At 69.9% G+C, this 54906-nt stretch carries 54 protein-coding genes and 1 riboswitch (1 of these 55 only partly in view); of the genes, 34 read left to right on the forward strand and 20 right to left on the reverse strand.

The window, feature by feature from the left end; all coding sequences use genetic code 11:
* Positions 1–948 precede the first annotated feature (948 nt).
* Entirely contained in the window at positions 949–1149 is a 201-nt protein-coding gene (locus tag AB0J58_RS29275; protein ID WP_364221531.1) for a LuxR C-terminal-related transcriptional regulator, read from the forward strand.
* A gap of 191 nt (positions 1150–1340) precedes the next feature.
* Here AB0J58_RS29275 and AB0J58_RS29280 read toward each other — a convergent pair whose 3' ends face one another.
* On the reverse strand, positions 1341–2303 hold the full coding sequence (locus AB0J58_RS29280) for an NlpC/P60 family protein (protein ID WP_364221534.1): 963 nt from the start codon (positions 2301–2303) through the stop codon (positions 1341–1343).
* 92 nt (positions 2304–2395) lie between these two features.
* A riboswitch (cyclic di-AMP (ydaO/yuaA leader) is annotated at positions 2396–2543 on the reverse strand.
* A gap of 336 nt (positions 2544–2879) precedes the next feature.
* Here AB0J58_RS29280 and AB0J58_RS29285 point away from each other — a divergent pair.
* From AB0J58_RS29285 to AB0J58_RS29305, 5 genes are all read left to right on the forward strand, one after another.
* Positions 2880–3533 carry an amino-acid N-acetyltransferase gene (locus AB0J58_RS29285; RefSeq protein WP_364221537.1) on the forward strand — a complete coding sequence of 218 codons (654 nt, stop codon included), beginning with the start codon at positions 2880–2882 and terminating at the stop codon, positions 3531–3533.
* A gap of 228 nt (positions 3534–3761) precedes the next feature.
* Positions 3762–4820, forward strand: coding sequence for an RDD family protein (locus tag AB0J58_RS29290; RefSeq protein WP_364221540.1), 1059 nt, complete (start codon positions 3762–3764; stop codon positions 4818–4820).
* 1291 nt (positions 4821–6111) lie between these two features.
* On the forward strand, positions 6112–6444 hold the full coding sequence (locus AB0J58_RS29295) for an Lsr2 family protein (protein ID WP_012895497.1): 333 nt from the start codon (positions 6112–6114) through the stop codon (positions 6442–6444).
* Between the two features lie 279 nt (positions 6445–6723).
* Positions 6724–9231, forward strand: coding sequence for an ATP-dependent Clp protease ATP-binding subunit (locus AB0J58_RS29300; RefSeq protein ID WP_030905625.1), 2508 nt, complete (start codon positions 6724–6726; stop codon positions 9229–9231).
* 512 nt (positions 9232–9743) lie between these two features.
* On the forward strand, positions 9744–10694 hold the full coding sequence (locus AB0J58_RS29305) for a TIM barrel protein (protein ID WP_343962239.1): 951 nt from the start codon (positions 9744–9746) through the stop codon (positions 10692–10694).
* 123 nt (positions 10695–10817) lie between these two features.
* Here AB0J58_RS29305 and AB0J58_RS29310 read toward each other — a convergent pair whose 3' ends face one another.
* Positions 10818–11693 (reverse strand): A/G-specific adenine glycosylase, encoded by an 876-nt coding sequence (locus AB0J58_RS29310; RefSeq protein WP_364221543.1) that lies wholly within the window; start codon positions 11691–11693, stop codon positions 10818–10820.
* A 144-nt stretch (positions 11694–11837) separates the two neighbouring features.
* Here AB0J58_RS29310 and AB0J58_RS29315 point away from each other — a divergent pair, with 144 nt between their 5' ends.
* Positions 11838–12524 (forward strand): hypothetical protein, encoded by a 687-nt coding sequence (locus AB0J58_RS29315; RefSeq protein WP_364221546.1) that lies wholly within the window; start codon positions 11838–11840, stop codon positions 12522–12524.
* 171 nt (positions 12525–12695) lie between these two features.
* Here the strand turns inward: AB0J58_RS29315 and disA are convergent, their stop codons facing one another.
* The 5 genes from disA to AB0J58_RS29340 form a co-directional block, all read right to left on the reverse strand.
* Positions 12696–13781 (reverse strand): DNA integrity scanning diadenylate cyclase DisA, encoded by a 1086-nt coding sequence (gene disA / locus AB0J58_RS29320; RefSeq protein WP_364221549.1) that lies wholly within the window; start codon positions 13779–13781, stop codon positions 12696–12698.
* A 93-nt stretch (positions 13782–13874) separates the two neighbouring features.
* Positions 13875–15278, reverse strand: a complete 1404-nt coding sequence (gene radA, locus AB0J58_RS29325; protein ID WP_343962247.1) for a DNA repair protein RadA — start codon at positions 15276–15278, stop codon at positions 13875–13877.
* A gap of 103 nt (positions 15279–15381) precedes the next feature.
* Positions 15382–15696, reverse strand: coding sequence for a thioredoxin (gene trxA / locus AB0J58_RS29330; RefSeq protein ID WP_343962249.1), 315 nt, complete (start codon positions 15694–15696; stop codon positions 15382–15384).
* A complete protein-coding gene (locus tag AB0J58_RS29335; protein WP_343962251.1) occupies positions 15693–16073 on the reverse strand; it encodes a MerR family transcriptional regulator in 381 nt (126 codons plus the stop codon). Before AB0J58_RS29335 ends, trxA begins: the two co-directional genes overlap by 4 nt.
* Positions 16074–16185: 112 nt before the next feature.
* Positions 16186–16884 carry a class I SAM-dependent methyltransferase gene (locus AB0J58_RS29340; protein WP_364221552.1) on the reverse strand — a complete coding sequence of 233 codons (699 nt, stop codon included), beginning with the start codon at positions 16882–16884 and terminating at the stop codon, positions 16186–16188.
* Positions 16885–17122: 238 nt separating this feature from the next.
* Between AB0J58_RS29340 and AB0J58_RS29345 the strand changes: the two genes are divergently transcribed.
* From AB0J58_RS29345 to AB0J58_RS29370, 6 genes are all read left to right on the forward strand, one after another.
* On the forward strand, positions 17123–17932 hold the full coding sequence (locus tag AB0J58_RS29345; RefSeq protein ID WP_343962255.1) for a sugar phosphate isomerase/epimerase: 810 nt from the start codon (positions 17123–17125) through the stop codon (positions 17930–17932).
* Positions 17929–18573 (forward strand): TetR family transcriptional regulator, encoded by a 645-nt coding sequence (locus AB0J58_RS29350; protein WP_364221555.1) that lies wholly within the window; start codon positions 17929–17931, stop codon positions 18571–18573. Before AB0J58_RS29345 ends, AB0J58_RS29350 begins: the two co-directional genes overlap by 4 nt.
* A 177-nt stretch (positions 18574–18750) precedes the next feature.
* The gene (locus tag AB0J58_RS29355; protein ID WP_364221558.1) at positions 18751–20901 is read left to right on the forward strand and encodes a heterodisulfide reductase-related iron-sulfur binding cluster; all 2151 of its coding nucleotides are present in this window, start codon (positions 18751–18753) and stop codon (positions 20899–20901) included.
* Between the two features lie 169 nt (positions 20902–21070).
* Entirely contained in the window at positions 21071–21865 is a 795-nt protein-coding gene (locus tag AB0J58_RS29360; RefSeq protein ID WP_343962503.1) for a hypothetical protein, read from the forward strand.
* Between the two features lie 32 nt (positions 21866–21897).
* Complete coding sequence (locus AB0J58_RS29365) at positions 21898–22938, forward strand: glycosyltransferase (protein WP_343962261.1); 1041 nt, start codon at positions 21898–21900, stop codon at positions 22936–22938.
* Between the two features lie 18 nt (positions 22939–22956).
* A complete protein-coding gene (locus AB0J58_RS29370; protein WP_030905552.1) occupies positions 22957–23238 on the forward strand; it encodes a metal-sensitive transcriptional regulator in 282 nt (93 codons plus the stop codon).
* 88 nt (positions 23239–23326) lie between these two features.
* Here the strand turns inward: AB0J58_RS29370 and AB0J58_RS29375 are convergent, their stop codons facing one another.
* The 3 genes from AB0J58_RS29375 to AB0J58_RS29385 form a co-directional block, all read right to left on the reverse strand.
* On the reverse strand, positions 23327–23608 hold the full coding sequence (locus tag AB0J58_RS29375; protein ID WP_350925654.1) for a hypothetical protein: 282 nt from the start codon (positions 23606–23608) through the stop codon (positions 23327–23329).
* A 115-nt stretch (positions 23609–23723) separates the two neighbouring features.
* Positions 23724–25067 (reverse strand): hypothetical protein, encoded by a 1344-nt coding sequence (locus AB0J58_RS29380; protein ID WP_364221561.1) that lies wholly within the window; start codon positions 25065–25067, stop codon positions 23724–23726.
* A gap of 167 nt (positions 25068–25234) precedes the next feature.
* Positions 25235–25777: a gamma carbonic anhydrase family protein gene (locus AB0J58_RS29385; protein ID WP_364221564.1), complete on the reverse strand. Its 543-nt coding sequence runs from the start codon at positions 25775–25777 to the stop codon at positions 25235–25237.
* A gap of 140 nt (positions 25778–25917) precedes the next feature.
* Between AB0J58_RS29385 and AB0J58_RS29390 the strand changes: the two genes are divergently transcribed.
* Entirely contained in the window at positions 25918–27129 is a 1212-nt protein-coding gene (locus tag AB0J58_RS29390; RefSeq protein ID WP_364221567.1) for a hypothetical protein, read from the forward strand.
* 196 nt (positions 27130–27325) lie between these two features.
* Here AB0J58_RS29390 and AB0J58_RS29395 read toward each other — a convergent pair whose 3' ends face one another.
* The 4 genes from AB0J58_RS29395 to AB0J58_RS29410 all read right to left on the reverse strand — a co-directional run bounded on the left by AB0J58_RS29395 (position 27326) and on the right by AB0J58_RS29410 (position 30105).
* The gene (locus AB0J58_RS29395; protein WP_030905540.1) at positions 27326–27556 is read right to left on the reverse strand and encodes a hypothetical protein; all 231 of its coding nucleotides are present in this window, start codon (positions 27554–27556) and stop codon (positions 27326–27328) included.
* Positions 27557–27682: 126 nt separating this feature from the next.
* On the reverse strand, positions 27683–28435 hold the full coding sequence (locus AB0J58_RS29400) for a GntR family transcriptional regulator (protein WP_343962275.1): 753 nt from the start codon (positions 28433–28435) through the stop codon (positions 27683–27685).
* A 151-nt stretch (positions 28436–28586) separates the two neighbouring features.
* Positions 28587–29129, reverse strand: coding sequence for a VanZ family protein (locus AB0J58_RS29405; protein ID WP_364221570.1), 543 nt, complete (start codon positions 29127–29129; stop codon positions 28587–28589).
* A gap of 217 nt (positions 29130–29346) precedes the next feature.
* Positions 29347–30105 carry an IclR family transcriptional regulator gene (locus tag AB0J58_RS29410; protein ID WP_343962279.1) on the reverse strand — a complete coding sequence of 253 codons (759 nt, stop codon included), beginning with the start codon at positions 30103–30105 and terminating at the stop codon, positions 29347–29349.
* Positions 30106–30178: 73 nt separating this feature from the next.
* Here AB0J58_RS29410 and AB0J58_RS29415 point away from each other — a divergent pair, with 73 nt between their 5' ends.
* The 9 genes from AB0J58_RS29415 to kynU all read left to right on the forward strand — a co-directional run bounded on the left by AB0J58_RS29415 (position 30179) and on the right by kynU (position 38399).
* Positions 30179–31633 carry a 2-hydroxymuconic semialdehyde dehydrogenase gene (locus AB0J58_RS29415; RefSeq protein WP_364221573.1) on the forward strand — a complete coding sequence of 485 codons (1455 nt, stop codon included), beginning with the start codon at positions 30179–30181 and terminating at the stop codon, positions 31631–31633.
* A complete protein-coding gene (locus tag AB0J58_RS29420) occupies positions 31626–32423 on the forward strand; it encodes a fumarylacetoacetate hydrolase family protein (protein ID WP_364221576.1) in 798 nt (265 codons plus the stop codon). The genes AB0J58_RS29415 and AB0J58_RS29420 overlap by 8 nt, the downstream gene beginning before the upstream one ends.
* A complete protein-coding gene (locus AB0J58_RS29425) occupies positions 32420–33340 on the forward strand; it encodes an acetaldehyde dehydrogenase (acetylating) (RefSeq protein WP_364221579.1) in 921 nt (306 codons plus the stop codon). Before AB0J58_RS29420 ends, AB0J58_RS29425 begins: the two co-directional genes overlap by 4 nt.
* Positions 33337–34350 carry a 4-hydroxy-2-oxovalerate aldolase gene (gene dmpG / locus AB0J58_RS29430; protein ID WP_364221582.1) on the forward strand — a complete coding sequence of 338 codons (1014 nt, stop codon included), beginning with the start codon at positions 33337–33339 and terminating at the stop codon, positions 34348–34350. The genes AB0J58_RS29425 and dmpG overlap by 4 nt, the downstream gene beginning before the upstream one ends.
* Positions 34347–35120: a fumarylacetoacetate hydrolase family protein gene (locus AB0J58_RS29435; protein ID WP_364221585.1), complete on the forward strand. Its 774-nt coding sequence runs from the start codon at positions 34347–34349 to the stop codon at positions 35118–35120. Before dmpG ends, AB0J58_RS29435 begins: the two co-directional genes overlap by 4 nt.
* A 29-nt stretch (positions 35121–35149) precedes the next feature.
* Entirely contained in the window at positions 35150–35572 is a 423-nt protein-coding gene (locus AB0J58_RS29440) for a RidA family protein (protein WP_343962296.1), read from the forward strand.
* Positions 35569–36084, forward strand: a complete 516-nt coding sequence (locus AB0J58_RS29445) for a 3-hydroxyanthranilate 3,4-dioxygenase (protein WP_364221588.1) — start codon at positions 35569–35571, stop codon at positions 36082–36084. Before AB0J58_RS29440 ends, AB0J58_RS29445 begins: the two co-directional genes overlap by 4 nt.
* A 3-nt stretch (positions 36085–36087) precedes the next feature.
* A complete protein-coding gene (locus AB0J58_RS29450; RefSeq protein ID WP_364221591.1) occupies positions 36088–37059 on the forward strand; it encodes an amidohydrolase family protein in 972 nt (323 codons plus the stop codon).
* 104 nt (positions 37060–37163) lie between these two features.
* Complete coding sequence (kynU, locus tag AB0J58_RS29455) at positions 37164–38399, forward strand: kynureninase (protein ID WP_364221640.1); 1236 nt, start codon at positions 37164–37166, stop codon at positions 38397–38399.
* A 21-nt stretch (positions 38400–38420) separates the two neighbouring features.
* Here the strand turns inward: kynU and AB0J58_RS29460 are convergent, their stop codons facing one another.
* A complete protein-coding gene (locus tag AB0J58_RS29460) occupies positions 38421–38792 on the reverse strand; it encodes a hypothetical protein (protein WP_364221594.1) in 372 nt (123 codons plus the stop codon).
* A 19-nt stretch (positions 38793–38811) separates the two neighbouring features.
* On the opposite strand from AB0J58_RS29460, the gene AB0J58_RS29465 reads away from it, so the two are divergent.
* A complete protein-coding gene (locus AB0J58_RS29465; protein ID WP_364221597.1) occupies positions 38812–39291 on the forward strand; it encodes a hypothetical protein in 480 nt (159 codons plus the stop codon).
* Positions 39292–39395: 104 nt separating this feature from the next.
* Here the strand turns inward: AB0J58_RS29465 and AB0J58_RS29470 are convergent, their stop codons facing one another.
* From AB0J58_RS29470 to AB0J58_RS29480, 3 genes are read right to left on the reverse strand one after another with little or no spacing between them, the layout of a single operon-like run.
* Complete coding sequence (locus tag AB0J58_RS29470) at positions 39396–41000, reverse strand: CocE/NonD family hydrolase (RefSeq protein ID WP_364221600.1); 1605 nt, start codon at positions 40998–41000, stop codon at positions 39396–39398.
* A gap of 11 nt (positions 41001–41011) precedes the next feature.
* Positions 41012–41461: a DUF3237 domain-containing protein gene (locus AB0J58_RS29475; protein WP_364221603.1), complete on the reverse strand. Its 450-nt coding sequence runs from the start codon at positions 41459–41461 to the stop codon at positions 41012–41014.
* Complete coding sequence (locus tag AB0J58_RS29480; protein ID WP_364221606.1) at positions 41458–42687, reverse strand: flavin-dependent oxidoreductase; 1230 nt, start codon at positions 42685–42687, stop codon at positions 41458–41460. The genes AB0J58_RS29475 and AB0J58_RS29480 overlap by 4 nt, the downstream gene beginning before the upstream one ends.
* A 72-nt stretch (positions 42688–42759) precedes the next feature.
* Between AB0J58_RS29480 and AB0J58_RS29485 the strand changes: the two genes are divergently transcribed.
* Complete coding sequence (locus AB0J58_RS29485) at positions 42760–43263, forward strand: MarR family transcriptional regulator (protein WP_364221609.1); 504 nt, start codon at positions 42760–42762, stop codon at positions 43261–43263.
* Between the two features lie 28 nt (positions 43264–43291).
* On the opposite strand, the gene AB0J58_RS29490 is transcribed toward AB0J58_RS29485, so the two are convergent.
* The gene (locus tag AB0J58_RS29490) at positions 43292–45025 is read right to left on the reverse strand and encodes a pyruvate dehydrogenase (RefSeq protein ID WP_364221612.1); all 1734 of its coding nucleotides are present in this window, start codon (positions 45023–45025) and stop codon (positions 43292–43294) included.
* Between the two features lie 269 nt (positions 45026–45294).
* On the opposite strand from AB0J58_RS29490, the gene AB0J58_RS29495 reads away from it, so the two are divergent.
* From AB0J58_RS29495 to AB0J58_RS29520, 6 genes are all read left to right on the forward strand, one after another.
* Positions 45295–46107 (forward strand): class I SAM-dependent methyltransferase, encoded by an 813-nt coding sequence (locus tag AB0J58_RS29495; RefSeq protein ID WP_364221615.1) that lies wholly within the window; start codon positions 45295–45297, stop codon positions 46105–46107.
* 123 nt (positions 46108–46230) lie between these two features.
* On the forward strand, positions 46231–47256 hold the full coding sequence (locus tag AB0J58_RS29500; protein ID WP_364221618.1) for a YihY/virulence factor BrkB family protein: 1026 nt from the start codon (positions 46231–46233) through the stop codon (positions 47254–47256).
* Between the two features lie 370 nt (positions 47257–47626).
* Positions 47627–49978: a nitrate- and nitrite sensing domain-containing protein gene (locus tag AB0J58_RS29505; protein ID WP_364221621.1), complete on the forward strand. Its 2352-nt coding sequence runs from the start codon at positions 47627–47629 to the stop codon at positions 49976–49978.
* Entirely contained in the window at positions 49959–50384 is a 426-nt protein-coding gene (locus AB0J58_RS29510) for a roadblock/LC7 domain-containing protein (protein WP_030905472.1), read from the forward strand. Before AB0J58_RS29505 ends, AB0J58_RS29510 begins: the two co-directional genes overlap by 20 nt.
* A 20-nt stretch (positions 50385–50404) precedes the next feature.
* Positions 50405–50731 carry a DUF742 domain-containing protein gene (locus tag AB0J58_RS29515; RefSeq protein WP_355550238.1) on the forward strand — a complete coding sequence of 109 codons (327 nt, stop codon included), beginning with the start codon at positions 50405–50407 and terminating at the stop codon, positions 50729–50731.
* On the forward strand, positions 50712–51320 hold the full coding sequence (locus tag AB0J58_RS29520; protein WP_343962331.1) for an ATP/GTP-binding protein: 609 nt from the start codon (positions 50712–50714) through the stop codon (positions 51318–51320). Before AB0J58_RS29515 ends, AB0J58_RS29520 begins: the two co-directional genes overlap by 20 nt.
* Here AB0J58_RS29520 and AB0J58_RS29525 read toward each other — a convergent pair.
* The gene (locus tag AB0J58_RS29525; protein ID WP_364221625.1) at positions 51305–52021 is read right to left on the reverse strand and encodes a helix-turn-helix domain-containing protein; all 717 of its coding nucleotides are present in this window, start codon (positions 52019–52021) and stop codon (positions 51305–51307) included. The two genes, AB0J58_RS29520 and AB0J58_RS29525, sit on opposite strands and share 16 nt — an antisense overlap.
* A 155-nt stretch (positions 52022–52176) precedes the next feature.
* Here AB0J58_RS29525 and AB0J58_RS29530 point away from each other — a divergent pair, with 155 nt between their 5' ends.
* The 3 genes from AB0J58_RS29530 to AB0J58_RS29540 all read left to right on the forward strand — a co-directional run.
* The gene (locus tag AB0J58_RS29530; RefSeq protein WP_343962335.1) at positions 52177–53412 is read left to right on the forward strand and encodes an acyl-CoA dehydrogenase family protein; all 1236 of its coding nucleotides are present in this window, start codon (positions 52177–52179) and stop codon (positions 53410–53412) included.
* Entirely contained in the window at positions 53409–54242 is an 834-nt protein-coding gene (locus tag AB0J58_RS29535; RefSeq protein WP_364221628.1) for an SDR family NAD(P)-dependent oxidoreductase, read from the forward strand. The genes AB0J58_RS29530 and AB0J58_RS29535 overlap by 4 nt, the downstream gene beginning before the upstream one ends.
* A gap of 133 nt (positions 54243–54375) precedes the next feature.
* Positions 54376–54906, forward strand: the 5' portion of a protein-coding gene (locus tag AB0J58_RS29540; protein WP_364221631.1) for a thioredoxin domain-containing protein. The gene runs 57 nt beyond the window's last position; only the first 531 of its 588 coding nucleotides appear in the window; its start codon is at positions 54376–54378; its stop codon lies beyond the right edge, outside the window.

The following is a 54906-nucleotide window of genomic DNA, read 5'->3' on the forward strand; positions in this document are numbered from 1 at the left end:
CGCCCCCCCCGCCCGGCGGCCGGCGGCGCGGGCCGCCCCCCGCCCCCCGCGCGCCCCCCCCCCGCTGCCTCCCGCCGGGCGCTGTCCGCCGGGACCGAAGCCCGGGCGACGGCCCGGGACGGTGTCTCCGGGTCTCCGGGTCTCCGGGCCGGTCGGGCTCGGCGCGCATCTTCGAGCCCCGGCCGACGTACCGGGTAGCGCCCTCACCCACCTCGCGGGCACTTCCGCGCCGTCCCACACCGTCTCGCACGGCTCCGTGCCGGCCCGCATGGGCGCGAGCGCGGCGCGCGGACGACGCCCGGGCGGACGGGGTGAACCCCGATGGGCCGGGAACCGTGGGGCCGCGCTCACTCTCCCCATGCAATTTCGGACGGCTTTCTGCATAGCGCAGAAACTCCCTTTTAAGCATGTCCAATATCGCCTGACGCCCATCGTCGGCACCCGATACTTCGCGAATGCCGCAAAGGTGCTCGTGCAGGCTTCCCATTTCAGAGTTTTCCGCGAGGTGCCGTCAAGGCGCCAGCCGGCGTGGCCGTCGAAGAGCGTCACGATGAGATCGATTTTCCCGGGGAAAAGCGGGCGGCTCGCTTCCGCCGAGGATGCGGCCCCGCGGGCGCGTGCCGCCACGACGGTTCCGGCAAAACCTTGTTCTGCCAGGGCTTCTGTCGTCGCAGCCAGAGGGGCGTCTGCGGGCTCGTGCGGGGGCACAGCCGTGACTTAACCCCAAAGGCACTGACATATCATGAGTACTTCACGTAGCACCTAGTATGTCAATAGTGGGTGCGCGCTATGAAGAGTAGAACTTGACGACCTTTGAACAAGGCGTTTACCGTTCCTGGCGGACGGTATTCATTTCCGGCGTCTCACGCCCGGTTTCCAGAGTGGGGGGAGTGACTCTTGATGGCATATCCAGAAGTGGATTCTCGCCATGGCGACAGCCCCCTGGGCATGGGTGATATCGGTCTCAGCGACGACGACCTCGTGCTGCTGGCTGAACTCGCCAAGGGTGTCACCGTCGACAGGGTGGGCCGCCGCCTCGATATCAGCGGCCGGACCGTCAGGCGCAGGCTCAGAGGCATCTGCGACCGCATCGGTGTCGCCACGGCGATCGAGGCCGTGGCCTGGGCGGCCCGCCGCCGCCTGATCTAGGCCCTTCCCTTGGGGCTTCGCCCACTGCGGTCGGGTGGCGTCTCGCCGCGTTGTCGTCGGCCACCGCACCCGCGGGGCACGAGTCCCGGGGGCGCGACTCCGGGGAGCACCGCCCGACCGGCCCTCGGCAGGGCAGGGTTCGCCGGGCAGGAGCGGGCGCGCTCCTGCCGAGGGCCGGTCGGCTCGGCCGCTCAGTCGGCGATCCGCACCCCGCCGGCGAAGGGCCGGTTGTCGATCGTGGCGATGTGGATGACGTCACCCGTCCGGGGCGCGTGGACCATCAGGCCCGCGCCGATGTAGATCCCGACGTGGTGCAGGTCGCTGTAGAAGAAGACCAGGTCGCCTGGGCGCAGATCGTTTCTGGAGATGTGGGTGCCCGCGGTCCACTGGTTGCCGGTGTAGTGCGGCAGGCTGATGCCGACCTTCTGGTAGGCCCACATGACCAGCCCGGAGCAGTCGAAGGAGTTGGGGCCCTCGGCGCCCCAGACGTACGGCTTGAGTTGCTGGGTGAGCGCCCAGCGGGCCGCCTCCGCCGCCTTGCCGCTGCCCACGATGGGCACGTCGACCTTCACCCGGGCACCCCTGTTGCTGACGGCCCTGGTGCGCACCTCGCTGAACAGGTCGCTCTCGACCCGCGCGACCAGTCGCTCGATCTTGCTGCGCTTGCCATCGATCTCCTCCAGGAGCGCCTTGACCTCCGAGGTCCTCGCCTTGGCGCTGGCCTGTGCCCGCTCGGCGGCCTCGATCGCCCGGCCGACCTGGGCGACCTCCTCACTCTGTTGCTGCTGGAGGGCGTAGTTGGTGGTGGCCTGGTCGAGGAAGGTGTCGGGGTCGGTCGCCTGGGTGAAGGCGAGTCCGGAGTTCAGGCCGCCGGACATGTAGTTGCTCTGCGCGAGGAGGGTGGCCTTGGTGCGCCGGGTCGCGAGCTCCGACTCGCTCGTCGCGAGGGTCTTCTTGGCACTTTCCGCGGCTCGCTGGGCCTGCTTGAGCCTGACCCGTTCGCCGTTGTACTGCTCGGCGAGCGTGCCGATCTCCTCGTGCAGCTTCTCGGCCTGCTTGGCCAGTTGCTGGAGGCTGGGCTCGGGATCCGCCGTGGCCGAGACCAGGGGGGTGCCGAGGGTCATGATGGCGAACGCCAGGCCGATGACCGCCATGCGGCGACTCCGCCTCCGCGGCGCGCGTTCTCGACAGCGGGCGTCGCCGCCCGCGTGCTCTCCTGCGCGGTCGCGCATGCGCTTCACCAACGGGCTCCTCTCCTCGGCCGCCTACCGGGTTAGCTGACGGGTTCGGGCCGGAGGCAGCCCTACCGGGTGCGCCGGTGGCACTCGGATTCACCCCGAAGGACGTGGTGGGTCCCCGGTTCCCCTGGTCGGGAGATTCGGCGGGTCAGGCTTTTTACGTCTCTGACATCGAGCACGGAGATTAGTGCACTCGTGGTTCCTGCTCAACCAGAACTGCGAACTCAGTAGAGGTTTCGCAACTGAAATGTCACGGAAAGATCACATGGCAATATGATCAACATGGCCATTACGCTGCCTTTGCCTTCCTCGCGGTGGTCCCGGCGCGGGTCTTCCCTGGTCCGGGACCGTGCCAAAGATGAGCTGCGACACATCGGAGGCGTCGTGCGCCCAGCGTGGTAAACCAACTACCAAGGGTCATGTGATGCCTTCGGGGCCGGAGTTAAGGATGAGCCGTAATTGAAGGCCGGAGAGGACGTACGCTGATCGGTCATGGAGCAGCTTGCGGAGCATTCTCCCGTGCCGTTCGCGAACCCCGGGAAAGAAGGGGAGCGGCGAACCGGATCCGAGGGAGAGGGGCGGGAATCACCCGCTCCCGGCGTCACCCCGGCGGTCACGGTCCGTCGCGCCCGCACCCCGGACGTCCGCGCCATCAGGCGGCTCGTCGACACCTACGGTGGAGCCGGCCCGCGCCTGCTGGAGAAGGCCACCGTCACCCTGTACGAGGACATCCAGGAGTTCTGGGTCGCGACCGACGCTGAGGGGATGATCCTCGGTTGCGGGGCGCTCCATGTCCTCTGGGAGGATCTTGCCGAGATCCGGACCGTTGCCGTCGATCCGACCCGCCGGGGGATGGGAATCGGCCATCGGATCGTCTCGGCGCTCATCCGCACGGCCGCCGAACTGGGGCTGCGCAGGGTCTTCTGCCTGACCTTCGAGGTCGACTTCTTCGCCCGGCACGGATTTCAGGAGATCCAGGGCACGCCCGTCGCCCCGGAGGTTTACGCCGAACTTCTCGCCTCCTACGACGAGGGCGTCGCGGAGTTCCTCGATCTGGAGCACGTCAAGCCCAATACCTTGGGAAACACTCGGATGCTGCTGCACCTGACACACGAGCCCGACTCTGATGACTTTAGAGATGACTGACTGGAAAGGTGACTGTTGATTCCTATGTCGATACCTTGTGCAGCAGCAAGCATGTGCGTCTGACATTTGCCACATGCGCAGTCTAAGTGAGGTGACGCGGTGAGCACCGGACAGCCGCCGTATCCGCAGGATGATCCCGAGCGCAGTCGCACACCTTCGGGACAGCCGGATTACGGACAGCACAACCCGGGTCGAGCCCCTGGCGAACTCGACCCCGACGTGACGATCATGGGATATCGGTCGGAGGGGTCGCAGCCGAACACCGGCCCGGGGGTGGCCCAGCCCGGCTACGGCCAGCAGGGTTATGGCCAGCAGCAGGGTTATGGGCAGCAGCAGGGCTACGGTCAGCAGCCCGGTTACGGTCAGCAGGGGTACGGACAGCAGCAGTCGTACGGTCAGCAGGGCGGGACGGACATGTACGGCCAGCAGCAGGGCTACGGTCAGCAGGGCGGGACCGGCGCGTACGGTCAGCAGCCCGGCTACGGACAGCAGGCGTCCCACGAGCAGTCGGGCTACGGTCAGCAGCCCGGCTACGGGCAGCAGCCCGGCTACGGGCAGCAGTCGTCCCAGCCGGGTTACGGCCAGCAGCAGTACGGTCAGCAGCCCGACTACGGTCAGCAGCCCACCTATGGGCAGCAGTCGTCCCAGCCGGGTTACGGCCAGCAGCAGGGGTACGGCCAGCAGCCCGACTACGGCCAGCAGCCCGGCTACGGTCAGCAGCAGCCCGCGTACGGACAGCAGCAGGGGTACGGCCAGCCTTACGGCGGTCCTCCCGGCGCTCCCGCTCCGCTCGCCGAGTGGTGGCAGCGTCTGGTGGCGCGGATCGTCGACGGAATCATCCTGGCGATCCCGACATTCATCATCAGCGGGGTGCTGACCGCCATCCTCGTGACGTCTCCCGGTTTCAACCTTGAGACGGGCGTCGTCACGGAGGGGAGCGGCGTCTTCCTCGCGGGTCTGCTCAGCTCTCTGATCGCCGCGGCGATCTACTTCGCCTACGAGTTCTTCATGATCAGTAGGGGTGGGCAGACCGTCGGCAAGATGGTCATGGGCATCAAGATCGTGCCCGTCGGCAGCACCCTGCCGCCGGGCGGGCTCAGCTCCGACGTCGCGCTCAAGCGCGGCGGTGTGTTCTTCGGTCCGCAGTTCCTGAGCTGGATCCCCGTCCTCGGCTGGATCGTCAACATCTTCAGCCTCGTGAACGTGCTGTGGCTGCTGTGGGACAAGCCCCTGCAGCAGGCGCTGCACGACAAGGTGGCCGGGACGGTCGTCGTCAAGATCAAGTAGTTCCGGGTAAATCGGGGCCGGCGGTTGAACCGTCGGCCCCGATTTCGCGCTCGGACGAGAAAAACGGGGATCGTTAGGGGCGGGTAACCGCCTCGGCCACGGAAGCCACGGAAGCCACGGAAGCGTAAAAATCATTTGCCGCGCCTTGGTTGGCGCGGGGGGACTTATGATCGGGCCCCGGCGCGGCGGAATATTCGTGTTTGAGGCCGACAAGGGGCTCAGGAGAGCTCACAAGCCGCTATGAGACGCCAATGCCGGTTCTGCCCTCGCCGAGGGTTCGCACGCCAGTCATCGAATGGCGGGACCGGCCCGCCTCCGGCATCCCCGGGGACGGCCCGCGGGTTTCTCTCCTTCACCTTCCGTCGCGCGTTCAGGGTCTTCTCGCGGAGCTGGATCACCGGGTGTGCGGTGTTGCCTGGGTTGTCCGGTGAGCCCATCGTCTTTGGTGGTTATACGGTCTACGACTATGTACTCCACGCCGGAGTGGGTCGTACTCTTGGCAAGAAAGCGTTGAAGATCCGTCTTGTTCCGCAGGCTTGCGTCGCATCGGCTGCCACCCGGGTGATGAAGCGGGCCGCTCTCCATCCGGATGTTCCACCGGCGGTGGACATTCTCGCGATGAACCCGCCCGCGGTGATCTCCGGTTCCGTGACAAGGCGTTGTTCATCCCGGCGGGCAGGCTCTCCCACCAGGAGCTTCGCCCCTCCGAGGCCGGTGGCGCGGGGGCCGGAGAGCGGGCGGGCATTGGTATTTCCGAAGGCGACGGTGATCACCTGATCGTCCTGTCGGTTTTTCCCTGCGGCTTTACGACTGCAACCGGTAAGGCGGCTGGAGAGAAGCATTAGGCTGGAGAGTGACGGGCATGGTCGCCCCTGCTGACACACGTCGCCGTCCGGTGGCGCTATGGTCATCTGTGGGCGGTTCCAGACTGAACGGGCGGACACCCGCGTGGCTCGGGAGTCGTCGCCAAATTTTCATGGTCTCCAGAAAGCCACCTAGCGGTACGGAGCGAGGACGAATGTACGACGTATTGTCCGCGTTGATACCTCCGGCGGTCGTCGGCGGAGCCTTCATCTTCGGAGTCGTCAAGCTACTTCGGAGTGAAGCCGCCGGTCGCCGGCCAAAACAGTCCGACCCGGCCGAGTCGCAGAACAGCTGATCCACCGGAGCGCCGACTGAGAGTGTCTCGGTTGCCTGTGAGAATCGCCGGGCTCCTGGAATTGCCGCTCTTCGATCGCGGGTATATGTTTAGCTTGCGAATGAAACAATACTCCGCGAAAGGATTGTGTAGATGGCCAAGCAGATCCAGGAGATTCTCATCGACGACCTCGATGGGGGCGAGGCCAATGAGACTGTCGCCTTCGCGATTGACGGCACCAGCTATGAGATTGACCTGAGTGACGTTAACGCGAAGAAGCTCCGCGACTCCCTGTCGCCTTTCGTGCAGAGCGCCCGTCGTTCCGGCGCGTTGGCACCCCGCCGCCGCCGCGCGGGTGGCGCGCGGGCACTCACGCGAGAGAAGAGCGCCGACATCCGGGCATGGGCGAAGTCCCACGGCCTTAATGTCAGCGAGCGCGGTCGAATCGCCTCCAAGATCGTCGAGCAGTACGAAGCGGCTCACTAGATCGGCTCAGTAGATCGAGTGAATCATGCGGTTATGGCGGTCACGGTGGGGTCCGGTGGCGGCCATGACCGCATGATGTGTTTGTCTGGCGGACAAACGTCGTTCGCTTGCGGCGTAGCGGGAACATCCCACCCCCCGTAAGTAGTTGGATGGAGGGTGAACGCCCTGCTCTCGGGGAACGTCTTCTGCATAGAGCGGTCGCCGGGTCGGGGCTACCATGCGGGATGACAGGGCCCGGATATCCCGGACCTGCCTGACCGCTCTGTGAGGAGCGACGAGATGTTCGAGAGGTTCACCGACCGCGCACGGCGGGTTGTCGTCCTGGCCCAAGAAGAGGCCCGGATGCTCAACCACAACTACATCGGTACGGAGCACATTCTTCTTGGCTTGATCCATGAAGGTGAAGGCGTTGCCGCCAAGGCTCTGGAGAGCCTCGGCATCAGTCTTGAAGGTGTGCGTCAGCAGGTCGAGGAGATCATCGGCCAGGGCCAGTCCGCGCCGTCGGGGCACATTCCGTTCACCCCGCGTGCCAAGAAGGTCCTTGAGCTGTCCTTGCGCGAGGCGCTGCAACTGGGTCACAACTACATCGGCACCGAGCACATCCTGCTCGGCCTCATCCGTGAGGGCGAGGGCGTGGCCGCCCAGGTGCTGGTGAAGCTGGGCGCCGATCTCAATCGGGTCCGACAGCAGGTCATCCAGTTGCTCCACGGCTACCAGGGCAAGGAACCGACCGCCGCCGGCGGTCCGGCCGAGGCCGCTCCTTCGACCTCTCTGGTGCTTGACCAGTTCGGCCGCAACCTGACCCAGGCCGCCCGCGAGGGCAAGCTCGATCCGGTCATCGGCCGGGAGAAGGAGATCGAGCGGGTCATGCAGGTCCTGTCCCGCAGGACCAAGAACAACCCGGTCCTGGTGGGTGAGCCCGGCGTCGGCAAGACCGCCGTCGTGGAGGGCCTGTCCCAGAAGATCGTCAAGGGCGAGGTGCCCGAGACGCTCAAGGACAAGCAGCTCTACACCCTGGACCTGGGCGCCCTGGTGGCGGGTTCGCGCTATCGCGGTGACTTCGAGGAGCGCCTGAAGAAGGTCCTCAAGGAGATCCGCACCCGCGGCGACATCATCCTGTTCATCGACGAGCTGCACACGCTCGTCGGCGCGGGCGCCGCCGAGGGGGCGATCGACGCCGCCAGCATCCTGAAGCCGATGCTGGCCCGAGGCGAGCTGCAGACCATCGGCGCCACCACCCTGGACGAGTACCGCAAGCACCTGGAGAAGGACGCGGCGCTTGAGCGGCGTTTCCAGCCGATCCAGGTGGCCGAGCCCAGCCTCAGCCACACGATCGAGATCCTCAAGGGTCTGCGGGACCGCTACGAGGCACACCACCGCGTCTCCATCACCGACGGTGCCCTGGTGGCCGCCGCGCAGCTGGCCGACCGCTACATCAGCGACCGGTTCCTGCCGGACAAGGCGATCGACCTCATCGACGAGGCCGGCTCGCGCATGCGCATCCGCCGCATGACCGCGCCGCCGGACCTCCGCGAGTACGACGAGAAGATCGCCAACGTGCGGCGCGACAAGGAGTCCGCGATCGACGCGCAGGACTTCGAGAAGGCCGCCGCCCTCCGGGACCAGGAGAAGCAGCTCCAGCTCAAGCGTGAGCGCCGCGAGAAGGAGTGGAAGGCCGGCGACATGGACGTCGTCGCCGAGGTCACCGAGGAGCTCATCGCCGAGGTCCTGGCGACCGCCACCGGCATCCCGGTCTTCAAGCTCACCGAGGAGGAGTCCCAGCGACTGCTCCGCATGGAGGACGAGCTGCACAAGCGGATCATCGGCCAGGACGACGCCATCAAGGGCCTGTCCCGCTCGATCCGCCGCACCCGCGCCGGTCTGAAGGACCCGCGCCGCCCCGGCGGCTCGTTCATCTTCGCCGGTCCCTCCGGTGTCGGTAAGACCGAGCTGTCCAAGGCGCTGGCCGAGTTCCTGTTCGGGGACGAGGACGCGCTGATCATGCTGGACATGTCGGAGTTCATGGAGAAGCACACCGTCTCCAGGCTGTTCGGCTCGCCTCCCGGCTACGTCGGATACGAGGAGGGCGGCCAGCTCACCGAGAAGGTGCGGCGCAAGCCGTTCTCGGTCGTGCTGTTCGACGAGATCGAGAAGGCCCACCCCGACATCTTCAACTCGCTGCTGCAGATCCTGGAGGACGGTCGCCTGACCGACGCCCAGGGCCGGGTGGTGGACTTCAAGAACACCGTCATCATCATGACGACGAACCTGGGCACCCGGGACATCTCCAAGGGTCAGGGGGTCGGCTTCGCGAAGAGCAACGACGCCGAGTCCAACTACGACCGGATGAAGTCCAAGGTGCAGGAGGAGCTCAAGCAGCACTTCCGGCCGGAGTTCCTCAACCGTGTCGATGACATCGTGGTCTTCCACCAGCTCACGCCGAAGGAGATCATCCGCATCGTGGACCTGATGCTGGCCCAGGTGGGCCTGCGTCTGAAGGACCGCGACATGGGGATGGAGCTCACGCAGGAGGCCAAGCAGCTGCTGGCCGACCGTGGCTACGACCCGGTGATGGGCGCCCGCCCGCTCCGCCGTACGATCCAGCGCGAGCTGGAGGACACCCTGTCGGAGAAGATCCTGTACGGCGAGCTCCGTCCCGGCCAGATCGTGAAGATCGGGATCGAGGGCGAGGGGGAGAACGCGAAGTTCACCTTCGTCGGTGAGGACGCGCCGGTCGACCGGGTTCCCGACTCGGCCGCCGCCATCGCGGAGCCGATCCAGAACTAGGCCTGCGGGCCCTGGCCGTTGAGGACCGGTCAGCCGGTGCCTCGCCAGGTCGACGGAGGTCACCGCAGCGTGCTGCGGTGACCGGCGACGGCCCGGCGAGGGGTCGTCCGGCCGCGTCGGGCGGAATCCAGGGCGCGGGGCACCGGGTATGGCCTGGTCAAGCGGAAAGGACAGACCCCGCCGTGAGGATACTCACGGCGGGGTCTGTCTATTTGTTACCAAAGAAGGTGTCTCGCCACGATAGGTAGTACTACACTGCGTAGAGCGAGTTCGATAAGTCTTGCCCGAGTGATCCGTGGGTCGCAGTGATCGCGGTGAGATCGGCGTCGAGGTCAGCCTGGCGGCGTACCGGGAAATCAGCTCCGTGAGTGACGCGGAGCCCGGTGGCCGCACGGAATGCTTCGGACGGCCGGGTCGAGCTCCCGGCAGGGAGAGCCTCCGGCTCACGACGCTGGAACACCGGCGTGGGGCGATCGGAGACGCTTACACGGAAGTACTTCTTGGAGGCACGCATGCGTTTACGGCACGAGGACGGGACGCTCGTTCACCTGGCCTACAACGCGGGCGTGCACCCCGCCGAGGACCTGGAGAACCTCATCGCGCACCTGACGAGGTACGCGGTGCCGGTGCGCAAGCGCCTCGGAGTGGAGCGCATGGGCGTCGGCCTCTGGCTCTCCCCGAGCGTCGCCGACCATCTCACCGCGGACAGGATAGAGCTGGTGCGTCTGCGCCGCTCCCTTGAGGAGCGCGGCCTGGAGGTCGTCAGCCTCAACGGAACCGGCGGCAGGAACCAGGAGTCACCCGGTCCCGACTGGGCCAAGCCCGAGCGTTACCGCTACACGATGGCACTCGCCAAGATCCTGGCCTTCCTGCTCCCGCAGGACGTCCGCTTCGGAAGCATCTCCACCATCCCCATCGGCTGGCGCCGCGACTGGCCGGCCGACCTGCACGCGATAGCCTCGCGCCGGCTGGAGCGCCTCGCCCGCGAGCTGCGCGGGCTGTACAGCGTCACCGGAAAGACGATCAGGGTCGGCTTCGAGCCGTGGCCCGGCTGTGTCCTGGAGACCACCAAGCAGGCGCTCGACAGGGTCTCCGGCATCGACTCCGAGCACCTGGGGGTCTGCCTGGACGCCTGTTACCTCTCCGGCGGCGCTGAGGAGCCCGGAGTCGCCCTGCGCGGCCTGGCGGATGCCGGAGCCCCTGTCGTCAAGCTCGGCCACGTGCACAACCACATGGCCGCCGCCTGCCAGGAGCTGCCCAGCACCCGCTCGGTGCTGGAGGACACCCTCACCGCGATGCTCTCCGGCGCGGTGAACGGCACCGCTCACATCGAGGTGGAGACGCACGACCTGGCCGTGCCGCTTCGGGCCAAGGGGCCCGGCGCACTGGTCAACGTGATCGCCGAGGAGCTCGACTGGGCCCGCACCAGCCTCACGGCTCTCGGCCTGCGCCTCGCCGCCTGATCGCCTTCGCCCGCCAGGTCCGCGGCGCGGCGGTGGGAGCCTTCCCCGCCGTGCACGGAGGCCCCGGCGGGAAAGCACCCGGTGGCCGCGAGCGGGACGGCAGGTGCCTTGTCGAGGGCGCGTTCAGCCGGGTAGGCGGTAGGTGCCGTCGTCGAGGACCTCGGCCAGGCCGTCGGAGATCAGGCCGTCGAGGGCGCGCTCTCGCTGCGGGGCGTCGTCCCAGACCACGTCGAGGGCGCCCTTGGGCACCGGGCCGTGGGCCTGGCGCAGTACCGCGAGGAGACGGCCGCGGCACTGACGATCCGTGCCCGCGTAGGTCTGGCCCCTGCGCGCGGGACCGTCGTAGGCGGGCTTGCCCGCCAGGCGCCAGGCGCACAGGTCGCTGACCGGGCAGTCGGCGCAGCGGGCGGCACGAGCGGTGCAGACCAGTGCGCCGAGCTCCATGACGGCGACCGCCCAGACGGGGGCACGGTCGGCGTCGGGGAGCAGCGAGGCGGCGAGCCTGCGCTCGGGCGGCGTGGTGGACTTCGGCGGGTATTCCTCGCCGCTGACGGCCCGCGCCAGGACCCGCCGCACGTTGGTGTCGAGGACCGCGTGCCGGCCCCCGAAGGCGAAGCTGGCGACCGCGGCCGCGGTGTACTCGCCGACGCCGGGAAGCGCCAGCAGGGCGTCGTGCTCCGAGGGGACCTCGCCGCCGTGCCGGTCGGTGATCGCGCGGGCGCACGCGTGCAGGTTCAGCGCCCGGCGGGGGTAGCCGAGGCGGCCCCAGTGGCGCACGGCCTCACCGGGGGCTTCGGCGGCGAGGGAGGCGGGCGTGGGCCAGCGCTCCATCCACTCGGTCCAGACGGGCAGCACCCTGACCACCGGTGTCTGCTGCAGCATGATCTCGCTGACCAGGATCGACCAGGGCGAGGCGCCGGGCGCCCGCCAGGGCAGGTCGCGGGCGTTGCCGGCGTACCAGTCGAGGACGGGTTGGAGTAAGCGGTTCGACTCGGGCACCTTTTGACGATAGTGCGGGATCAGGCCCCCTTGTCCCTCCTTCACCTGCCTTCACCCGCCTTCTGATGATGATCGGTGGCCGAAACGGGGACGGTGGCGGCGGGTCTCCCCCTGTGGCCCGCGAGCACTAACCATACTGTTGGTATGGATCCCGACACGTTCCGTAGCGATATCGGAGCCGACATCTACTGGCGGCGCCGGATGGCCGCGCTCGTCGGTGTGCTCGTGGTGGTCGCCGTCGTGGCGTGGGCCTGCTCGTCGACGAGCAGGCCGCAGGACGCCCGGGAGAAAGGCACCTCGGCCGCCGAGAAGGATGTGCCGGACCCGCTGCTGGCCATCCTGCCGACCGTGACGGTCATCCCCTCGCCGTCCGCGAGCCCGTCCGCGAGCCCGACCCGGGAGCCGAGGGAGAGCAAGGCGGCCCCCAGGCCCCGGCGACCCGGTGAGGCCTGCACCTCCCCGCAGCTCGTACTGAGCATGGAGGGCCAGGGGACGGTCTACCCGCCGGGCATCCGGCCCAGGTTCATCCTCACCCTCGTCAATGTCGGCAAGGTGATGTGCACCGCGGACGTGGGGCCGCGCACCATGGAGGTGCGCATCACCTCCGGTGACGACCGCGTGTGGTCCTCCTCCGACTGCGTCAGCGGCGAGACGGAGAACATCCGCAAGCTCGACCGGGGCATCCCCTATGTCCAGGAGCTGGTGTGGGACCGCCGCAGGTCCGGGAACGACTGCACCGCCGACCGCGTCGCCGCGCGTCCCGGTACCTATGTCGCGGTGGTGCACGCCCCAGGCCTGAGGAGCCGCAAGGCCGTCTTCCACCTTCGCTAGTGATCGTCCACCCGGGTTCACCGGGCCGGTGAACCCGGGGCATCGAAGGGCCGCCTCCGCGAGGCGGCGGCCGGAGAACCGGCCGGGGTTCGCGGCCACTGCCCGCCCAGGCCGCCGGGCGAGGCGTACCGGAAAGGACCCGGGAGCCTCCGCGCTCGGCCGGGGGATTTCTCACACGTAGCGTTCCAGGATGGACGACTCGGCCAGCCGGGACAGGCCCTCGCGGATGTGGCGGGCCCTGGCCTCGCCCACCCCGCCCACCTCCTGGAGGTCGTCGATGCTGGCGGCCAGGAGCTTCTGCAGGCTGGCGAACTGGTCGACGAGGCGTTCGACCACCGTGCCCGGCAGGCGCGGAACCTTGGCCAGCAGGCGGTAGCCCCTGGGGCTCACCGGTGTCTCCAGGGCGTCGTTGCCCGAGTGGCCGAGGATCTGGGCGACCACCGAGAGGTCGAGCAGGTCGGCGGAGGAGAGCTGGTCGAGCTCGTGGAGCGCCTCGGCGAACCTGCGCGGGCGGCGGCCCGTCACGGGCAGGTAGTCGCGCACGATCAGTTCGAGGTCGCTCTCCGTGCCGGCCACGAGCTCGTCCAGCTGCAGGGAGAGCAGGCGGCCGTCAGTGCCGAGCTCCACCACGTAGCCCGCGATCTCCTCGGAGATGCGCCTGACCATCTCCAGCCGCTGGGCGACCACCGCGATGTCGCGGACCGTCACCAGATCCTCGATCTCCAGCGCCGAGAGCGTGCCGGAGACCTCGTCCAGGCGGAGTTTGTAGCGCTCCAGCGTGGCCAGGGCCTGGTTGGACTTGGACAGGATGACCGACGACTCCTCCACCACGTAGCGGATGCCGTCGAGGTAGAGGGCGATGATCCGCATGGACTTGCTGAGGGAGATGACCGGAAAGGATGTCTGCAGGGCCACCCGCTGGGCGGTGCGGTGCCGGGTGCCCGACTCGTCGGTGGGCAGGGACGGATCAGGCATCAGATGCACGGCCGCACGCACGATCCGCAGGTCGCCGGAGTTGAGGACGATCGCGCCGTCCATCTTGGCCAGCTCGCGCAGCCGTGTCGCGGAGAACTCGACGTCCAGCTCGAAGCCGCCGCTGCAGATCTCCTCGACGGTGCTGTCGTATCCGAGCACGATCAGGCCGCCGGTGTGTCCTCGCAGGATGCGCTCCAGGCCGTCGCGCAGGGCCGTGCCCGGTGCGACGGCGGCGAGGACGTCCCTGCGGCGTTCGTCGAGCCCTTTGTACGTTGCTGCCACATGACCCCCGTGGTCTGCGTATAGCGCTCAGCTTACCGGCGAAGGCCCCGCACGGCCCGAAATCATCTGACGACCACGGGCCGCGCTCGCGCCTCAGGTGACGTGGGTGAGGGCGTCCCAGACGTTCTCCGCCTCGACCACGTCGAAACCGGGCGCGAAGGCCGCGCCGCGCCCGGCCATCGGGACCAGGGAGTTGTCGCCGTTGCGTCTCTTGCCCACCTCCAGGGAGCCCGCCGGGACCAGTGCCCGGGTGAAGCCCAGCCGCGCGGCCTCCGACAGGCGGCGCCGCACGTCGCGCACCGGGCGCAACTCCCCTGCCAGGCCCACCTCGCCGAGCACCACCAGGCCGGCGGGGAGTGCCTTGTCACCGGCCGCGCTGGCGACCGCCAGCATCACGGACAGGTCGACCGCGGGATCGCTGAGCTTGATCCCGCCGACGGTCGCGGTGAAGACGTCGCACCCGCCCAGCTTGGCGTTGAGCCGCCGTTCCAGCACGGCCAGCACCATCGTCACCCGGTAGGTGTCCAGCCCCGAGGAGGAGCGGCGCGGCTGCTGGGCCTCGGTCCTGGCGACCAGTGCCTGGACCTCGGCCGGCAGCGGCCGGGTGCCCTCCAGAGTGACCGTGACGCACGTGCCGGGCACCGGGTCGGTGCGGTGTGAGACGAACAGGCCGCTGGCGTCGGTGATGCCCTCGATGCCGCTCTCGTGCAGGTCGAAGCAGCCGACCTCGTCGACCGGGCCGTACCGGTTTTTGATCGCGCGGACCAGGCGGAGGCGGGAGTGCCGATCGCCCTCGAAGTGGAGCACCACGTCGACGAGGTGCTCCAGCGTGCGGGGACCGGCGATCGAGCCCTCCTTGGTGACGTGGCCGACCAGCACGGTGGCCATGCCGCGCTCCTTGGCCAGCCGCACCAGGTTTCCCGCGACCTCCCTGACCTGGGTCACCCCACCGGGCACGCCGGTCGCCTGGGCCGAGCCGATCGTCTGCACCGAGTCGACGATGAGCAGGTCGGGCTGGACCTTCTCGACGTGTGAGACCAGCGCGCCCAGCTCGGTCTCCGCGGCCAGGTAGAGGCGGTCCTGGATCGCGCCGATCCGGTCGGCCCTGATCCGCACCTGGGCGGCCGACTCCTCGCCCGTGATGTAGAGGACGGTCTGCTGCCGGGCGATCTTGGCCGCCGCCTCCAGCAGGAGAGTGGACTTGCCGATGCCGGGCTCACCGGCCAGCAGCACGACGGCCCCGGGCACCAGGCCGCCGCCGAGGACCCGGTCGAGCTCGGGCACCCCGGTGCCGCGCGCGTGCGCCACCTCGGCCTTGACCTGGCCGATCGGAACCGCCGGCGCCGACACCGCTCCGGCGGAGGCCACCCGCGCACCCGCGGGCGCCGTCTCCTCCTCGACCGTGCCCCAGGCCTGGCACTCGCCGCAGCGCCCCACCCACTTGGCCGTCTGCCACCCGCACTCGGCACAGCGGTAGCCACCAGCCTTCTTCGCCATGGCCGCACGTTACCCGTAGGACCCGACAACTTTCACCCGGCGGGGGCGTCGTACCGGATGGAAGTCGTCCGGGGAGGCGCCGGACGGTCCTTCGGACGTGCCGTCAGATGTGGCCTTCGAGGTCGGCCAGGAGCAGGCGCTTGGGCTTGGCGCCCTTGATCTGCCGGACCACCTCGCCGTCCTTGTAGAGGTTGAGCGTCGGCAGGCCGAGGACGCCGTACCTCGCGGAGATCTCGGGGTAGTCGTCGGCGTTGAGTTTGGCGATCGTGAGGCGGTCGCCGTACTCGGCCTCGATCTCCGCCAGGACCGGCGCGATCATCTTGCACGGCCCGCACCACTCGGCCCAGAAGTCGACCAGGACCGGCTTGTCGCTCCGCAGCACCTGCTCGTCGAAGTTCTCGCTGGTCAGTGTGATCATGGTTTTCCCGCTTTCCTCAGTACGCATCCTGGGCAGGCGGTGGTCAGCTGTGCCGCCACCTCCGCCCTCCGGGTGAGAAGCGCACGGATCTCGTCGTCGATCTGGGCCAGCTTGCGCTGGTAGACGGCCACGGACTCCGGGCACGATCCCCCCGAGGCGTGCCCGGCCCGCAGGCAGGCCACGAACGGGCGGGCGTCCTCCAGGGTGAAGCCGACGGCGAGCAGCGACCGGATCTCGGAGACGAGTCGCAGGTCGGTCTCCCCGTACTCCCGGTAGCCGTTGGCCGAGCGCCGGGCCGTGATCAGTCCCTGCTGCTCGTAGTAGCGCAGTGCCCGGGTGCTGACACCCGCCCGCCGCGCCAGCTCGCCGATCCGCATCCGGTCCTCCTCATGACCCGACGATAAACCTTGACATCAACGTCAAGGTCAAGCCGGTGTCCCGTTGTTCCTCCTCGCGCCCGGCCGGCGGGCTGATGGCCGCGGGACAGGCTCAGAACCGCCTCCAGCGCAGCAGGTTGGGGTAGGCGATCTCCAGGCCGGGGGTCTCGGCGATGGCGAGGTCGGCGACCGGGGGGGTGAACTCGATGCGGAGCACCGCCTCCAGGTCGGCGCGACGCTCGAAGCACATGCGCAGGTCGAGTTTCTCCACCTGCCAGCCCTGACGGTTCCAGAAACTCTCGACGGCCTTGGCCGAGTACGCGGGGATGGACTGGCTGAACCAGCGGCCGAAGGCGCCCCGGGTGGGGTCGATGTCGATCACGAAGGCCGCGCCGCCGCGTCGCGTCACCCGGGAGAGTTCGGCCAGGCCGGGTTCGCAACCGGGGCCGAAGAAGTAGGCCCAGCGAGCGACGGCCACGTCCACGGAGGCGTCGGGCACCGGAAGCGCCTGGGCGGTGGCGGCGTGGATCTCGACGTTTCGCAGGGCATGGCAGCGGCGCCTGGCCAGCCGTACGAGATCCTCGTGCGGTTCGACGCCGATCACGCGGGCGGCGGTGGCGGCCATGGCCGGCAGGTGGTAGCCGGTGCCGCAGCCGATGTCGAGGACCGTCGCCCCGGTCCACGAGCGGACGGCGGCCATCGCGGCCTCGGCGCGCCCCTCGGGATCCACCGCCCGGTTCTCCAGCTCGTAGGTCTGGGGGGTGTTCCAGATGTTGGGGCTGGGGATGGCCCCCTTGGCGAACCTCGGCATGCCCTTACCGTAGTGACTCCTCCGTCTCGGTGAGGAGAGCGGTTCCTCATCCCCCCTCGAACGCCCGGCGGTCTCCTCGCCGGACACGACGATGTGATCTCGGTCGCGTCGGTGGTGGCGGACAGCACTGCTCGCCGGACCCGCTTAGGCTGGCAAAGGTGAGCGACATGAGCGAGCGGGCCGGTATGCCCAGCGGTGTTCGCCAGGGTGTGCTCCGAGCCGGAGACGAGGAAGCGGTATGAGCGTCCGTGTATCCAGCGCGAAGATCGCGCTGTCCACCGCGTCGGTGTATCCCGAACGCACCCCCGATGCCTTCGAGTTGGCCGCGCGTCTGGGATACGACGGCGTGGAGATCATGGTGGGCGCCGACCCCGTGAGCCAGGACATCGACGTCCTGGAGCGCCTGTCGGACCACTACCAGCTGCCGATCCTGGCCATTCACGCGCCGTGTCTGCTGGTGACGCAGCGGGTGTGGGGCAAGGACCCGTGGGCCAAGCTCCAGCGCGCGCAGCGCGCCGCCGAGCGGGTCGGTGCCAGGACCGTCGTGGTGCACCCGCCGTTCCGCTGGCAGCGCGACTACGCGCGCGACTTCGAGCTCGGCCTCGCCAGGATGCGTGAGGAGACCGACGTGGTCTTCGCGGTGGAGAACATGTTCCCGCTGAGGGCCAGGGGCAACGAGGTGGTTCCCTACTCACCCGACTGGAATCCGGTCGACTACGACTTCCCGCAGGTCACGCTGGATCTGTCGCACACAGCGGTGTCCGGGTCCGACGCCATGGAGATGTTCACCAAGCTCGGCGACAGGCTGGCCCACCTGCACCTGGCCGACGGCCTGGGGGTGTCGAACAAGGACGAGCACCTGGTTCCCGGGCGGGGCGGCCAGCCGTGCGCGCCGATCCTGGAGCGGATGGCGGGCAACGGCTACTCGGGGCTGGTCGTGCTGGAGATCAACACGCGCAAGGCCGCCAGCCGCACCGAGCGGATCGACGATCTCGCCGAGGCGCTGGCCTTCGCCCGGCTGCACCTCGCCGCGTCCAGCAACGTATGAGCGAGCCCGTCGTGAGCACGCCGTCCGCGAACGGCTCCGCCCAGGACGGGGCCGGAGCGGTCAGAAGGCGCCCGGGGCGCAGGCCGGGGTCGGCCGACACACGCGGGCAGATTCTCGCGGCGGCGCGCGAGACCTTCGCGGAGAAGGGGTTCGACAGGGCGACCATCCGGGGCATCGCCCGGCAGGCGGGGGTGGATCCGGCACTGGTCCACCACTACTTCGCCGGCAAGGAGGGGATGTTCGTCGAGGCGATGGAGCTGCCGATCGCTCCCGAGAGCGTCGTCTCGGCCATCCTGGCGGGGCCGCGCGAGGAGGTCGGCGAGCGGCTGGCCCGGTTCATCCTGACCATCACCTCGGACGACGGGGCCCGCCAGCCGCTGCTGGCGCTGGTCCGCACCGCGATGACCAACGACCAGATGGTCGTCATGATCCGCGAGTTCATGACGCAGGCGCTCCTGGCCCGGGTCGCGGAGGTACTGGGAGTCCCGCCGATCCGGATGGAGGCGGCCTTCGCGCAGCTGTTCGGCGTGGTCCTGGTGCGCTACGTGCTCAAACTGGAACCGCTGGCCTCGGTGGACATCGAGGAGCTGGTCGAGCTGCTCGCTCCCACGATCCAGCGCTATCTCGACGCGCCTTCCTAGCCCCGGCGGCATGTAGAGCATTGTTCTGGGAACGGTGTTGACCGTAAGGTGGCCACGGCCGCCGTCCGCCTCGGCTTGAAGTTAAGTTACCGATGAGTAGTATTTATGGTGACCCGTCGTCAGCGTGGATGACAGGCAGTCGTACGCTGTCAGCCAACGTCGTCTGTGGGAGGACCCGTGCTCTGGGTAGCGATTATCGGGCTGGTCATGACAATCGTGGCGCTCGCGCTCGCCGCGCGCCGCGTGTTGTTCCTGTACAAGCTCGCCACCATCGGGCCGGGCGCGCCCGAGCGCGTCGAGTACGCGAAGAACAACCTCGGTGAGGAGCTCAAGGCACAGCTGGTCGAGGTTTTCGGGCAGCGGAAGCTGCTGAAGTGGACGGCGTCCGGTATCGCGCACTTCTTTGTCATGTGGGCGTTCCTCATCCTGGCGACCGTCTACCTTGAGGCGTACGGCGCGCTGATCCAGGGGGCCGTCACCGGAACCCCCGACTTCCACATCCCCCTCATCGGGACGTGGCCGATCCTGGGCTTCCTGCAGGACTTCATCGCGGTCGCGGCGCTGCTGGGACTCATCGCCTTCGCGACCATCAGGATCAAGAACGCTCCGAAGAAGCTGGGCCGCAAGTCCCGCTTCTCCGGGTCGCACCTCGGCGGCGCCTGGCTCGTCCTCTTCATGATCTTCAATGTGATCTGGACGATGTTCCTCTTCCGCGGCGCCGCGGCCAACACCGGCAACCTGCCCTACGCCTCGGGGGCGTTCGCCTCCGACGCGACGGCCGCGCTGCTCCGGCCGCTGGGCGAGACGGCCAATGAGGCGATCGAGCACGTCGGCCTGCTCCTGCACATCGGCGTCATGCTGGTGTTCCTGGTGATCGTGGTGAACTCCAAGCACCTGCACATCTTCACCGCGCCGATGAACGTGGCCTTCTCCCGCCGCCCGGACGGCAACGGCGCGGCCCAGCCGATGCGGATCGACGGCAAGGTCGTCGACTTCGAGGACGAGGACCTCGACGGTGACCGGCTCGGCCGGGGCAAGATCGAGGACACCACCTGGAAGGGCTTCCTCGACTTCTACACCTGCACCGAGTGCGGCCGCTGCCAGTCGCAGTGCCCGGCCTGGAACACCGACAAGCCGCTGTCGCCGAAGATGCTGATCCTGGACCAGCGCGACCACGCCTTCAAGGTGGCGCCGTACCTGATGGCCACCCAGGAGCAGCGCGCCGACCTGCACGAGGACGTGCTGGCCCTGCTGGAGAAGCCGCTGGTCGGCGAGGACGGCGTCATCCACCCCGACGTGCTGTGGTCCTGCACCAACTGCGGAGCCTGCGTCGAGCAGTGCCCGGTGGACATCGAGCACATCGACCACATCCTCGACATGCGCCGCTACCAGGTGATGGTGGAGTCCAACTTCCCCTCCGAGGCCGGCGTCATGGTCAAGAACCTGGAGAACAAGGGCAACCCGTGGGGGATGTCCGAGATGAAGCGGGCCGACTGGATCGAGGAGCTCGCCGGCCGCGAGGTCGACCCGATCGAGGTCCAGCTCCTCGATGACAAAATGGACGAGGACACCGAGTACCTGTTCTGGGTCGGCTGCGCCGGCGCGCTGGAGGACCGGGCCAAGAAGACCACCAAGGCGGTCGCGGAGTTGCTGCACGTCGCGGGTGTCAAGTTCGCGGTGCTCGGCCCGATGGAGGCGTGCACCGGTGACCCGGCCCGCCGCCTGGGCATGGAGTTCCTCTTCGACATGCTGGCCAAGCAGAACATCGAGACGCTGAACGAGGCCGGGGTCAAGAAGATCGTCGCGACCTGCCCGCACTGTTTCAACACCCTCGCCAACGAGTACCCGCAGCTGGGCGGCACCTACGAGGTGGTGCACCACACCCAGTTGCTGGCCAAGCTGGTGGACGAGGGCAAGCTGATCCCGGTCACGCCGATCGAGGAGAAGATCACCTACCACGACCCGTGCTTCCTCGGGCGCCACAACAAGGTCTACTCCCAGCCTCGCGACATCATGGCCAAGGTGCCCGGTGTGCAGACCCAGGAGATGCACCGTCACAAGGACCGCGGCTTCTGCTGTGGCGCGGGCGGCGCGCGGATGTGGATGGAGGAGCGGCTCGGAAAGCGCATCAACACCGAGCGGGTGGACGAGGCGCTGACCACGGACCCGGACACCATCTCCACGGCCTGCCCGTTCTGTCTGGTCATGCTCGGTGACTCGATCAACGAGAAGAAGAACGCGGGCGAGGCCAGGGAGACGCTGGAAGTCGTCGACGTCTCCCAGTTGCTGATCAAGTCGATCAAGGGCCAGCCCGTCGAGACATCCTGACGCCCGATGAGCGAACGTCAGGCGCGGCATTTTTTCTCATGTCGTGCCTGACCTGCGGTCAAGATCTCATGAAAAGGACGTAAGGTCCAAAAACCTTCCTTTCACATAACGGTCAAATCACGGTAACCTCAACGTCGCGTAGCTCATTCAACGGGGAGGGGGCTTGACGATGCCCGCCGTCGTCAGCGATGCCGAGGTAACCCTGGCCGATGTTCTCTCATTGAGGCTGGCCGTCGACGAGCCGCTGGCCGACGGTACCGAACTGGTCCTGCGCAACCGGGCCACTGCGGTCGAGAGCCGGGTGCCGCTGGGGGCGCCGGGCGTACGGGTGCGCGAGGCGGCGCTGGCGGTCTCGCTCGCGCCGCTGGAGCTGGGACCCGGCCGCTGGGACACCTACCTGCAGCAGGGCTCGTCGCGCACCCGGCTGCGCAGCGTCGACCCCGGGTTCTCCCTCGACCACCTGGACGCGTACGCGCTGAGCCGCCGCACGCTGGCCTACCGTGCCTACCGGACCCGTAACGGCTTCCTGGCCCTGAAGATCGACGACGCCCGGCCGGCGGCCGAGGTCCGTTCCGTCTGGTTCAGGGAGGGGCGCTTCGAGGTCACCGGGCTGCTGGCCTTCACCGGCCTCGACGACGACGAGGCCCGGCACGAGGCGCGGCTCGCCCTGCGCCGCAGTCGGCCGGACGCCGAGCTGACCTCTGTTGCAACGGTCCAGGGCGTGCGCTTCCACGCCGCGCTCTCACTCTGCGACGTGCTCGCCGCGGCTCCCGACCAGACCGGTACCTGGGAACCCTCGCTGCGGGTACGCGGCGTGGACACACCACTCCGGCTGGGCTCCCGGCTGGACGACGTCGACGGCAAGCGCCGCCGCCTGCACTATCCCGCCGCCCAGATCGACGGGGTGCCGATCCGTCCCTGCTACACGGCGGACGACGAGCTCAGGATCGAGGTCGGCGGGTGAGGATCTGCCTGCTCGTCCCATCCGTCTACGGTATGCGTGGTGATACCCGCTCGGTGGTCAACCTCGCGGGAGAGCTGGCAGAACGTCACGACGTCGAGATCATCAGCGTCCGCCGCCAGCGGGAGAAGCCGTTCTTCCCGGTGGCGCCCGGTGTGAAGCTGTCCTGGGTGGTCGACGCCCAGCCGGGGGTACGGCATCTGCTCCCGCGCGGCCAGATGCGCACCGAGGTCGCGCTCTGGCGGCGGTTGCGTGGCCTGAAGGCCGACGTGCTCATCAGCACCCGCCCCGGCCTGAGCGTCCAGGTGGCCAGGCACGCGCCGCGTGACGTCGTGCGGGTCGCCCGCGAGTGGGGCCGCCCGCCGGTGCCGGGGCCGATCAGGAGGTTCTATCCGCGCCTGGACGCGGTAGCCGTCGCCACCGAGTCGAGCAGGCAGGAGTGGAACCGCCTGCTGGACGGGAACGTCACGGTCGACGTGATCCCGGACGCGCTGCCCGCCGGGCCGTGGCCACGCTCGCGGATGGACAACCGCATCGTCGCCGCGGGCGGTCGCCTGGTCACGGTGAAGGCCCACGACCGGTTGATCCGCGCGTTCGCCGCCGTCGCGGGCAAGCGCCCCGACTGGCGGCTGCGCCTGTACGGCGGGGGGCCCGAGGAGAAGCGCCTGCGGGCCCTCGTCGGTGCCCTCGACCTGCACAACCACGTCTACTTCATGGGCACCACCTCCGATCTGACCGGCGAGTTCGCCAAGGCCTCGATCGTGGCGACCACCTCCAGGACGGAGGTGCTCGGGATGACCGTGATCGAGGCGATGGCCAGCGGGGTGCCGGTGATCGCGTTCGACAGCCCGCGGGGAGCGGGCGAGTTCGTGGCCGACGGGCGGAGCGGGGTCCTGGTCGCCGAGGGGGAGGGCGAGATCGAGGCGTACGCGTCCGCGCTGCTCGCGCTCATCGACGACGAGCGGCGGCGGCGGGAACTCGCGGCGGGGGCGTTGGAGGCCGCGGCGGTCTACGGCGCGGGCGCGGTGGCGGGTCACTGGGAGAAACTGATCGCGGCTACATCCCGCTGTGCCTGACACGGGTACCGTTGGGACATGCATGGGTACAGCGGTGACAAGCAGGCTTATCTGACCCGGTTACGGCGGATCGAGGGGCAGATCAGAGGTCTGCAGCGGATGGTCGAAGAGGACGCCTACTGCATCGACGTGCTGACCCAGGTGTCCGCCGCCACGCGGGCGCTCCAGGCGGTGGCGCTCGGCCTGCTCGAGGATCACATCGGTCACTGCGTCGCCGACGCCATCAACATCGGGGGCCCGGAGGCGCAGGAGAAGGTCAAGGAGGCGTCGGCCGCGATCGCCCGTCTCGTCCGTTCGTGACTAGTCACATGACTATTTTTTCCGACCACGTCCCGGACCCCGTTACAGGGTCCGGGACCGGGTCTTGAAAACGGTTCCTCCGGTGGCTTCAGCAGACAGCCGAAGCACTCAACCCGAGCGCGTTGTCGAGCTCCACCAAGGTGAGGGGCCGTTCGCTGATGGCGACGGCGGACAGCACCTCGGCATAGAGCGCGATCTCGTCCAACGCGACACGGTCGTGGACTCTAGAGTCCAGGTCGTCGTGCCCCACCGCGTCGTCCTTCCTTCCGCAGCCCACACCCACTTCGAGGTTACGGCGGGCGGTCATCGGTGCCCATGGCCCATCGGGACCATTCCTCGCCCCGCCCGGCACGTCCTCAAGGAGGATCATTTCCCGATTACGAGATCACAATTCAGCTAATTGTCTGATGCGTAGGGGCCTAGAAGGATATAGGGAGAGTAAGGATGAAATAACTCTATTTGTGGTTTAAGCATACTGGTATGTGTCAGAAGTGACGTGGATAGGTTCCCGACACTCCTGGGACGGGGTCGTCCCGCTCGTGTGTCAGCCGGTGCACGACGGCCGAGGCCGTCGTGAAGCCGCGCTCGGGTATCTCGGTCCCGGTGAGACGGCACCACGCGAGCCCGGTGGCGTAGGCGGCGCCGAGCAGGGCCGCGGCCGAGGCCCGGTCCGGCGGGTGGAGCGCGGAAGGCAGCTCGCCCGAGCGCGGCCAGCAGCCCCGCAGCGGGTGTGCGGCGTCGGTGAGCACCACGTGCAGGATGTGCCGCAGCTCGGGATCCAGCCACGGGTAGAGCCCGTCGGCCACCCGCGGCGCGAAGGCCGCCAGGTCGGCGGCGAGCAGCGAGGCGGCCACCGCCCGTGGGTCGGCACCCATCGGGGCGAGGAAGCCCAGTGTCTGGACCAGGTCGTAGACCATGTGCTGGAAGTGGTCGCCGGGTGAGGCGTCGGGCAGCGTCAGGTGGGCCGGGCAGCGCGAGAGCCACGCGTGGCGCACCACCTCGTCGCCCTGGTGGGCGATGACGGGGTCCTGGCAGGCCCGGCGGAGCAGTGGTTCGATCATGGCCAGCAGGGCGTCGGCGCGCGGCCCGAATCTCGGGTCGCCGCGTACCGCGGCGGCGGTGTCGGCCATCAGCGCGACCAACCGCAGGCCCGCCTCGGGGTGCCCCGCCCTGACCCGCTCGCCGTACAGCGCGACCAGCTCGCCCAGCGAGGTGGGCGGCAGCCAGCGGACCCACTCGTCGCCGGGCAGCGGGCGGGCGAGGAACTCCCCGAACATCGACAGCAGCACCTCGTTGCCGTCGAAGGCGGGGGCGTAGGCGCACCACATGAGCGTGCCCCAGATCGCGGCGACCGGGCTGGCCACCTCTCCGGCGAAGAGCCGGGCGAACGGCCCGGTGAGCGGGAAGTCCTCCCTGCGTCTGCCTCGCTGGGCGACGACCAGTTCGCGGACCCGCTCGGTGATCTCGTAGGGCACGTCGGGGCCGACGAACCCCTGGACCGACCCGCGGTCGACGGCGAAGTCGGGGCCGGTCGGGATCAGATGCGGCAGCACCATCGAGGTGATCTGGACGACCTGTGCCGCGGCGCGGAACCCCCGGTCGGCGGGAGGCGCGGTCAGGTACCAGCGGCCGTCGGCGGGATCCTGGCGGTACCACCGGGCGTGGGCACCGAACAGCCAGCGCCCGCCGTCCGGGGTGGCCAGCGTGCGCTGGGCGATGGCCTGGGCCCGTGCGAGCGGCGGGAGTCCCGTCCACCGGTGGTCGGCGACCATGATCCGCACGTCGCGCTCGATGGCGTCGAACCCATCCCACTGCCACATGCCGGTCATCGGCATTCCGGGGCGAGGACCCCTGGCCTCAGCCACGGGCGGGATGCCCCTGCCTCCCTTCGGTCAAGGTGGTGTCCGGCGCCGCGATCGCCAAGCGGGCCTCGCACGATCGTAAGGCTCTCCCGGTCGCTCCGGCAGGCGGGCGTCCAGGCCGGCGGGCGTGCCGTTCAGACCGGCGGCAGAACGGTCGCGGCCCGATGGCGGGCGGCCCTGGCGACGTAGCCGGCCGAGGTGCGGGCGAAGGAGTCGCGATCTTCGTCCGTGAGCTCTCGGACGATCTTCCCGGGGACGCCCGCGACGAGTACCCCCGCCGGGATCCGCTTCCCCGGTGCCACCAGGGCGCCGGCCGCGATCAGCGACCCCGCGCCGATCCTGGCGCCGCCCAGCACGATCGCGCCGATGCCGACGAGCGCGCCGGTCTCCACATGGGCCCCGTGCACCATGGCCTTGTGTCCGAGGCTCACCCGGGGCTCCAGCACGGCCGGTTCGCCCGGGTCGGAGTGCAGGCAGCACAGGTCCTGGATGTTGCACTCCTCGGCGACCTCGATGTCCTCGTCGTCCCCGCGGAGGACCGAGCCGTACCAGACGTTCGCGGCGCGGCCCAGCCGGACTCTTCCGACGACCACCGCTCCCGGGGCGATGTAGGCGTCCGGATGAATCCGCGGAATCGCGTCGCCGTCGAGGGCGGCGATGTAGGGCATGGCGTTCATGAAGACGATGTTAGAGGGGGGCGTTCTGTCCGGTATTTCGGCAAGCAGGTGGCGTGTTCAGGTTGCAGAGTCGGGCAGTAAGCAGGAAAGTCGTCTCCTGACGTCACCTTTCCCGCCACACAACCTCCACGGGCAGTGCCATGACAAACCAGCACGAGAGCTTTCCCGACCTGATGCATGAGGACTCGTTCGAGGTCGTCATGCGCGGTTACAGCCGCCGACAGGTTCACGACTACATGGACCGCCACCGCCACCAGATCCGCGACCTGGAGGAGCGGCTCGCGCGCGCGATCGGCCAGGCCGAGCAGAGCCGGATCGAGCTGTCCGAGGCGCGCAAAAGGCTCTCGGACGCCCCGCAGGACTACGACGAGCTCGGCGAGCGGCTCAGCCAGATACTGAAGCTGGGCGAGGAGGAGGCCGCCTCCAAGAGGCAGGTCGCGGAGGCGGAGGCGATCAAGCTCCGCGACGACGCGGCCGCCGAGTCCGAGCGGCTGATCACCTCCGCGCAGGATCGGGCCGAGGCCCTGCTGAACGCCGCGCAGCAGGAGGCCGAGCGCCGGGTGGCCGAGGCCACCGCCACCGCCGAGCAGCGACTCGCCCAAGCCGGCAAGGAGGCGGAGGAGACGGTCAACGCGGCCCGTGCCGAGTCCGAGGAGACCCTGCGCAGCGCCCGTGCCGAGGCCGACCGGATGGTCACCTCGGCGAGGAGGGAGGCGGAGCAGACCGTCGAGAACGCCCGTGCGGAGGCCGACTCCACGCTGAACACGGCCCACGCGGAGGCGCGGGCGACGGTCATCGCCGCCAACACCGAGGCGCACTCCACGCTGTCGGCGGCCCAGCAGCGGGCCAACGCCCTGGACGAGACCACCGGCCGCCGGGTCGTCTACCTCACCGACACCCACCACGAGGTCATGCGCCGCCTGCACGAGATGGGGGCCGTCCTGGGCGACCTGCTCCACCGGGAGAGCAGTGCGGGTCCCCTGGTCGACGAGGACGCGGTGCTGCCCCCGGCCCGTGTCCAGCCCGCGCTGACGGCTCCCGCCCCGGTCGAGGCCACCGACGATGTCTCCGGGGCCGGGGTCGCCGGGTCCTCTGACGAGGCACCTGGCGCCGTGTCCGACGGCACCGAGGCGTCGGCGGAGCACGCCGGATCCGAGGGCGCGCGAGGCGCCGAGCCCGTTGACGCCGCACCCGACCTGGAGTCCGTACGGGTGATCGTGGAAGACGACGCCCCCCGCAAGGACGCCGGCGACCGTCCTGCCGAGGAACTCGAGGTGTACGACGACACCGACGCCGACCTCACCCGGCCCATGGGAAAGAACGGGGGAAGGTACGCCGCTCCCCAGAAGTGAGTCCCCTCGCCAGGAGCGTGAGCCTGGACCGGCGCGGCTGACCGTGGATCTCAGCGGTGCCACCACGTGGCCGGAGCCCGGAGCCGTCCGGAGGTCAAGCGGAAGCCCCCGCCCCCGATAGGGTCGGGGGCTTCCGCGATTGGGGGCCCGGCGCCGGGACCGCATCGGATCCGCTCACCCCGGCACCGGGCGGTCTTCAAGTGTCCGTCTCCGGCTCCGCCTCGCCGGAACGTTCCCGCTGGACGCGCAGGTGCTCACGCAGTTCCTCCGGGCCGTCCGCGTCGATGGTCATCGCGCAGCCGACATCACGCTGGGCGGAGGTCAGCGGGTGGTGGCGGGTCGCCCACCACCTGCCCGCGTCGCTCCGCCAGATCGTCCAGTCGGGAAACTCCCGGGCGATTTCCGCTAGATGTCGGTCGAAAGACATCCGTGCACCTTCCCCGCGCCCAGGCTCGTCTTTGCGACGTTCCACCTCCGACGGTGAGGCACTTCTCTAGAGAAATCAATGATCGTGAAGGACAGGTCAACCTATCGGTTGACGGACGGCCTTGAACTATGAGTCGAAGTCGTACTGAAGTACGTAAGAGGCGGCGTCTAGGACCATCTCGTTGACCTCGACGGCGACGCCGTCGGCGGTGCGGGCGACCCGGGCGATCACGATGACCGGGGTGCCGGCGGGCAGGTCGAGCTGGACGGTCTCGTGGGGATGGGGCATGCGGGCGCGGAGTTCCTCGGTGAAGTGCGCCGGGGCGTGGCCGAGCTCGCCGAGGCGCGCGTAGACGCCCCCCGGTCCGGTGTCCTCCCTTGTGATCGCGGTCCCCTCCACCAGTTCGGCGGGGAAGTGGGAGACCGACAGCTGCACCGGCCGCCCGTTCACCGAGTAGCGCCGCCTGCGGACCCAGACCTCGGAGCTGTCCAGCACCCGTGCCACGGGGTCCTCGGCCCGCTCCCGGTCGATGTCCACCTCGTCCACGGTGTAGGGGCGGCCCTCGGTGTCGGAGTCCCAGATGGCCGCGCCGCGCCCCCACCTGTCACGAGAGAGCCGTCGGGAGCCGTGTCGCCTGATCGGGCGGAACTGCCTGACATACACTCCCGAGCCGCGTTTTGGGATGGCCAGTCCTTCGTTGATTAACACGGAAAGGGCCTGTCTGGCGGTGGCGCGGGCTATGCCGTGCCGTGCCATCAGGGCGTTCTCGCCCGGAAGCCGATCCCCGTCTCGGAGATCGCCGGACAGGATCGCTTCGCGAAGCCCGTCGGCGATGCGCCGATAGATCGGGGGCTCGGGAGGTACCGGGGACTGCTGCACGTTCGATCACCCTCTGTCACCAACCGGGTTTGGCGTCTCCAGAGAACTTGCCCCGTCTTGTCCACGATCGCACAGATACAGGGGTTGGTAACCTGTTTCTTTTGGGAGGTATCGTGCCCGTGTGGCGAGCTTAAGGAGTTTCTCCGGTCCGTTACCGTGGAACGATCCCAGCCGCTATTCGGTTGGCCCACCACCGGCGCGTCGCGGTCGCGGCCAGTACGGCACCCGCTGTGTTGACGATCACGTCGTCGACGGAGCTCACCCGCCCCAGGTGCAGGACGTACTGGAGGATCTCCACGGTGAGTGAGGCGCCCGCCGCCACGGCCGCGATCCGGGTGAGCGAGGCGAGGCGCGCCGAGCGCACCGGGAGCATGCCGCCGAGCGCGGCGAAGACCAGAAGGTTCCCGCCGACCTGCACGAACGCCGCCTGTGCCGGCCCCTGGACGGTCGCCCACAGGTCCACGAGGGGGAGAAGGCTGACCTCCGAGTCGCCCGCCCGGGGGGTGAGGATCATCCAGATCCAGGGGGCGGTCCCGGTCACCGCGACCACGTCGGCCAGGGCGGTGCGGACGGGGAAGGGGTGACCTTTGCGGGCGCGGTGGCGGGCCAGCACGTGGACGGCGACCACGGCCACCGGGATCGCGACGAAGGTCGCTATAACGATATTTCCCCATAGCTGCCATGCCTGGTGCATGAGGCAATGATGCCGGTGCGCGAAGCCCGGCCGACGGCGTTGTGTGGTTACGAGAAGGTGGCCTTCAGGCAAGGGGCGTCCGGGGGGCGTCGGACCCGAGCGGGCCGGTACGGCGCGGGAGCCGGCACCTCGGGCTGAACGGTGGCCGGAGTCGAGGCCCGGAGTCGAGGCCCGGAGCGGTGGCGGGGCGAGGCGGGCGGTCGCGGCCGACCCGGGATCAGATGGTTCTGGCCAGGGCGCGGGAGATGCCCAGGGCGGCGGCCTTGACGGCGGGGGCCAGCCGGGTGGGCTGGAAGCGGGCCAGCGGGACCGAGATGGACAGCGCGGCCACGGCCACCCCGTCGCCGAACACCGGGGCCGCGATGCAGGCACCGCCCAGCTGGGCCTCCTCCCGCTCGTAGGCCAGCCCCGCGGCCTGGATCTGGCCGAGCACCTCCTCCAGGTGCCGGGGGTCGACTATCGAGTGCGGGGTCAGCCGGCGGAGCGGCCGGCCGAGAACCTCGTCGATCAGGTCGGGTCCCGAGTAGGCCAGCAGGGCCTTGCCGATCCCGGTGCAGGTCAGCGGGAGGCGCCCGCCGACGCGCGAGGGCAGCGCGAAGGCCGTCTGGCCACGGATCTTCTCGACGTAGACGACGTCGAGACCGTCGCGCACGCCCAGGTGGACGGTCTCGTGGGTGGCCTCGTAGAGGTCGTGCATGAAGGGCAGCGCCGCGTGTCTCAGGTCGCGTTCTCCGGGCACGATGCTGCCGAGCTCGAAGAGGCGGCGGCCGAGATAGTAGCCGTCGGGGCGGCGGGTGACCGCGCCGATCGAGGTCAGCTCGGTGAGCAGCCGGAAGGCCGTGGTCTTGGGCAGATGGCAGCGCTCGGCGACGTCGGCCAGGCGCAACGGCCCGCCCGTGGGGCGGAACGCGTCAAGTACGAGCCAGGATTTCTCCAGCACGGACAATCGGTCGGGGTTCCGTTTCACGGAACTCATTCTTGCTTATGAATCACCTGGGCCCTATACCCGTATGAAGTGACCCAGCGAAGTACATCCCCGAGGAGAAGTCTTGTCTGACCAGGTGAACCACTTCATCGGTGGGGTGCCGGTCGCCGAGGGCGCGACGTTCGCCACGTACGACCCGGTGACCGGGCTTGTGGTGCGTGAGGTCCGCGAGGCGGACCGGACCGTCGTCGACAGAGCGGTGGCCGCCGCCCGCTCGGCCCTGCCCGCCTGGGCGGCGCTGCCGGTGGCCGAGCGGGCCGCCTGGATGCGCCGCCTCGCCGACGCGATCGAGGAACGGTTCGAGGATCTGGTGGCCGCGGAGATCGCGGACACCGGCAAGTCGGTCACCCAGACCCGGACCCTGGACATCCCGCGCGGCGCCGCCAACTTCAGGTCGTTCGCCGAGATCGCGGCCCAGCACCCGGAGAACGCGTTCCACCTGACGGACGTGCTGAGCTACACGGTGCGCAAGCCCCTCGGGGTGGTCGCGGTGATCGTGCCGTGGAACCTGCCCTTCCTGCTGGCGACCTGGAAGCTCGGCCCCGCGCTCGTCGCGGGCAACACGGTGGTGGTCAAGCCCTCGGAGCACACCCCGGGCTCGGTCGCGGTGCTCGCGGAGATCGCCGCCTCGATCGGCCTTCCCCCCGGCGTCCTCAACGTCGTGCACGGCTTCGGCGGAGGCTCCACCGGCCAGTTCCTGGTGGAGCACCCGGGGGTGGACGCGGTCACCTTCACCGGCGAGAGCCGCACCGGCTCGACGATCATGAAAGCGGTGGCGGACCGGGTCAAGCCCGTCTCGTTCGAGCTGGGCGGCAAGAACGCGGGGCTGGTCTTCGCCGACGCGGACCTCGACGCGGCGGTCGAGGGGAGCGTGCGGTCGGTCTTCACCAACGGCGGCCAGGTCTGCCTGTGCACCGAGCGGCTGTACGTGGAACGACCCGTCTTCGAGGAGTTCACCGCGCGGCTGGCCAAGCGCGCGGGGGAACTGCGGTTCGGCCGCCCCGCCGACCAGGACACCACGATGATGCCGATGATCTCCGCCGAGCACCGGGACAAGGTGCTCTCCTACTACGAGCTGGCCAGAGGTGAGGGCGCCGAGATCCGCGCCGGCGGTGGCGTGCCGCGTTTCGGCGACGACCGCGACGGCGGCTACTACGTCGAGCCGACGGTGCTGACCGGACTGCCGCACGACTCCAGGGTGAACCGGGAGGAGATCTTCGGCCCGGTCTGCCACGTCGCCCCGTTCGACACCGAGACCGAGGCGGTCGAGCTGGCCAACGACAGCGAGTACGGCCTGGCGGCGACGGTCTGGACCAGCAACCTGAGCAGGGCCCACCGGGTGGCGCGGTCGCTGGAGGCCGGACTGGTCTGGGTCAACACCTGGTACCTGCGCGACCTGCGAACCCCCTTCGGAGGAGTGAAGCTGTCCGGCATCGGGCGCGAGGGCGGCACCCGCTCGCTGGACTTCTACTCCGAACCCACCACGATCACCATCAAGCTGGAGCCGGGAAATGACTGAGTGGAGCGAGGCCGTCGACGCGTACCAGGAGGCGGCCGACCGGTTGCTGGAGGCGGCACGGAGCGGCAAGCCGTGCCCCCCGGTACGTGAGACGTTGCCCGGCCGGAGCGCCGAGATCGGCTACGCCGTACAGGAGGTCAACACCAGGCGGGCGCTGGCGGAGGGGCGGCGGCTGGTCGGCAGGAAGATCGGGCTGACCTCCCCCGCGGTCCAGCGCCAGCTCGGCGTGGACCGGCCGGACTTCGGGATGCTCTTCGCCGACATGGCCCACCTCGACGGCCTGCCCGTCCCGACCGACCGCTTCCTGCAGCCCAGGGCCGAGGCGGAGGTGGCACTGGTCCTCGGCGCCGACCTGGAGGGCGGCCCCTTCACGGTCGCCGACGTGATCCGGGCGGTCGACTTCGTGCTGCCCGCGATCGAGATCGTGGACAGCCGCGTCGCGGAGTGGGACATCACGCTCGTCGACACGGTCGCCGACAACGCCTCCAGCGGTGCGTTCGTGCTCGGCAACACCCCGGTCGAGCTGCGCGGCCTGGACCTGCGCCTGGCCGGGATGACCATGAGCAGGAACGGCCTGGAGGTCTCCACCGGCGCGGGCGCGGCCTGCCTCGGGCACCCGCTCAACGCCGCGGTCTGGCTGGCCGACGCGCTGGGCCGCACGGACTTCCCGCTGCGCGCGGGGGACGTCGTGCTCACCGGCGCGCTCGGCCCGATGGTCGGCGTCGAGTCCGGCGATGTCTTCGAAGCGCACATCGAGGGACTCGGCTCGGTCAGGGCGGTGTTCTCGTGAAGATAGCGATCATCGGTTCGGGGAACATCGGCACCGACCTGATGTTCAAGGCGCTGCTGTCGAAGAAGGTCGAGGTCTTCGCGATGGCGGGCATCGACCCGGACTCCGACGGCCTGGCCCGCGCCCGCCGCCGCGGGGTCGCCACCACCCACGAGGGCGTCGAGGGCCTGGTAGCGCTGCCCGGGTTCGCCGAGGTGGACGTCGTCCTCGACGCGACCTCGGCCGGCGCGCACCGGCACAACGACAAGGTGCTGCGGGCGCACGGCAAGCGGGTCATCGACCTGACCCCCGCGGCCCTCGGCCCCTACGTGGTGCCCCCGGTCAACCTGGAGGCCCACCTCACCGAGCCGAACCTCAACATGGTCACCTGCGGCGGGCAGGCCACGATCCCGATCGTCGCTGCGGTCGCCTCGCAGGTGCCCGTCCGGTACGCGGAGATCGTCGCCTCGATCGCCTCCCGGTCGGCGGGACCCGGCACCCGGGCCAACATCGACGAGTTCACCGAGACGACCTCCCGGGCGATCGAGCAGGTCGGCGGGGCGGCCAAGGGCAAGGCGATCATCGTCCTCAACCCGGCGGAACCGCCGTTGATCATGCGTGACACGGTCTACTGCCTGGTGGACGAGTGCGACGAGCCGGCGGTGGTGGCGGCCGTGCGGGCCATGGTGGAGCGGGTCCGCGACTACGTGCCCGGCTACCGGCTCAAGCAGGACGTGCAGTTCGAGAAGGTCCCGGCCGGTGAGCCGCTCCCCGACGGCACCCGCGACGGCGGCGTCAAGGTGACCGTCTTCCTGGAGGTGGAGGGCGCCGCCCACTACCTGCCCGCCTACGCGGGCAACCTCGACATCATGACCTCCGCCGCGCTGCGTACCGCCGAGCGCCTGGCCGAGATGGACCGTACGGAGGTGACGGCGTGAGACTGTACGTTCAGGACGTGACGCTGCGGGACGGCATGCACGCCATCCGGCACCGCTACACCGTCGCCCAGGCCGCCGAGATCGCCGCGGCCCTCGACGCCGCCGGGGTGGCGGCGATCGAGGTCGCGCACGGCGACGGCCTCTCCGGGGGCAGCTTCAACTACGGCGTGGGCGCGCACACCGACGACGAGTGGATCGAGGCGGTCGCCGGGGCCGTGAGCCGGGCGAGGCTGACCACCCTGCTGCTGCCCGGCATCGGCACCATCGAGGACCTCAAGCGCGCCCACGCGCTCGGCGTCACCTCGGTCAGGGTCGCCACGCACTGCACCGAGGCCGACATCTCCGCCCAGCACATCGCCACCGCGCGCGAACTCGGCATGGACGTGTCCGGATTTTTGATGATGTCGCATATGGCGGAGACCGAGGAGCTGGCCAGGCAGGCCAAGCTCATGGAGTCGTACGGGGCGCAGTGCGTCTACGTGACCGACTCCGGCGGCCGGTTGACCATGGACGGGGTCAGGGAGCGGATCCGGGCCTACCGCTCGGTGCTCGACGAGCGCACCGAGATCGGCATCCACGCCCACCACAACCTGGGCTTGGGCGTGGCCAACTCGGTGGTCGCGGTGGAGAACGGCACCTACCGGGTGGACGCCTCCCTCGCCGGGATGGGCGCCGGCGCGGGCAACTGCCCGATCGAGGTGTTCGTCGCGGTGGCCGACCTGATGGGCTGGGACCACGGCTGTGACCTGAACGCCCTGATGGACGCGGCCGACAACCTGGTCAGGCCACTGCAGGACCGGCCGGTCCGGGTGGACCGGGAGACGCTGACGCTCGGCTACGCCGGTGTCTACTCCAGCTTCCTGCGGCACGCCGAGGCGGCCTCGGCGCGGTACGGGGTCGACACCCGGACCATCCTGACCGAGGTGGGACGCCGCCGGATGGTGGGCGGCCAGGAGGACATGATCGTGGACATCGCGCTGGACCTCGCACGTTCGGGAGAGCAGTCATGACCGACATCCACAAGCTCGCCGCGGTCCTGGACGAGGCCGTCCGCACCGGTCGCGCGGTGCCCAGGCCCGAGCAGGACTACGACGTGGCCGACGCCTACCGGGTGCAGGAGGAACTGATCCGGCTCCGTCTTTCGCGGGGGGACCGGCTGGCCGGGGTGAAGCTGGGCTTCACCAGCGAGGGCAAGCGCCGCCAGATGGGCGTGCACGACATCATCTTCGGCCGGGTGCCGGAGTCGTCGGCCATCGGTGACGGTTCGTACGCGGACGTGTCCGGCTACATCCATCCGAGGGTGGAGCCGGAGGTCGTCTACCTCATCGGGCGGCGCGTCGCGTCGCCGGCCGACGCGTTCGCACCGGACGCCATCGCGGCCGTCGCCCCCGGTATCGAGGTCATCGACTCGCGCTACGAGGACTTCAGGTTCTCGCTGCCCGACGTGATCGCCGACAACACCTCGGCCGCCGGGTACGCCGTCGGCCAGTGGCAGCCCTACGACCCGTCCCGGTGGAACCTGGGCGTCGTACTGGAGATCGACGGGCGCGCGGTGCAGGTCGGGTCGACCGGCGCCATCCTGGGCGACCCGCGCCGGGCCCTGGCGGAGGCCGCACGCCTGGCGGGACGGATCGGGACGGTCCTGGAGCCGGGGTGGATCCTGCTCGCCGGCGCCGCCACGCCCGCCGAGCCGCTCGCGCCCGGCGCGCGGGTGCGGGCCGAGATCCAGCACCTGGGATCGGTGTCGTTCACCGCGTCCGTGCCCGGAGAGAAGTCCTGAACGCCGGCGACCGCAGGATCGGAGAGAACATGAGCGACGCGCTCGTCGTCACCGGGAAGGCCACCCCCAGGGGAAGGTTTCCGCATGTCAAGCGGGCGGGTGACTTCCTGTACGTGTCCGGGACCAGCTCGCGCAGGCCGGACAACACGATCGTCGGCGCCGAGGCCGACGAGTTCGGCACGGTCACGCTCGACATCGCCGAGCAGACCCGGGCGGTGATAGAGAACATCAAGGACATCCTCCGGGCGGCCGGAGCCGATCTGCGCGATCTCGTGCAGGTCACCGCCTACCTGGTGAACATCAATGACTTCGGCGGGTACAACGCGGTCTACGCGGAGTACTTCGACGAGGCCGGTCCGACCCGCACTACAGTGGCCGTTCACCAGCTGCCGCACCCGCATCTGCTCATCGAGATTCAGGCCGTGGCCTACCGACCGGAGGGGCGCCCGTGATCCCACCCATCGACTTCACCAAGTGGATCGACGAGCACGCCCACCTGCTCAAGCCGCCGGTGGGCAACAAGATGGTCTTCGAGGGCGCCGGTGACTTCATCGTCATGGTCGTCGGCGGGCCGAACGCGCGGACCGATTTCCACATCGATCCGTACGAGGAGCTCTTCTACCAGATCCGCGGCAACATGCACGTCAACATCATGACCCCCGAGGGACCGCGGACCGTGCACGTGCGCGAGGGGCAGATGTGGCTGCTCCCGGCGAACACGCCGCACTCGCCGCAGCGCCCCGAGGAGGGGTCCGTCGGCCTGGTGGTGGAGCGGATCAGGCCGGAGGGCGTGCTGGAGAGGTTCCTCTGGTACTGCCCGGAGTGCAGCGCCGCGGTCCACGAGGTGGAGCTTCAGGTCCGCGACATCGTGACCGACCTGCCGCCGATCTTCCAGGCGTTCTACGACGACGAGAAGGCGCGCACCTGCGGGAACTGCGGCGCCGTCCACCCCGGCAAGGGATAGCCGTTGATCATCGATGTGCACACGCACCACGTCCCCAAGGGCTGGCCGGACCTCGGCTGGCCGGGGGCGCCACGGCTCCGGGTCGACTCCGAGCGGGAGGCCGTGATCCTGCTCGGCGACCGGGAGTTCCGCCGGATCGCCGACGACTGCTGGAACCCCTCGGTCCGCCTGGAGCGGATGGACGCCGACGGGGTGGACGTCCAGGTCGTCTCGCCGACGCCGGTCTTCTTCTGCTACGAGCGCCCGGCGGCGGAGGCGGTACGGGTCGCGAAGATCTTCAACGACCTGGCGCTGGAGATCTGCGCCTCCGAACGGCTGGTGCCGTTCTGCCAGGTGCCGCTCCAGGACCCCGACCTGGCCTGTGCCGAGCTGGACCGGTGCATGGCCGCCGGGCACGCGGGCGTCGAGATCGGCAACCACGTCGGCGACCGTGACCTCGACGACGAGGGGGTCGTCCAGTTCCTCCAGCACTGCGCCGCCGTGGGCGCCCCCGTCTTCGTGCACCCCTGGGACATGGCGGGCGGGCCCCGGCTGGAGCGCTGGATGGCGCAGTGGCTGGTCGGCATGCCCGCGGAGACACACCTGTCGGTGCTCGCCCTGATCCTGGGCGGGGTCCTCGATCGGGTGCCGGACACGTTGCGCCTCTGCTTCGCGCACGGCGGCGGCTCGTTCGCCTTCTGGCTCGGCCGGTTCGAGAACGCCTGGCACCGCCGGGGCGACCTCGTCGGGGTCTCCGAGTTCCCGCCGTCGCACTATCTCGACCGGTTCAGCGTGGACTCGGTGGTCTTCGACGAGCGGGCGCTTCGACTGCTGGTCGACACGATGGGAGAGGACCGGGTCATGCTCGGCTCCGACTTCCCCTATCCGCTGGGCGAGTCGCCGGTGGGCTCACTGGTCCGCGGGGCGGGGTTCCTCTCCGAGGACGCCCGCGCCAAGCTGCTCGGCGGCAACGCCGCCCGGTTCCTGGGCCGCTGACCCGGCGGGCCGGGCACCCCGGGTGTGGCGCCGCACCCGGGGTGCCACCTGGTCCGCCGGTGACGGCATGATGGAAAGGTTGCCGGCACCTACCCCGGAGTTGACTGATGGCCATCAGCCGTGCGGAGTGCGTCGCGCTCGACGCCGCCGATCCCCTCAAGCAGATCAGGGACGAGTTCGTCCTGCCCGACGGGACGATCTACCTGGTCGGCAACTCGCTCGGCGCCCCGCCGAAGGCCGCCGCGGCCGCGGTCGCCCGGACCGTGGAGCAGGAGTGGGGCGGCCGGTTGGTCGGCGCCTGGAACGTCTCCGGCTGGTACGACCTGCCGCTGACCACCGGTGACCGGATCGCCCCGCTGATCGGCGTGGGCCCCGGCCAGGTGGCGGTGGGTGAGAGCACCTCGATCGCCATCGTCAAGGCCGTGTCCGCCGCCCTGGGCCTGCGGCCGGAGCGCCGGGTCGTCGTCTCGGACCTGGCCAACTTCCCCACCGACCGCTACATGGTCCAGGGGCTGGCGGAGGCGCTGGGCGGCTACGAGATCCGTGACGTCACCGGTGTCGAGGACCTCTCCGGCGCTCTCTCCGAGGACGTCGCGTGCGTGCTGCTGTCGGAGGTGGACTACCGGACCGGCGCCCGGCACGACACGGCGGCGGTCACCGCGCTGGTCCAGGCGGCGGGCGCGCTGATGATCTGGGATCTGTGCCACAGCGCCGGCGCGTACCAGGTGGACGTCTCGGCGGCCGACCTGGCGGTCGGCTGCACCTACAAGTACCTGAACGGCGGTCCGGGGTCCCCGGCCTTCGTCTACGTCCACCCGGACCACCAGGCGGCGGGGCGGCACCTGCTGACCGGCTGGCACGGTCACGCGGAGCCGTTCGCGTTCGAACCGGACTTCCGTCCCGCCGACGGCATCCGGCGCTTCACGGTGAGCACCCCGCACGTGGTGTCCTACGCCCCGCTCAACGCCTCGCTCGACATCTGGGAGCGCGTCGACCTGGCCGCCGTACGGGCCAAGAGCGTGGCACTGACCTCGCTCTTCATCGAGCTCGTCGAGGAGCTCTGCGCGCCGCACGGGCTGGGGCTCCTCTCGCCCAGGGACCCGGAGCGGCGGGGCAGCCAGGTCAGCTTCAGCCACCCGGACGGCTATCCGGTCATGCGCGCCCTGATCGACCGTGGCGTCCACGGTGACTTCCGCGCGCCCGATGTCCTCAGGTTCGGCTTCGCGCCGCTCTACATCCGCTTCGTGGACGTCTACGACGCGGCCGTGACCCTGACCGAGGTGCTGGAGAAGGAGAGCTGGCGCGACGACCGCTACAGTCGGCGCCTCGCCGTCACCTGAGCGTCCCCCGCCGGGGGACGCTCAGCGGTCGCTCAGCCTGCGTCCCCCGAACATCGGGTGCCTGGTCTCCCAGTACCTCCAGCCCTCCACCCGCGCGGGGATGTTGGCTATGCCGGCGGTGACCTTGCGCACCCGGCAGTTGTAGACCTGGCGCCACGCCGTGAAACTCACCCGGTATCCGAAGACGCGGTACCACAGGTTGCCGTACATGCCGTCGCTGATCTCCCGGGTGTACTCGTGCCCGGTCTCGACGATGTGCTCGTCCGCGAGCAGCGGGTTCACGTCGTTTCGCAGCTGGCGGATCAGCTTTCCCGTCTCGATCTCGCTGACCTTCTCCCTTTCTATCTCCATCTCGGCGTACACGCGGTGTTGCCGGACGACCGACGCCGCCATCGTGCCGCCGGGGCCGTCGATGAACCGGGTACGGGGAACGAAGAAGTTCCTCGGCCTGAAGGAATGGAATCTGAAGAAGGACCTCGGCCTGCACTTCCTGCGTGCCTGTTCCGCGAGCGAAGGGTGGGAGCCGGAGGAGTCGGCGGCGGAGGGGGGTTCGGTGCTGACCGAGGCGATGGGCGAGGTCGGGTCGGGTGGCGGCTCGACGAGCGCGGACGAGCCGGTGGTCGAGGTGCTGGTCGAGGCGGCGGTCGAGGCCGGGGCGGGTGGCGGGACGTTGGACGCGGCTGCGGCCGCGGGTGTGGAGACGGTGACGGCGAGGGCCAGGGACAGTACGGCCGTCCCCTTCATCGGCCGGCGTCCCCTGCACCGGTTGAGGGGACCGCCGGGTTCGTTCGGGGTCCGGGAGTGGACATGGAGACCTCACTCCTTTCCACACGTGATCCACGACCGATTCGCCGGCCGGGCCGTCACCCGGCACAACCCGGCGGGACAGTGACGATGCTTACAGCCGGGATTCGCCGCCACGTGGTGCCACGCCGAACTCCACCCCACCGAACAGGGAAAGAGCGGCCCTGTTTTCCGGCGCCTTCGTGACGGTCCTCAGCGGGGAACGATCGGCAGGGTGATGTGGGAGTCGGGGAAGACGGTCTGGTGCTGGACGACGAACTCGTCCAGCGCCGATTCCGCGGAGGTGCGGCCGTTGCCGGGGTTGAGGTCGAATCGCGGGAAGTTGGAGCTGGAGATCTCCACGCGGATGCGATGCCCGGCCTTGAAGACCTGGCTGGTGGCCACCAGGCTGATCACGAACTCGGCGGGGCTGTCCGGCTCGGTGCGGGCCCTGAGGATGCCGTCGATCACGCTCATCGCGCGGCCGTCGGGGTGGACGTCGACCAGCTTGGCCGTCCAGTCGGTGCTGACCGCCGAGGTCGCCGCCCGCAGCGTGACCTGGAGCGGGCCGGTCACCTCGATGTCCGATTCGAGGACGTCGGTGGTGAAGCAGAGCACGTCGTGCCGGAGTTCCACCTCGCGCTGGTCCTGCGGGCCGACATTGGTGGCGTCGGCGAGCAGCAGCGGACCTCCTACCGTGGGAACCGGGTCGCGGGGGTCGAACACGAACGTGGAGGGGGCGGTCCTCGCGGGGGTGTCGGTCGACAGGCTGCCGTCGGAGTGCAGGTGGTAGCGGGTGTAGACGGCGCGGGCCGGCGGCCAGGCCTCCTCGTCCCGCCACACGTTGTCACCCATCACGAAGATTCGCACGGCCGGACCCCGGTCCGCGCCGCGCAGGAACTCCAGCTGCCGGCTCTCCAGCCGGGCCGCCGCCGCCGAGGCGGCGAAGCCGAAGTCGAGGGCACCGGTGCCCGCCGTGCCGGGACCGTGTGACCAGGGCCCGATGACCAGCGGACCACCCAGGCGGCGGTGGTTCTCCAGGGTGCCGACGAGGAACAGGTCGAACCAGCCGGCCGTGTGCATGACCGGCACCTCGATCCGGTCGTGCCGCAGCGTCTCGGCCAGGCCCTCCCAGTAGGCGTCCCGCCTCGGGTGCGAGGTCCACTCCTGCCACCACGGGATGGCCGGGATGTCACGGAGCGGGAGCGTCCGCGCGGCCCGCGCGGGATCGCCGATGACGGGCAGCAGCGCGCCGAACCCGGCACCCACGTCCTCGCCCGCCGCCGTCCGGTGCAGCAGGTCGAGCATCGACTGCATCGATCCCCAGTTCAGCGCCGACCCCAGGGCGAACGCCCCGCCGTGGTACTTCAGCCCGTCGTAGAAGTCGTGCGGCGTCATGGACGCGACCACGGCCTTGAGTCCCGGCGGGCGCGTCGCCGCGGCCTGGAGCGCGCATCCGGCGAGGTACGACATCCCGGACGCCACGACCTCGCCGTTCGACCACGGCTGGGCACAGATCCACTCGATGGTGTCGTAGCCGTCCGTTCCCTCGTCCAGCCAGGGCCGGAACGTGCCGTCACTGCTGCCGCGCCCCCGGCAGTGCTGGAGCACCACCGCGAACCCGGCCTCCAACGCGGGGATCGTCGGCGTCATCCGGAACGAGCCCTCGCCGTACGGGGAGCGGACCAGCATGGTCGGGAACGGTCCGCCCGAGGCGGGACGGTGGACGTCGCCGCGGAGGATCGTGCCGTCGCGCATGGGGACGGGGGTGTCGTGCTCGGCGGCGAGGGGCAGCGGTGCGCGGTTGAGTTTCGCCATCGGGGGGCTCCTCAGGTCAGGGTGTAGGCGTCGTAGCGGACGGCGTCGGCGGTGCGGGCCGCCGAGGCCACGGCCAGGGTGCGGTTGAGCCACAGGTAACGCTCGTCGCCGGTCTCGAAGCGGCAGAACAGCCGGAAGTAGTACTCGCCGGGGTCGACGGGCTCGCCCAGAGACAGGCGTTCCAGGACGGAGGGAGGGCCGTGCCGCACCCCGCTGGTGGAGACGAACAGGTGCGCGCCGTCGTGGGTGCGCAGCGTGTAGCGAGTGTCGATGCTGGCCATGCCGTCGGCGTGCAGGACCTGCCAGTCGGCGCCGCCGGGCAGCACGGTTCCCGACAGGCGCGGCCCCTCGAACGATCCGCCCACGATGTTGATCACCCGGCGCCTGCCCCACGGGGAGTCGCCGAGGTCGATGATCGGGTCGAGTTCCACGTGGAACGCGGCGAGCGGTTCGAGGTTCACCGCGTCACGCTCCAGGACGGGCGCTCGTTCAGCGACACCGGGTCGAAGCCGGCCGTGCGCTTGTACGACGCGGCGATCTCGGCCCGCTCGGCGAGGGGGACGACCCGCTCGATGTCGTCGAAGCCGTCCGGGGCACGCTCGTGGGCGAGCTTCATCACCACCTCGGGGCCCATCCGCCGGTTGGACAGCTGCAGCGCGGTGGTCACCGGGCGGCGGGCCGTCTCGTAGGCGGCGAGGTCGCCGTGCGCGAGGGAGTGGGCGAGCACCCGGGCGTCGATGATCGCCTGGGAGGCGCCGTTGGAGCCGATCGGGTACATGGCGTGGGCGGCGTCGCCCAGCAGGGTCACGTTGCCCGACGTCCAGTACGGCAGCGGGTCGCGGTCGACCATCGGGTACTCGTACGCCGCCTCGGCGCCGGAGATGATCCCGGGCACGTCCAGCCAGTCGAACCGCCAGTCCGCGAAGTGCTCGACGATCCTCCGCGGGTCCGCCGGGCGGTTCCAGTCGCCCCGGGCCGGGGCCTCGCCGTCCAGCGGGCGTTCGGCGATCCAGTTGATCAGTGTCCGCTCGCCCGTCTCGATCGGGTAGGCCACGAACTTCCGCGTGCCGTCCCCGGCCATGATCATGGACCGCCCGGTCAGGAACGGCTCGCCGTAGGTCGTGCCGCGCCACAGGACCAGCCCGTTCCAGGGCGGCGGTCCCTCGCCGGGGAACAGGTGCGCCCGGACCGCCGAGTGGATGCCGTCCGCTCCGACGAGCAGGTCGTCCGCCTCGATCCGCAGGTCGCCCGTCCCGATCCGCAGGCCGTCCGAGCCGGATCCAGGGCGCGGGCCGGTGGAGACGACGCGGCTGCCGGTCCGTACGGCCTGCGCGCCGAGGCGCTCGGTCACGGCCTCCAGCAGGAGCATCTGCAGGCGTCCGCGGTGGACCGAGTACTGCGGCCAGCCGTATCCCGCGCCCAGGCCCCTGGGCTCCGACCAGATCGGCGTGCCGTACCGGTTGAAGTAGGCCAGCTCCCCGGTGGCCACCCCGATCTCGGCCAGCCGCTCCGCGAGGCCGAGCTCGGTGAGCTCGCGCACGGCGTGCGGCAGCAGGTTGATGCCCACCCCCAGCGGGCGGATCTCCCCGGCGGCCTCGCACACGACCACGTCCTCGAAGCCGGCGGCGTGCAGGCTGAGCGCCGTCGCCAGCCCGCCGATGCCGCCTCCGGCGATGACCACCCGCACAGCTGCCTCCCAGAGATTGTTATGGCCGTAACAATATTCACGACGGACCTCTCGTTGCGCAAGACTTGGCCGATGGACAGAGCAGACCTCCGGTACGCCGCCTACGCGCGTGAGCGCCTGGCGGCCATGCCGCCCCCGGCCGACGCCGAGGCCTTCGCGCTGGCCTACAACCTGCTCCAGCTGGCCTACCTGCTGGTCACGGACCTGGAGACGCGGATCCACCGCCCGCGCGGCTGGACCCTGCCCGGCTTCCGCCTGATGTTCAAACTCTGGCTGCTCGGCCCCACCCAGCCCGCCAGGCTCGCGGAGATCTCGGCCACCTCCCGCTCCGCGGTGACCAACGCCGTCAACACCCTTGAGCGGGACGGCCTGGTCGAGCGCCGCCCGCTCCCCGAGGACAGGCGGGCCGTGGTGGTCGGCCTCACCTCGGCGGGCGAGGCGGCGGTCCGCGAGATCTTCGCCGAGCAGACGAGCAGGGAACAGGAGTGGTTCTCCTGCCTGGGGGCCGATGAGCGCGGGAACCTCACGGACCTCCTGGGCCGGGTCCTCGCCGCCCGGCCGGAGGACGCCCCCTGAGCGGAGCCGGCTCGGGCGCCCGCCCGGCTCAGGGACGCGGGATGCTCCGCAGATTCGCCTTCGCCATGTCGACCATGCGCCCGACCCCACCGGTGAGCACGATCTTGCCCGCGGCCAGGGCGAACCCCTTCACCTGCCCCGTGGTGATGCGCGGCGGCATGGCCAGCACGTCGGGGTCGGTGACCACGTCCAGCAGGAAGGGGCCGGGGGTCGCGAAGGCGGTGGTCAGGGCCTCACGTACGTCCGCGGGGTCCTCCACCCGCAACGACCCGATGCCGGCCGCGGCGGCGATCGCCGCGTAGTCGACGGGAGCGTGGTCGGTGCCGAAGTCGGGAAGTCCGTCCACCAGCATCTCCAGCTTCACCATGCCGAGCGAGGAGTTGTTGAACACCACGGTCTTCACCGGCAGGTCGTGCAGCCGGACCGTGAGCAGCTCCCCGAGGAGCATGCCGAGCCCGCCGTCCCCCGACAGCGAGACGACCTGCCGCCCGCGGTCGGTGAACTGGGCGCCGATGGCGTGCGGGAGCGCGTTGGCCATGCTCCCGTGCACGAACGAGCCGATGATGCGGCGGCGGCCGTTGGGACTGAGATAGCGGGCGGCCCAGACGTTGCACATCCCGGTGTCCACCGTGAACACCGCGTCGTCGGCGGCGAGCTCGTCCATCAGGTTCGCGACGTACTCGGGGTGGATCGGGCGGTGGTGCTCGATGTCGTGCGTGTAGGCCTCCACGACGTTCTCCAGCGCCTTCAGATGCCTGGCCAGCATCCTGTCGAGCTGGCGGCGGTCCGTCTTCTGCGTGACGTGCGGCAGCACCGCGCGGATCGTCGCGCCGACATCGCCGTGTACGGCCAGCTCCAGCGGGGTCCTGCGGCCCAGCCGCGCCGGGTCGTGGTCGATCTGGACCGTGCGCGCCCCCGGCAGGAAGTCGTCGTAGGGGAAGTCGGTCCCCGCCAGTACCACCAGGTCCGCCTCGCGCATCGCGTCGTAGCAGGCGCCGTAGCCGAGCAGCCCGCTCATTCCCACGTCGTAGGGGTTGTCGTACTGGATCCACTCCTTGCCGCGCAGCGCGTGCCCGACCGGTGCCAGGGTGCGCCCGGCCAGCCCCATGACCTCCTCGCGGGCGTGGCGCGTCCCGGCGCCGCAGAACAGCATCACCTTCTCGGCGCGGTTCAGCGCCTCGGCCAGCCCGGCCACCTGGTCGGCGGGCGGCACGACCGTGCCGGTCCCGGTCAGGAAGTCGTGTCTCCCGGTGGCGCGGGCGGTGGACATGCTCGCCACGTCACCGGGGAGCACCAGCACCGAGACGCCGCCGAGGCCGATCGCCTGCTGGACGGCGGTGCGCAGCACCCGGGGCATCTGCTCCGGTGTGCTGATCGTCTCGCAGAAGTGGCTGCAATCCACGAACAGGCGTCCCGGATGGGTCTCCTGGAAGAAGCCGGTGCCGATCTGAGTGGAGGGGATGTGCGAGGCCAGCGCGAGCACGGGGGCGCCGCTGCGATGGGCGTCGTAGAGCCCCTGGATCAGGTGGGTGTTGCCGGGGCCGCAGCTCCCCGCGCAGGCCGCCAGGCGCCCGGTGACCTGTGCCTCGGCCGCGGCGGCGAACGCCCCCGCCTCCTCGTTGCGCACGTGGACCCACTCGACGTGGCCGGACTTCCTGACCGCGTCGACCACCGGGTTCAGGCTGTCACCCACCACCCCGTAGATTCGTTCCACCCCGGCCTGGCGGAGAACCTCGATGAACTGCTCGGCGACGGTCGCCATGGTGCCCCCTCGTGTATGGCGTCACCGGTGTACCTCACCGCATTTCGCCGTGTCATTCCCCGGGGAGGGGCCTGGCCGGCCTCGCGGTGTGTCGCTCGGCGGCGGGACCGTTGCTTGTTCGCCCAGCAAAAGGCTCATGTCCGGACATGATGTGGCGCGGGGGATACGTTCTTTAGGGAGAGGGGGTACGTCTCGCCGAAAGCCTGTCACTTTCCGTGGCGCGCCGCTTACCATGCGACGGAGGTCACCCACTTTCGGAAGGTTCCCACATGCCCGGGCAGAACTCGGCGACCGCGTCTGACTACGTGTTCGACAACGACGGGGATCACTCGTCCGACCAGCACCGCTACCTCGCCCAGCTCCTTGACCCGCTGACCTTCGAGCGCCTCGCGCTGACCGGCGTCGAAGCCGGCTGGAACTGCCTGGAGGTCGGGGCCGGCGGGGGCAGCGTGGCGCTCTGGCTGGCCGAGCGGGTGGCGCCCGGCGGGCGCGTGCTGGCGACCGACATCAAACCCGGCCTGATCCCGTCCAGGCCGGGGCTGACCGTCGCCCGCCACGACATCGTCGCCGACCCGCTGCCGGTGGACGCGTTCGACCTGATCCACGCCCGGCTCGTGCTCAGCCACCTGCCCCAGCGCCGCCAGGTCCTGCGGCGCCTGCGCGCCGCGCTGCGGCCCGGCGGCTGGCTGCAGATCGACGAGATCGACATCACCCGCTGGGTGGCGCCGCCCACCCTCGGCGGGCGGGAGGGCGAGCTGTACGGGGCCTACATCGCCGCGATGACCCGGGTGCTGGGCGCCGCGGGCAGCGATCCGACCTGGGGCGGTTCCGCCGCGCGGGAGATGGCCGGGGCGGGCCTGGTCGATGTCGACCCGGTGCGCTGGACCGAGGTGTGGGAGCACGGCTCCGCCGGGCTCGGCCTGCTGATCAGCAACAGTCACCACCTGGAGGAGCGTCTGGTGGAGGCGGGGATGACCGTACGCCGACTTCGGGAGGTCCGCGAGGTCATGTCCGCTCCGGGGTTCGGCGCGCCCTCCTTCGAGATCCACTCGATCCTCGCCCGCAGGGCCTGCGACGGCTGAGGGCGAGAAGGCGGCGTTCCCGGGACGAGACCGGCTCTCCGGAAGGACGATCCGGGAGGTGGGCCCGGAGAGGACATGATCGAGAAGGGGCTAGACGGGCGGCGCGGGGGTAGAGGCCGTGGCATGACGGTCACGGGCTTCACCGCGCGGATCTCCGAGGCGTGGACGCGTGCCCGCCACCGTCACGGCTGGCTGGACCATCTGGTGCGTGCCGGGGTGCGCTACGACGAGGTGGACGCCGGACGGCTGTCGGCGGCGCTCACCTACTACTCGTTCTTCGCCGTGTTCGCGCTGGGGCTGCTCGGGTTCGCCATCATCGGCCAGGTCCTCGACGACCCGGAGGTGGTGCGCACGGTGCAGGGCTACCTCTCGGAGAACTTCCCCCGGCTGGACGTGCAGGCGCTGCAGGACGCCAGGAGCACGGCCGGCGCGATCGCCTTCGTCGGCCTGCCCATCACCGGCCTGTTCTGGATGGACGCCCTGCGCTCGGCGATCAGGGCCACCTGGCGGATCGAGGAGTATCCGGGCCGCCCCGTGCTGCGCCACATCATCGACCTGGGAGTGATGGCGGGCCTCGGGTTGCTGCTGTCGGCCTCGCTCGCGGTGGCCTTCGTCGCGGAGACGGTGCTGAACTGGATGTTCGCGCACACGGTGGGCGTCGACGACACACTGTCGCGGTGGCTGCTGTCGGCCGCCGCGTTCGTGCTCGGCCTGGCCGTCAACACCCTGCTGGCGGTCGCCCTGCTCTGCGGCCCGCCCCGGCTGAGACTGCCGCCGCGCCGGGTCCTCGGGCCCGCGCTGCTCATCACCGCCGGTCTGGAGGCCCTCAAGTCCCTGGGGCAGTTCTATCTGGAGATGACGGTGGGCAATCCCGCCTACCAGGTGGTCGCCGGAGCCGTCGGGATGCTGGTCTTCCTCAAGATCCTTAACCAGCTGATCCTCTTCGCGGCGGCGCTCACCGCCACCGGCACCGCGGGCACCGTGGTCGACCTGGCCGCCCGCCGCGCCCGCTCAGAGGCGGCGCGTGAGGGCTTCTCGCCGGACGCCCCGCGGAACCAGGCGGGTGGTTCCCCGGAGCCGCCTCCGGTCACCCCCCACGACGGCCCGCGAGGCGTCGGGCACCTCGGCACGCGGGATCCGGCCGTCTGATTTTCGGGTGTCCGCCGACGTCGCGCTCGGCGACCGGACGCCAGGGGCGATGCCCCGCCACCGGCTGCTCGGGCGTCGGTGGGCGGTAACGGAATGCTCTCGATCCGTGCCTGCGGAGACGGCGGTTTCGGGTGCCCGCACCCGCGCTGAGCTGCATGATCGTCTGGAGTCCGGGCCCTCGCAGGTGCGAAGTCTCGTGATCTGTCGCGAACATTCAGATTCAATCTTCGCGCTGCGGCTTGAAGCCACATATGTCCCATGGGCATAGTGTGTCGAATCACACACGCACCAGTCGCGGCGTGCGACCGCCGGGCTCTCCGAGCCCGGCGGCTGTCGGCTACGCGCAGGAACCGCGGATTGGACAAGACGAATGAGTTCCCCCCCTCCGATCCGCTCGAAGATCCTTAAGATCCTCGTCATTCCTGTGCTCTCGCTGATCGCCCTCTGGACGGTCATCGCCTACACGGCGGTCTCGCAGATCGCCGGCATCTCCCAGACGCAGACCCGCTGGGAGGTGACCGGAGTGCCGATCCGGGACATGATCGTCGAGATCCAGCGGGAGCGTCAGCTCTCCGCGGACGCGGATGGAGCCACCGCGCAGAGCAGGCCGCTCTCCGAGCAGCGGCGAGCCACCAACCGCACGGTGGATCTGGTCCGGCAGGCGATCTCCTCCGCCGAGGGCTACGAGCCGGAGAACGCCCCGACCGACATGCGGGCCCTGAAGTCGGCCATGGACGGGCTCGTTCTGGTGCGCGCCTCCGCCGACAACGGCTCGATGAGCGCGATCCAGGTGACCGAGGCGTACAACGCCTTCATCAGTGCCGCAAACGAGCAGTTCGGCGACTCGGCGGCGCTCGCCGACGTGTCCTCCTTCCGGATCATCCGCGGCATGAGCGCCTACAGCACCACCGCCGAGTACCTGGGCAGGGAACAGGCCATACTCGCCCCCGTGCTGAAGCACGGCAGGATGACGCACGCCGAGCAGGTGGCCTTCGTCGCGGCGATGACCAGCCGAAGGAACTACCTGACCAACGCGGAGCGGGACATGGGCCCCGAACTGCGGGCGCGCTACCGGCAGGTCGCCGGGGACGCCGCCCACCAGCGGCTGCTGGCCGCCGAGAACAAGATCTTCGCATGGGACCTGAAGGGGAAGCCGCCGCTGGACGCCGCCGAGTGGAAGCGGGACTCCGGGACGGTGCTGAGCACGGTCGACCAGCAAAGCCGGGACGAACTGGCCCGCGCCACGATCAAGGGCGGCGAGCTCAGGAGTTCCGCGTTCCTGCGCGTCGGGTCGGTCCTGGGCCTGGGCCTGCTCGCGATCGTCGTCTCGATCGTGTTCTCCTACCGGTTCGGCCGCTCCATGGTCGATGAGCTGAAGCGGCTCCAGTCCTCGGCCGTGGAACTGGCGGAGGAGCGGCTGCCGCGGCTGGTCGAGCGGCTGCGCAAGGGCGAGGACGTGGACCCGGCGACCGAGGCCCCCGAATTGGATCGCGCCAACACCGCCGAGGTCGACCGGGTCGTGCACGCGTTCTCCGCGGTGCAGCGCACCGCGGTGGAGGCCGCGGTCGGCCAGGCCACACTCCGCAAGGGCGTCGGCCAGGTCTTCCTGAACCTCGCCTGGCGCAACCAGGCGCTGCTCCACCGTCAGCTCACGCTCCTGGACACGATGGAGCGTCGCGTCGAGGAGCCGGAGATCCTGGAGGATCTCTTCAAGCTCGACCACCTGACCACCCGCATGCGGCGGCACGCGGAGAACCTGATCATCCTGTCCGAGGCGGCCCCGGCCCGCAGGTGGCGCGACCCGGTACCGATCTTCGACGTGGTGCGCAGCGCCGTGCTCGAGGTCGAGGACTACACCCGTGTCACGGTCCTGCCCATGCCGCAGGCGCCGCTGCTGGTGGGCGCCGCGGTCACCGACGTGATCCACCTGATCGCAGAGCTGGTGGAGAACGCCACGGTCTTCTCGCCGCCGAACACGGTGGTCCACGTACGGAGCATGGTGGCGGCCAACGGCTTCGCGCTGGAGGTCGAGGACCGGGGTCTGGGGCTGAACCAGGCCACCCTCGACGAGCTCAACGCCAAGCTCGCCGACCCGCCGGAGTTCGACCTGGCCGACAGCGACAGGCTCGGCCTGTTCGTCGTGGCCAGGCTCGCGGCCCGGCACGGGATCAAGGTCGTGCTGCGGCCCTCGCCGTACGACGGCACCACAGCGATCGTGCTGCTGCCGCAGAGCCTCCTCGCCACCTGCGAGGCACTGGCCGCCGAGGCCGTCCCCCGGGTGCGCCGGGCGGGCGCCCATCCGGGCGGGCCGGCGCGGGAGCTGACCGCGGCGCCCGAGGTGCTGCCCGGGGCGTTCTACAGCTCGCAGGACCTGCCGGTGGCGCGCACTCCCGAGCCCTCGCCGGGATGGTTCCCCGCGCCACAGCAGCGGCAGGAGACCCCGGCCCCCTCGATACCCGTGCGGCGGGCGGTGCCCGTACCGGACATCGACGATGACCTGGACGGGTTGCCGGTGCGGGTGCGGCAGGCCAACCTGGCCCCCCAGCTCCGCCAGACACGCTCACCTGAGCGGCGCGACGTTCCCGCGCGTACTCCCGAGGAGCTCTCAAACCTCATGTCGTCCATGCAACAAGGCTGGCAGCAGGGTCGCAGCCAGGCCGAGCAGGACCAGGACGTGTGGAAGCGAAAGGATGGCCACTTCGATGCCCGACCCCAGATCTGAACTGAGCTGGCTTCTCGACGACCTGACCCAGCGGGTCCCCGGTATCCGGCACGCGATCGTGCTGTCCGCCGACGGCCTGGCGATGGGCGGCTCCCGGGAGCTGACCCGGGAGGACGCCGAGCACCTGTCCGCCATCTCCGCCGGGAGTCACAGCCTCGCGCTGGGCACCGGGCGGCACTTCGGCCTCGGCGGTGTGCGACAGACCATCATCGAGATGGAGGGGGGCTTCCTGTTCGTCACCGCGGCGGGGCAGGGAGCCAGGCTGGCCGTGCTGGCCGCGGGCGACGCCGAACTCGGCATGGTGACCTACGAGATGGCGCTGTTGGTCAAGCGCGTCGGCGAACACCTGTCCTCCCAGCCGAGGGGAGCTGCCCCGGCGCCCGCCTGGAACGGTGCGAGATCGTGACGGGAGAGGATCCCGGGCCCTTGGTCAGGCTCTTCGGGGTGACCGGCGGTCGGGCGCGCCCGATCGGGGAGAGCTTCGACCTGGTGGCCATCGTCACGACCGTCGACATTCCCTTCGAGCCGGTCGGGTTGATGCCCGAGCATCTCGACGTGCTGTCGGCCTGCCGTCGGCCGACCCCCGTGGCGGACGTGGCGGCGCACCTCAAGCTGCCGCTCAACATCACCCGCGTACTCCTCAGCGAACTGCGCCGCGAGGGCCTGGTCACCATCGACAAGCCCCGGCCGATGGGGAAGACGATCGACGAACGCATCTACAGGGAAGTGCTGCATGGAATACGCGGCCTCTGAGCCGGGCATGAGCCCGGCCGACAGCCCGGCGATGGCCATCAAGATCCTTGTCGCCGGCGGTTTCGGGGTCGGCAAGACGACCATGGTCGGTACGATCAGCGAGATCAGGCCCCTGCACACCGAGGAACTGCTGAGCGAGCGCGGCGTCGGCGTGGACGACCTCGCGGGCGTGGAATCGAAGATCACCACGACGGTGGCGCTGGACTTCGGCCGGATCACCATCCGCGACGGGCTCTGGCTCTACCTGTTCGGCACCCCGGGCCAGGACAGGTTCTGGTTCATGTGGGACGAGCTCTCCGTCGGCGCGCTCGGCGCGGTCGTGCTCGCCGACACCCGCCGGCTGCAGGACTGCTTCCCCGCGGTGGACTACTTCGAACAGCGCGGGCTCCCGTTCGTGGTGGCGGTCAACTGCTTCGACGGCGCGCGGCGGCACGACCCGATCAAGATACGCAGAGCGCTGGGGCTGGACGGGGTGGCCCCGATCATCCTCTGTGACGTGCGCAGGCGCGAGTCGGTCAAGGAGGTGCTGACCACGCTGGTCACCTACTCGGCGGGAGGCGCCTTCCAGGCGGCTCAGGCGGGCGCCTGACGGTCGCCGTTCGCCTTCGGGGGTTCGGGGCGGTCCCCGCCCCGCAGCCTGTCACGCTCTCCCAGCAGGCGGGCGGTCTCCGCGGAGACCTCGGTGGCCAGCACGGCCGACACGACGTCGATCAGGTGGCTGGTGAAGAGCCGGTCGTCCTTGCCCTCGGGGCCCGCGGCGCGGCGGGCGAGTTCCACGTAGGTCACCCGGATGGCCATGAAACGCTGGTGCAACCGGCGCAGCGCGACCTCGGAGAGCAGCGGGGCCACCAGCTCGCGCCACCGGTTGATGCTCTGACGAGGATCGTCCCGCACGCCCCGCAGAGCGGGCAGGTCGCCGCGGTGGACGAGCTGCTCCATGATCTGCAGATAGGACCGGCCGCCGTCGGGGTCGGCCAGCTTGGCGGCCATCGGCCGCACCAGCGCGGCGGCGAGGGTACGGCGGGCCTCGGCCTCCGGAAGGCTCCCCCTGGACTCGTACTCGTCGAGCAGTTGGTGGCGGCGGGCCTCGATCTCGGGATGGTGCTTGGCGAGCACCGCGTTCAGCAGCCCCGCCCGATCCCCGAAGTGGTACTGGAGCGCCGTCGAGTTGCGCTGCCCGGCGGCGGTGTTGATCTCGCGGAGTGACACGCCGTCGATCCCCCGCTCGGCGAACAGCCGCTCGGCCGCCGCCACCAGGCGCCTGCCGGTCGCTTCCGGGTTGGGGGGCATACGCGCTCCTGTCTTGCCGGTGGATCCGCCGGTCGTTAAGGTAATAATGCATCTGTCTGAAATCATCAAGCAGTCGCCTCAAAGCGGCGGCACACGGCAAGGATAGAAGGCGTCCCCTTCTGACCTGTCGGCCGGAAGGTAAGGGGAAGGACCCCATGGCCATTGATTTCACCCTCGCCCCCGAGCACGAGGAGATCCGCCGCCGGGTACGGGCCTTCGTCCAGGAGACCGTCATCCCGGCCGTCAGCGGCTTCGACGACGAGGAGAAGGCGACCAGCCGCGACGAGTACATCCGGGTCATCTTCGAGCTGCGCGAGAAGGCGCGGGCCGAGGGACTGTGGCTGCCGCACATGCCCAAGGAATGGGGCGGCATGGGCCTCGGCCACGTCGAACTCGCCATGGTGCAGTCCGAGGCCGCCAAGACCCGGCTCGGGCCCTGGGTCCTCAACTGCGCGGCGCCCGACGAGGGCAACATGCACACGCTGCTGCACTGGGCGACCGACGAGCAGAAGGAGAAGTACCTCAAGCCACTGCTCAAGGGCCACCAGATGTCATGCTTCGCGATGACCGAGCCGGAGGTGGCCGGCTCCGACCCCACGCTCATCCGGACCCACGCCGTCAGGGACGGCGACGAGTGGGTCATCAACGGCCACAAGTGGTTCATCTCCAACGCCCGCCGGTCGAGCTTCGCCATCCTCATCGCCAAGACCGAACTCGACGTGCCCGAGGGCTCGCGCGGCGGCAACACGGCCTTCCTCGTCGACCTCCCGCAGGAGGGATGGAACGACGTCCGCGAGGTCGAGACGATGCACGGCTCGACCGGCCACAGCGAGATCGTCATCACCGACCTGCGGCTGCACGACAGCCAGATCCTCGGCGGGCGCGGCAACGGCCACCGGCTCGGCCAGTACCGCCTGGGCCCGGCACGGCTGGCGCACTGCATGCGCTGGATCTCCCAGGCCGAGACGGCGCTGGACATGATGGTCGACCGCGCGCTCAACCGCTACAGCCACGGATCGCTGCTGGCCGAGAAGCAGGGCATCCAGTGGCTGATCGCGGACTCGGCGATGGAGCTCTACCAGTGCAAGCTGATGGTCCTGCACGCCGCCTCGAAGATCGACAAGGGCGAGGACTTCCGTACCGAGGTCTCGATGGCGAAGCACTTCGTGGCCAACAGTCTCAACCGGATCGTCGACCGGGCGATCCAGGTGCACGGCGCGCTCGGCTACTCGACCGACACCCCGCTGGCCAACATGCTCCAGCACGCCCGCTGGGCCCGCTTCGCGGACGGTGCCGACGAGATCCACCAGATGCGCATCGCCGAGCGTACGATCGCGGCGTACCAGAGCACGGGTTCGACCAACGCCGCGACCGGAGGGCTGCCACTTTGACCACGGGGACCACGGGGAACACGGGCGCCGGGCTGCTCGGCGGGCTGGGGGGGCAGAGCCCGGTGGAGGCGGCCAACATGGTCCGCAGCGACCGGCTGGAGGGCAGGGTCGCCCTGATCACCGGCGGCGGCAACGGCATCGGCGCGGGCGTGGCCCGGCGGCTGGCCGAGGGCGGGGCCCGCCTCGTCCTCGCCGACATCGACGACGCCGCGGGCGAGAAGCTCGCCGACGAGCTGGACGCGACCTACGTCCACTGCGACGTGTCCCGGCCGGAGGACAACGAGGCGGCGGTGGCGACCGCGATCGAGCGGTACGGCAGGCTCGACCTCGCCTTCCTCAACGCGGGCATCACCTCGGGCTGCGGGCTGGGCGAGGACTTCGACATCCGGCGCTACCGCCTGGCGATGGGGGTCAACCTCGACGGTGTCGTCTTCGGGGCGCACGCCGCGATCCCGGCGCTGCTGGCGGCGGGCGGCGGCACGATCGTGGCGACCGCCAGCATGGCGGGCATCGTCGGCATCCCCTCGGACCCCATCTACGCCGCCAACAAGCACGCCGTCGTCGGGCTGGTCCGCTCGCTCGGCCAGGATCTCCAGCCGCGGGGGATCAGGGTGCAGGGGCTCTGCCCCTCGTTCGCCGACACCGCGATCCTCGGCGAGGGCAGGGAGACGCTCCAGCAGCTCGGCTTCCCGATCCTGGAGGTCTCGGCGGTCGTCGAGACGTTCGTCCAGCTGCTCGACAGCGAGGGCACCGGCGAGTGCTGGTTCGTGATCCCCGGCCGCGAGAGCCAGCCCTTCTCCTTCCGCCGCGCTCCGGGACCGCGAGTCTGAGGGGGAGCATACCGGGGTGATTTGTCCGAATTTTGGTGGTTCATAGGCTCCGGCGGCCCGTCACGGGGTAGAGCACGAAAGGGGGTGGACCCGCGGGGTCCGCGACCCTCTTCCGCGTCGCGGGGAGGAACACATGACAGCTCGACCGCATCGGCCCACCCGGCCGGCCCGGGTGCCCGCCGGCGCCTCCACGGCGGGAGACGGCGTCGCCATGGGTTCGGGCCCGGTCATCGTGGACGTCTACCTCGACTTCCTCTGCCCGTTCTGCAAGGCGTTCGAGGAGGCGGCGGGACCGGCGCTGGCAAGGTTGGTGGCGGGCGGGGCGGTCAGCCTCGTCTACCACCCCATGGGCTTCCTGGACGAGCTGTCCACCGACCGCTACTCCTCCCGCGCGTCCGCCTCGTCGGGTTGCGCCTCGGACCGGGGGAGGTTCGTCGAGTACGCCCACGCGCTCTTCGCCGACCAGCCCCCGGAGGGAGGCCCGGGGCTCACCGACGACGAGCTGGTCGAGGTCGGCCGCCTCGCGGAGATCACCGATCCGGGGTTCGGCGGATGCGTGCGCGAGGGCGTCTACCTCGACTGGGCCGCCCACGTGACGGAGACGGCCATCGAGCGCGGGGTGAGCGCCACACCGACGGTCCTCGTCCAGAACGTCCCGGTACCC

This window comes from Streptosporangium sp. NPDC049644, from assembly GCF_040675205.1.
In the GTDB taxonomy this organism is placed as follows: Bacteria; Actinomycetota; Actinomycetes; order Streptosporangiales; family Streptosporangiaceae; genus Streptosporangium; species Streptosporangium fukuiense.

Bases quoted from the DNA above. Each gene is read 5' to 3' on its own strand.
- AB0J58_RS29275 (WP_364221531.1), top strand. From the start codon at position 949: ATGGGTGATATCGGTCTCAGCGACGACGACCTCGTGCTGCTGGCTGAA.
- AB0J58_RS29280 (WP_364221534.1), bottom strand. From the start codon at position 2,303: ATGGCGGTCATCGGCCTGGCGTTCGCCATCATGACCCTCGGCACCCCC.
- AB0J58_RS29285 (WP_364221537.1), top strand. From the start codon at position 2,880: ATGGAGCAGCTTGCGGAGCATTCTCCCGTGCCGTTCGCGAACCCCGGG.
- AB0J58_RS29290 (WP_364221540.1), top strand. From the start codon at position 3,762: ATGGGATATCGGTCGGAGGGGTCGCAGCCGAACACCGGCCCGGGGGTG.
- AB0J58_RS29295 (WP_012895497.1), top strand. From the start codon at position 6,112: ATGGCCAAGCAGATCCAGGAGATTCTCATCGACGACCTCGATGGGGGC.
- AB0J58_RS29300 (WP_030905625.1), top strand. From the start codon at position 6,724: ATGTTCGAGAGGTTCACCGACCGCGCACGGCGGGTTGTCGTCCTGGCC.
- AB0J58_RS29305 (WP_343962239.1), top strand. From the start codon at position 9,744: ATGCGTTTACGGCACGAGGACGGGACGCTCGTTCACCTGGCCTACAAC.
- AB0J58_RS29315 (WP_364221546.1), top strand. From the start codon at position 11,838: ATGGATCCCGACACGTTCCGTAGCGATATCGGAGCCGACATCTACTGG.
- radA (WP_343962247.1), bottom strand. From the start codon at position 15,278: ATGGCGAAGAAGGCTGGTGGCTACCGCTGTGCCGAGTGCGGGTGGCAG.
- trxA (WP_343962249.1), bottom strand. From the start codon at position 15,696: ATGATCACACTGACCAGCGAGAACTTCGACGAGCAGGTGCTGCGGAGC.
- AB0J58_RS29335 (WP_343962251.1), bottom strand. From the start codon at position 16,073: ATGCGGATCGGCGAGCTGGCGCGGCGGGCGGGTGTCAGCACCCGGGCA.
- AB0J58_RS29340 (WP_364221552.1), bottom strand. From the start codon at position 16,884: ATGCCGAGGTTCGCCAAGGGGGCCATCCCCAGCCCCAACATCTGGAAC.
- AB0J58_RS29345 (WP_343962255.1), top strand. From the start codon at position 17,123: ATGAGCGTCCGTGTATCCAGCGCGAAGATCGCGCTGTCCACCGCGTCG.
- AB0J58_RS29350 (WP_364221555.1), top strand. From the start codon at position 17,929: ATGAGCGAGCCCGTCGTGAGCACGCCGTCCGCGAACGGCTCCGCCCAG.
- AB0J58_RS29360 (WP_343962503.1), top strand. From the start codon at position 21,071: ATGCCCGCCGTCGTCAGCGATGCCGAGGTAACCCTGGCCGATGTTCTC.
- AB0J58_RS29365 (WP_343962261.1), top strand. From the start codon at position 21,898: ATGCGTGGTGATACCCGCTCGGTGGTCAACCTCGCGGGAGAGCTGGCA.
- AB0J58_RS29370 (WP_030905552.1), top strand. From the start codon at position 22,957: ATGCATGGGTACAGCGGTGACAAGCAGGCTTATCTGACCCGGTTACGG.
- AB0J58_RS29375 (WP_350925654.1), bottom strand. From the start codon at position 23,608: ATGATCCTCCTTGAGGACGTGCCGGGCGGGGCGAGGAATGGTCCCGAT.
- AB0J58_RS29380 (WP_364221561.1), bottom strand. From the start codon at position 25,067: ATGACCGGCATGTGGCAGTGGGATGGGTTCGACGCCATCGAGCGCGAC.
- AB0J58_RS29385 (WP_364221564.1), bottom strand. From the start codon at position 25,777: ATGAACGCCATGCCCTACATCGCCGCCCTCGACGGCGACGCGATTCCG.
- AB0J58_RS29390 (WP_364221567.1), top strand. From the start codon at position 25,918: ATGACAAACCAGCACGAGAGCTTTCCCGACCTGATGCATGAGGACTCG.
- AB0J58_RS29395 (WP_030905540.1), bottom strand. From the start codon at position 27,556: ATGTCTTTCGACCGACATCTAGCGGAAATCGCCCGGGAGTTTCCCGAC.
- AB0J58_RS29405 (WP_364221570.1), bottom strand. From the start codon at position 29,129: ATGCACCAGGCATGGCAGCTATGGGGAAATATCGTTATAGCGACCTTC.
- AB0J58_RS29410 (WP_343962279.1), bottom strand. From the start codon at position 30,105: ATGAGTTCCGTGAAACGGAACCCCGACCGATTGTCCGTGCTGGAGAAA.
- AB0J58_RS29420 (WP_364221576.1), top strand. From the start codon at position 31,626: ATGACTGAGTGGAGCGAGGCCGTCGACGCGTACCAGGAGGCGGCCGAC.
- AB0J58_RS29435 (WP_364221585.1), top strand. From the start codon at position 34,347: ATGACCGACATCCACAAGCTCGCCGCGGTCCTGGACGAGGCCGTCCGC.
- AB0J58_RS29440 (WP_343962296.1), top strand. From the start codon at position 35,150: ATGAGCGACGCGCTCGTCGTCACCGGGAAGGCCACCCCCAGGGGAAGG.
- AB0J58_RS29460 (WP_364221594.1), bottom strand. From the start codon at position 38,792: ATGGCGGCGTCGGTCGTCCGGCAACACCGCGTGTACGCCGAGATGGAG.
- AB0J58_RS29465 (WP_364221597.1), top strand. From the start codon at position 38,812: ATGAACCGGGTACGGGGAACGAAGAAGTTCCTCGGCCTGAAGGAATGG.
- AB0J58_RS29470 (WP_364221600.1), bottom strand. From the start codon at position 41,000: ATGGCGAAACTCAACCGCGCACCGCTGCCCCTCGCCGCCGAGCACGAC.
- AB0J58_RS29485 (WP_364221609.1), top strand. From the start codon at position 42,760: ATGGACAGAGCAGACCTCCGGTACGCCGCCTACGCGCGTGAGCGCCTG.
- AB0J58_RS29490 (WP_364221612.1), bottom strand. From the start codon at position 45,025: ATGGCGACCGTCGCCGAGCAGTTCATCGAGGTTCTCCGCCAGGCCGGG.
- AB0J58_RS29495 (WP_364221615.1), top strand. From the start codon at position 45,295: ATGCCCGGGCAGAACTCGGCGACCGCGTCTGACTACGTGTTCGACAAC.
- AB0J58_RS29500 (WP_364221618.1), top strand. From the start codon at position 46,231: ATGACGGTCACGGGCTTCACCGCGCGGATCTCCGAGGCGTGGACGCGT.
- AB0J58_RS29505 (WP_364221621.1), top strand. From the start codon at position 47,627: ATGAGTTCCCCCCCTCCGATCCGCTCGAAGATCCTTAAGATCCTCGTC.
- AB0J58_RS29510 (WP_030905472.1), top strand. From the start codon at position 49,959: ATGCCCGACCCCAGATCTGAACTGAGCTGGCTTCTCGACGACCTGACC.
- AB0J58_RS29520 (WP_343962331.1), top strand. From the start codon at position 50,712: ATGGAATACGCGGCCTCTGAGCCGGGCATGAGCCCGGCCGACAGCCCG.
- AB0J58_RS29525 (WP_364221625.1), bottom strand. From the start codon at position 52,021: ATGCCCCCCAACCCGGAAGCGACCGGCAGGCGCCTGGTGGCGGCGGCC.
- AB0J58_RS29530 (WP_343962335.1), top strand. From the start codon at position 52,177: ATGGCCATTGATTTCACCCTCGCCCCCGAGCACGAGGAGATCCGCCGC.